The 55,286-nt window shown below is 70.2% G+C and carries 52 protein-coding genes and 2 pseudogenes (1 of these 54 running past the window's edge); 21 read left to right on the plus strand and 33 right to left on the minus strand.

Going from position 1 to position 55,286, the window contains the following annotated elements; translation table 11 throughout:
- The 5 genes from PQI07_RS13435 to PQI07_RS13455 form a co-directional block, all read left to right on the plus strand.
- A protein-coding gene (locus PQI07_RS13435) for an SDR family NAD(P)-dependent oxidoreductase (RefSeq protein WP_043385070.1) crosses the window boundary here: on the plus strand, positions 1–221 show its end. It extends 562 nt beyond the left edge of the window; only the last 221 of its 783 coding nucleotides appear in the window; its start codon lies off the left edge, out of view; the stop codon is at positions 219–221.
- 91 nt (positions 222–312) lie between these two features.
- Entirely contained in the window at positions 313–600 is a 288-nt protein-coding gene (locus PQI07_RS13440) for a hypothetical protein (RefSeq protein WP_236952721.1), read from the plus strand.
- Positions 601–689: 89 nt separating this feature from the next.
- The gene (locus PQI07_RS13445; protein WP_043354509.1) at positions 690–1,004 is read left to right on the plus strand and encodes a hypothetical protein; all 315 of its coding nucleotides are present in this window, start codon (positions 690–692) and stop codon (positions 1,002–1,004) included.
- A 139-nt stretch (positions 1,005–1,143) separates the two neighbouring features.
- On the plus strand, positions 1,144–1,443 hold the full coding sequence (locus tag PQI07_RS13450) for a GCG_CRPN prefix-to-repeats domain-containing protein (RefSeq protein ID WP_043385077.1): 300 nt from the start codon (positions 1,144–1,146) through the stop codon (positions 1,441–1,443).
- Positions 1,444–1,606: 163 nt separating this feature from the next.
- Positions 1,607–2,083: a hypothetical protein gene (locus PQI07_RS13455; RefSeq protein WP_274926774.1), complete on the plus strand. Its 477-nt coding sequence runs from the start codon at positions 1,607–1,609 to the stop codon at positions 2,081–2,083.
- A gap of 413 nt (positions 2,084–2,496) precedes the next feature.
- Here PQI07_RS13455 and PQI07_RS13460 read toward each other — a convergent pair whose 3' ends face one another.
- From PQI07_RS13460 to PQI07_RS13525, 14 genes are all read right to left on the minus strand, one after another.
- Positions 2,497–4,392 carry an AAA family ATPase gene (locus PQI07_RS13460; RefSeq protein ID WP_274926775.1) on the minus strand — a complete coding sequence of 632 codons (1,896 nt, stop codon included), beginning with the start codon at positions 4,390–4,392 and terminating at the stop codon, positions 2,497–2,499.
- A gap of 550 nt (positions 4,393–4,942) precedes the next feature.
- Positions 4,943–5,587, minus strand: a complete 645-nt coding sequence (locus PQI07_RS13465; protein WP_274926776.1) for an NAD(P)H-binding protein — start codon at positions 5,585–5,587, stop codon at positions 4,943–4,945.
- Entirely contained in the window at positions 5,584–6,507 is a 924-nt protein-coding gene (locus tag PQI07_RS13470) for an SDR family oxidoreductase (RefSeq protein ID WP_274926777.1), read from the minus strand. The genes PQI07_RS13465 and PQI07_RS13470 overlap by 4 nt, the downstream gene beginning before the upstream one ends.
- Before the next feature lie 25 nt (positions 6,508–6,532).
- Positions 6,533–7,099 carry a TetR/AcrR family transcriptional regulator gene (locus PQI07_RS13475; RefSeq protein ID WP_274926778.1) on the minus strand — a complete coding sequence of 189 codons (567 nt, stop codon included), beginning with the start codon at positions 7,097–7,099 and terminating at the stop codon, positions 6,533–6,535.
- A gap of 493 nt (positions 7,100–7,592) precedes the next feature.
- Complete coding sequence (locus PQI07_RS13480; protein WP_274926779.1) at positions 7,593–7,994, minus strand: hypothetical protein; 402 nt, start codon at positions 7,992–7,994, stop codon at positions 7,593–7,595.
- Positions 7,995–8,071: 77 nt separating this feature from the next.
- Entirely contained in the window at positions 8,072–8,320 is a 249-nt protein-coding gene (locus tag PQI07_RS13485) for a hypothetical protein (protein ID WP_274926780.1), read from the minus strand.
- A gap of 111 nt (positions 8,321–8,431) precedes the next feature.
- Positions 8,432–8,845: a hypothetical protein gene (locus tag PQI07_RS13490; RefSeq protein WP_043759040.1), complete on the minus strand. Its 414-nt coding sequence runs from the start codon at positions 8,843–8,845 to the stop codon at positions 8,432–8,434.
- Positions 8,842–9,471 carry a hypothetical protein gene (locus PQI07_RS13495; protein WP_274926781.1) on the minus strand — a complete coding sequence of 210 codons (630 nt, stop codon included), beginning with the start codon at positions 9,469–9,471 and terminating at the stop codon, positions 8,842–8,844. The genes PQI07_RS13490 and PQI07_RS13495 overlap by 4 nt, the downstream gene beginning before the upstream one ends.
- Positions 9,472–9,520: 49 nt before the next feature.
- The gene (locus tag PQI07_RS13500) at positions 9,521–10,531 is read right to left on the minus strand and encodes a GSU2403 family nucleotidyltransferase fold protein (protein WP_274926782.1); all 1,011 of its coding nucleotides are present in this window, start codon (positions 10,529–10,531) and stop codon (positions 9,521–9,523) included.
- Positions 10,532–10,646: 115 nt separating this feature from the next.
- Complete coding sequence (locus PQI07_RS13505; protein ID WP_274926783.1) at positions 10,647–12,629, minus strand: hypothetical protein; 1,983 nt, start codon at positions 12,627–12,629, stop codon at positions 10,647–10,649.
- Positions 12,630–12,676: 47 nt separating this feature from the next.
- Positions 12,677–14,269 carry a tyrosine-type recombinase/integrase gene (locus PQI07_RS13510; protein ID WP_274926784.1) on the minus strand — a complete coding sequence of 531 codons (1,593 nt, stop codon included), beginning with the start codon at positions 14,267–14,269 and terminating at the stop codon, positions 12,677–12,679.
- A complete protein-coding gene (locus PQI07_RS13515) occupies positions 14,266–15,462 on the minus strand; it encodes a tyrosine-type recombinase/integrase (protein WP_274926785.1) in 1,197 nt (398 codons plus the stop codon). Before PQI07_RS13515 ends, PQI07_RS13510 begins: the two co-directional genes overlap by 4 nt.
- Positions 15,463–16,026: 564 nt before the next feature.
- On the minus strand, positions 16,027–16,608 hold the full coding sequence (ssb, locus tag PQI07_RS13520) for a single-stranded DNA-binding protein (protein ID WP_274926786.1): 582 nt from the start codon (positions 16,606–16,608) through the stop codon (positions 16,027–16,029).
- Between the two features lie 168 nt (positions 16,609–16,776).
- Positions 16,777–17,796: an NADPH-dependent curcumin/dihydrocurcumin reductase gene (locus PQI07_RS13525; RefSeq protein WP_043354662.1), complete on the minus strand. Its 1,020-nt coding sequence runs from the start codon at positions 17,794–17,796 to the stop codon at positions 16,777–16,779.
- 124 nt (positions 17,797–17,920) lie between these two features.
- On the opposite strand from PQI07_RS13525, the gene PQI07_RS13530 reads away from it, so the two are divergent.
- A complete protein-coding gene (locus PQI07_RS13530) occupies positions 17,921–18,319 on the plus strand; it encodes a DUF4174 domain-containing protein (RefSeq protein ID WP_274926787.1) in 399 nt (132 codons plus the stop codon).
- A 137-nt stretch (positions 18,320–18,456) separates the two neighbouring features.
- A complete protein-coding gene (locus PQI07_RS13535; protein ID WP_164706367.1) occupies positions 18,457–18,633 on the plus strand; it encodes a hypothetical protein in 177 nt (58 codons plus the stop codon).
- Between the two features lie 12 nt (positions 18,634–18,645).
- Here PQI07_RS13535 and PQI07_RS13540 read toward each other — a convergent pair whose 3' ends face one another.
- From PQI07_RS13540 to msrQ, 3 genes are all read right to left on the minus strand, one after another.
- The gene (locus PQI07_RS13540) at positions 18,646–19,020 is read right to left on the minus strand and encodes a hypothetical protein (protein ID WP_139231556.1); all 375 of its coding nucleotides are present in this window, start codon (positions 19,018–19,020) and stop codon (positions 18,646–18,648) included.
- Between the two features lie 110 nt (positions 19,021–19,130).
- A complete protein-coding gene (locus tag PQI07_RS13545; protein ID WP_043385158.1) occupies positions 19,131–19,526 on the minus strand; it encodes a hypothetical protein in 396 nt (131 codons plus the stop codon).
- Positions 19,527–19,594: 68 nt separating this feature from the next.
- Entirely contained in the window at positions 19,595–20,524 is a 930-nt protein-coding gene (gene msrQ / locus PQI07_RS13550; RefSeq protein WP_274926788.1) for a protein-methionine-sulfoxide reductase heme-binding subunit MsrQ, read from the minus strand.
- Between the two features lie 209 nt (positions 20,525–20,733).
- Between msrQ and PQI07_RS13555 the strand changes: the two genes are divergently transcribed.
- The 10 genes and pseudogenes from PQI07_RS13555 to PQI07_RS13600 all read left to right on the plus strand — a co-directional run bounded on the left by PQI07_RS13555 (position 20,734) and on the right by PQI07_RS13600 (position 34,750).
- Positions 20,734–21,744 carry an aldo/keto reductase gene (locus PQI07_RS13555; protein ID WP_274926789.1) on the plus strand — a complete coding sequence of 337 codons (1,011 nt, stop codon included), beginning with the start codon at positions 20,734–20,736 and terminating at the stop codon, positions 21,742–21,744.
- Positions 21,745–22,099: 355 nt separating this feature from the next.
- Positions 22,100–22,864, plus strand: coding sequence for a ribosome maturation factor RimP (rimP, locus tag PQI07_RS13560; RefSeq protein ID WP_043385087.1), 765 nt, complete (start codon positions 22,100–22,102; stop codon positions 22,862–22,864).
- Positions 22,865–22,928: 64 nt separating this feature from the next.
- Positions 22,929–24,572 carry a transcription termination factor NusA gene (gene nusA / locus PQI07_RS13565; RefSeq protein ID WP_043354656.1) on the plus strand — a complete coding sequence of 548 codons (1,644 nt, stop codon included), beginning with the start codon at positions 22,929–22,931 and terminating at the stop codon, positions 24,570–24,572.
- 25 nt (positions 24,573–24,597) lie between these two features.
- The gene (locus PQI07_RS13570; protein ID WP_043354654.1) at positions 24,598–25,320 is read left to right on the plus strand and encodes an RNA-binding protein; all 723 of its coding nucleotides are present in this window, start codon (positions 24,598–24,600) and stop codon (positions 25,318–25,320) included.
- A 76-nt stretch (positions 25,321–25,396) separates the two neighbouring features.
- Positions 25,397–28,324 (plus strand): annotated as a pseudogene (gene infB / locus PQI07_RS13575) (translation initiation factor IF-2).
- A gap of 103 nt (positions 28,325–28,427) precedes the next feature.
- Positions 28,428–28,856 carry a 30S ribosome-binding factor RbfA gene (gene rbfA / locus PQI07_RS13580; protein ID WP_043354641.1) on the plus strand — a complete coding sequence of 143 codons (429 nt, stop codon included), beginning with the start codon at positions 28,428–28,430 and terminating at the stop codon, positions 28,854–28,856.
- A 67-nt stretch (positions 28,857–28,923) separates the two neighbouring features.
- Positions 28,924–29,940, plus strand: a complete 1,017-nt coding sequence (truB, locus tag PQI07_RS13585) for a tRNA pseudouridine(55) synthase TruB (RefSeq protein WP_051044951.1) — start codon at positions 28,924–28,926, stop codon at positions 29,938–29,940.
- 134 nt (positions 29,941–30,074) lie between these two features.
- Entirely contained in the window at positions 30,075–31,460 is a 1,386-nt protein-coding gene (locus tag PQI07_RS13590) for a dihydrolipoyl dehydrogenase (protein ID WP_274926790.1), read from the plus strand.
- 84 nt (positions 31,461–31,544) lie between these two features.
- Positions 31,545–34,160 (plus strand): histidine kinase dimerization/phosphoacceptor domain -containing protein, encoded by a 2,616-nt coding sequence (locus PQI07_RS13595; protein ID WP_043354636.1) that lies wholly within the window; start codon positions 31,545–31,547, stop codon positions 34,158–34,160.
- Positions 34,157–34,750, plus strand: coding sequence for a biliverdin-producing heme oxygenase (locus PQI07_RS13600; RefSeq protein ID WP_043385097.1), 594 nt, complete (start codon positions 34,157–34,159; stop codon positions 34,748–34,750). Before PQI07_RS13595 ends, PQI07_RS13600 begins: the two co-directional genes overlap by 4 nt.
- A gap of 5 nt (positions 34,751–34,755) precedes the next feature.
- Here the strand turns inward: PQI07_RS13600 and PQI07_RS13605 are convergent, their stop codons facing one another.
- Positions 34,756–35,649, minus strand: a complete 894-nt coding sequence (locus tag PQI07_RS13605; RefSeq protein ID WP_274926791.1) for a LysR family transcriptional regulator — start codon at positions 35,647–35,649, stop codon at positions 34,756–34,758.
- Between the two features lie 100 nt (positions 35,650–35,749).
- On the opposite strand from PQI07_RS13605, the gene PQI07_RS13610 reads away from it, so the two are divergent.
- A complete protein-coding gene (locus tag PQI07_RS13610) occupies positions 35,750–36,196 on the plus strand; it encodes a DMT family transporter (RefSeq protein ID WP_043354631.1) in 447 nt (148 codons plus the stop codon).
- A 13-nt stretch (positions 36,197–36,209) separates the two neighbouring features.
- Here PQI07_RS13610 and gmk read toward each other — a convergent pair whose 3' ends face one another.
- Both gmk and PQI07_RS13620 read right to left on the minus strand, forming a co-directional pair.
- Positions 36,210–36,872: a guanylate kinase gene (gene gmk, locus PQI07_RS13615; RefSeq protein ID WP_043354630.1), complete on the minus strand. Its 663-nt coding sequence runs from the start codon at positions 36,870–36,872 to the stop codon at positions 36,210–36,212.
- A gap of 52 nt (positions 36,873–36,924) precedes the next feature.
- Positions 36,925–37,782 carry a YicC/YloC family endoribonuclease gene (locus PQI07_RS13620; RefSeq protein ID WP_043385162.1) on the minus strand — a complete coding sequence of 286 codons (858 nt, stop codon included), beginning with the start codon at positions 37,780–37,782 and terminating at the stop codon, positions 36,925–36,927.
- A gap of 255 nt (positions 37,783–38,037) precedes the next feature.
- Between PQI07_RS13620 and PQI07_RS13625 the strand changes: the two genes are divergently transcribed.
- A complete protein-coding gene (locus PQI07_RS13625; RefSeq protein WP_274927716.1) occupies positions 38,038–38,661 on the plus strand; it encodes a PAS domain-containing protein in 624 nt (207 codons plus the stop codon).
- Positions 38,662–38,732: 71 nt separating this feature from the next.
- On the opposite strand, the gene mltG is transcribed toward PQI07_RS13625, so the two are convergent.
- The 5 genes and pseudogenes from mltG to PQI07_RS13650 form a co-directional block, all read right to left on the minus strand.
- The gene (mltG, locus tag PQI07_RS13630) at positions 38,733–40,148 is read right to left on the minus strand and encodes an endolytic transglycosylase MltG (RefSeq protein WP_043759011.1); all 1,416 of its coding nucleotides are present in this window, start codon (positions 40,146–40,148) and stop codon (positions 38,733–38,735) included.
- Positions 40,149–40,299: 151 nt separating this feature from the next.
- Positions 40,300–41,190: a bifunctional DNA-formamidopyrimidine glycosylase/DNA-(apurinic or apyrimidinic site) lyase gene (mutM, locus tag PQI07_RS13635; RefSeq protein ID WP_043759009.1), complete on the minus strand. Its 891-nt coding sequence runs from the start codon at positions 41,188–41,190 to the stop codon at positions 40,300–40,302.
- 161 nt (positions 41,191–41,351) lie between these two features.
- Positions 41,352–41,987 (minus strand): Smr/MutS family protein, encoded by a 636-nt coding sequence (locus PQI07_RS13640; protein WP_043354621.1) that lies wholly within the window; start codon positions 41,985–41,987, stop codon positions 41,352–41,354.
- Positions 41,984–43,182, minus strand: a pseudogene (gene mltA / locus PQI07_RS13645) (murein transglycosylase A). Before mltA ends, PQI07_RS13640 begins: the two are co-directional and overlap by 4 nt.
- A 32-nt stretch (positions 43,183–43,214) precedes the next feature.
- Entirely contained in the window at positions 43,215–43,928 is a 714-nt protein-coding gene (locus tag PQI07_RS13650; RefSeq protein ID WP_043354619.1) for a Tim44/TimA family putative adaptor protein, read from the minus strand.
- Positions 43,929–44,277: 349 nt separating this feature from the next.
- Between PQI07_RS13650 and secB the strand changes: the two genes are divergently transcribed.
- Together secB and PQI07_RS13660 are read left to right on the plus strand one after the other, a co-directional pair.
- Complete coding sequence (gene secB, locus PQI07_RS13655) at positions 44,278–44,778, plus strand: protein-export chaperone SecB (RefSeq protein WP_012320646.1); 501 nt, start codon at positions 44,278–44,280, stop codon at positions 44,776–44,778.
- Positions 44,779–45,186: 408 nt separating this feature from the next.
- Positions 45,187–46,419, plus strand: coding sequence for an MFS transporter (locus PQI07_RS13660; protein WP_043354617.1), 1,233 nt, complete (start codon positions 45,187–45,189; stop codon positions 46,417–46,419).
- A 206-nt stretch (positions 46,420–46,625) separates the two neighbouring features.
- Here PQI07_RS13660 and PQI07_RS13665 read toward each other — a convergent pair whose 3' ends face one another.
- The 8 genes from PQI07_RS13665 to PQI07_RS13700 form a co-directional block, all read right to left on the minus strand.
- A complete protein-coding gene (locus PQI07_RS13665) occupies positions 46,626–47,501 on the minus strand; it encodes an RNA polymerase factor sigma-32 (protein WP_012320644.1) in 876 nt (291 codons plus the stop codon).
- A 319-nt stretch (positions 47,502–47,820) separates the two neighbouring features.
- Positions 47,821–48,426, minus strand: coding sequence for a CarD family transcriptional regulator (locus PQI07_RS13670; protein WP_043354614.1), 606 nt, complete (start codon positions 48,424–48,426; stop codon positions 47,821–47,823).
- A 506-nt stretch (positions 48,427–48,932) separates the two neighbouring features.
- Positions 48,933–49,271, minus strand: coding sequence for a ferredoxin FdxA (fdxA, locus tag PQI07_RS13675; protein WP_043354612.1), 339 nt, complete (start codon positions 49,269–49,271; stop codon positions 48,933–48,935).
- 219 nt (positions 49,272–49,490) lie between these two features.
- Entirely contained in the window at positions 49,491–49,784 is a 294-nt protein-coding gene (locus tag PQI07_RS13680) for an RNA-binding S4 domain-containing protein (RefSeq protein ID WP_043385109.1), read from the minus strand.
- Between the two features lie 12 nt (positions 49,785–49,796).
- On the minus strand, positions 49,797–53,273 hold the full coding sequence (locus tag PQI07_RS13685; protein ID WP_446720953.1) for a helicase-related protein: 3,477 nt from the start codon (positions 53,271–53,273) through the stop codon (positions 49,797–49,799).
- Positions 53,239–53,556, minus strand: a complete 318-nt coding sequence (locus PQI07_RS13690; protein WP_043351171.1) for a hypothetical protein — start codon at positions 53,554–53,556, stop codon at positions 53,239–53,241. Before PQI07_RS13690 ends, PQI07_RS13685 begins: the two co-directional genes overlap by 35 nt.
- Positions 53,557–53,748: 192 nt before the next feature.
- The gene (locus PQI07_RS13695) at positions 53,749–54,039 is read right to left on the minus strand and encodes a DUF1330 domain-containing protein (RefSeq protein WP_043385113.1); all 291 of its coding nucleotides are present in this window, start codon (positions 54,037–54,039) and stop codon (positions 53,749–53,751) included.
- Between the two features lie 72 nt (positions 54,040–54,111).
- Complete coding sequence (locus tag PQI07_RS13700; protein ID WP_396652030.1) at positions 54,112–55,053, minus strand: DUF3108 domain-containing protein; 942 nt, start codon at positions 55,051–55,053, stop codon at positions 54,112–54,114.
- Positions 55,054–55,286 lie beyond the last annotated feature (233 nt).

The raw sequence follows: 55,286 nt of genomic DNA on the forward strand, positions 1-55,286 counted from the left end.
CCGCGATGGCCAAGGCGGTCCACAGCCCCGAGATCCGGGCGGATTATCACGACACCGTCCCGCTCGGCCGCTACGGGCTGGAGACGGAACTCGCGGAGGCGATCGTCTTCCTCTGCTCGGAGCGCGCCTCCTACATCACCGGCCAGCAGCTCGCCGTCGACGGCGGTTTCGAGGCGACGGGCATCGGCCTGAAAACCCTGCGCGGCGGACGGAACGCCTGAGCCCGACGCAGGGCCGGATCTCCCGGTTTCGGACAGGGTTCGTTAACCCTGCCGCCGTAGCCCCGAAGCTTGGTCAACAGGCGCGGGTGCCATGCCGAGACTCGGCTCCATGATCCTCGACGGTCTAGCGTTCCTCCTGGCCGCGATCGCCCTCACGGCGGTCGTCGCCGGCTACGAGCGCAATCTGCCGGATCCGGGCGCGTCACTCGCCGAAGGCCCGCCTGCCTGGATCGACCCGGTCACGACGGGGGCGATCACACCGGCGGCGCCGGGCGCGGCGTCTCGCTGGGCGGACGCGCAGCTCCTGATCCCGGCCGCGGACACGGATCGGCCGCACCACGCCGACGGCGGCGCCTGGGTGAACCCGCCGCGCCGCTGAGACATCCGCCTCGGGCCGGCGACAATCACAACTGATCGTTAACTATGGTTGCCGAACCTTCCACCGCACAGCGAAGCGGAGAGGCATCCATGACGCGCGACGGAAACCGCCCCCATCCCAGCGCCCTGGCGCGCTACCCGGTTCCGATCGAGCTGATCTCGGCGCTGTTCCGCGCCGACGACGCGGAGCGCGACCGGCTGCTCGCCCCGATGCCGGCCTATGGGCGAGCCCGGATCGCGGCCTATTGCGCCGACAACGCGCGGCTCGCGGCGCTCGGCCTGAAGGTGGCGCGGTCCTGCGACGAGGCCACGCTCGTCAAGGCGGCGGGCCAAGCCGTCGGCGCCGACCTCTACGCGCGCTCACGGGCCGCCGCGCCGACCCCGGTCCGGCTTCAGGCCGCCTGACCGATCCGTTGCGCGTGGGCCCGTCCGGCCGATCCCGTCGGGTTGATGAATGGCCGGACCTGTCCCGGTTCACGGCGGCCGGCGCATCCTCCTGCCATCGGTCCGGTGCGTCCGGCCCGCTGGTTCAGGAGATCGTGTCATGATGCGCTCCAAGATGCTCGGCCTGGTCGCGGTGGTCACGGCGGGGCTCGCCACCGCCACGGCGGCGAACGCGGCACCGTTCGGCTATGGCCCCCCCGATGCCGGGGTCGTGATCGAGCGCGTGGCCGGCGGCTGCGGTCCCGGCTTCCACCCCAATCCCTGGGGCCATTGCCGGCCCAACGAGCGCGGCTGGGGCTGGGGCGGTCCCCGCGGGCCCTACGGGCGGCCGGGCTACGGCGGCTACGAGCGCGGCTATGGCGGCTATGACGGCCCGCGCCGGTTCCACGGCGGCTGGTAGCCCGCGCGGCCGGCTCGGGACCATACCCCGGATCCGGATCGGACCGGATCCGGACTTGGTTGCCGACTTGTCCCGCCGGAACGGACACCCGCATATTCACGACGGGATAGAGCCGTATTAGTCTCTTCCGGGACGACACATAGTGTCCCGGAGATTTTTCGTTATGCGCCGCTATGTATTTGCATCCCTGATGATTGTCGGCGTGGCGGCCGGTGCCTCGCCGGCCGCTGCCCTGTCGACCAAGGAATGTTCGGCAAAGTATCAGGCCGCCAAGCAGGCGGGGACGCTCAACGGGCAGAAGTGGAACGACTTCCGCAAGGCCGAGTGCGGCGCGGCGGCCGATACCGCCCCGACGACCGCCCCCAACCCGGTGTCGCCGACCGCGACGACCACCGCGCCCGCGGCCCCGCCGGCGGCCGGTTCGCGCGCCGGAACGACACCGGCCGCCGCCGCCGGATCGGCCGCCTTCCCCCGCGCCATCGATCCGAAATACGCCAAGGAATCGGCCGGAAAGGCCCGCATGCACACCTGTCTCGACAGCTACAACGCGGCCAAGGCCGCCGGCACGTTGGGCGGCATGAAGTGGATCGAGAAGGGCGGCGGCTACTATTCGGCCTGCAACAAGCAGCTCAAGGGCTGAGCCGCTTCGCGGCCGCGGCCCGAGCGGATCCCGATCCCGCTCGGACTTGGCGCCCGACAAGACAGGCCCCGACGGTCGAAGCGATGCGACCGGCCCCCTCATTCTGGCGGGGAGGGGGGCCGGGTTGGGATTGGTGGAGAGGGCACCGGATCGCGCGATCCGGCGTCGCCCCCACCTTCGGTTCCTCACCGCGAGGGGAGGCGCGCATGCAGCGGCCCGAGATGGGGAAGCATCCGAGCCCGCAGAGACGCCGCCGGCGCCACGACCGGCGCCGGCGGCGCTGTCCCGACCGGACCGACGGTGCCTAGTAGCTGAAACCCTTGCATACCCTGACACTGTGTGTGTTAGCGCCCTGCAAACGCTCATTGAATCGGGTTCGAGACATGCTACGCGTCCATTGAGGCGTAAACAGGTCACTCCGACTGGTTCGGCATGGCAAGGGCGAGGCCGAGCCCGACTTCCCGATCGGCAGAAATCGGCTGCTTTTCCACAGCTAAGCGTAGCGTTTCACGGCTCCCGACTAGGACGACCTGCCCGATCGCGCGCGTGACGGCGGTGTAGATCAACGAGCGGTCCAGCAGGCGAGACGAGACAATCGGGATCACGACGTTCTCGAAGGCCGTGCCCTGCGCCTTGTGGACCGTGACCGCATAGGCGTGATCAAGATCGTCGAGGTCGCGTCCGGCCAACCGCTGCTCGTTGCCGTCGAAGTTCACGGCCACCCCATCATCGTCGATTTCCGTCACGGTGCCCAGGCTGCCGTTGCGTAGGTCCCGACGGTAGTCGTTCCGCAAGAACAGCACTGGCTCTCCCACAATGAACCGGCCGCGCTCCCCAGGTGGGCATCCGAGGGCCACCAGATGGTGGAGCTCAGCATTAAGAGCGACCGTTCCGCTCGCACCGGTTTTGAGAGCCGAGAGTATCGTGGCCCCTTCGACCCCGCCGAGCTCGGCGAGGGCGTCCTTCACGTGGTCCGCAATTGCGTGGGGCTCACATTCGAGCAGCGTGACGCCGCCGACGTCAGGGGAGAAAGGCTGAAGCCAAGGGAGCCGTCCGTCGCGTATGGCAGCCGCGACGGCAGGGATGCCGGAGGCGGCGGTCTGCCGCCGAATGGTCCGTAGTTCGACCTTCGGGATCTCCGGGATGCCGACGAGCGCATGCAGCGTCAGGCCGAACCCGATCGGCGCCAACTGTGCCTCGTCTCCGACCAGCAGGAGACGGCCGCTCGGCGGCATGACCCGCAGGATCCGGTAGAACGTCGGCAGGTCGAGCATCGAGCTTTCGTCGATCACGACCAAGGCTTCGGGCCCGACGGCGACCTGCTTGGCCTCGACGGCCTTCAGGAAGGCGGCGATCGTCGAGGCCTTCCTCCCCGTCGCCTCCGTCATCCGGACGGCGGCCCGGCCGGCGAGCGCCATCATGTGAATTGCTCGCCCGAACCGCTCGGAGGCGGCGACGATCGCCTTGAGCACGGTCGTCTTGCCGACGCCGGCGCTACCGACGACGAGGCCGAAACGGCTTCTCAGAGCGAGGTGGACGGCATTCCGTTGCTCGCCGCCCAGATCGACGCCGATGGTGCCTGCCGCCTCGTCCAGCCAAACGTCGAGTTCCGGAGCGGGGACCTCACGGGCGATCAAATCCTCGCTCGCCTGCCCCTCGATCATCCGGGCGATCGCGCCGGCGACGTAGGCCTCCATCATGGCCGCGCCGGCCGGCTGCAGGCCTTCGCCCATCCGAACGGCGACGCCAAGGGCTACCGCCTTGGATACGGCCTCGGAGGCGCGCGACGCCGAACATCGCAGGAGTCGAGCGACCAGGCGCACGACCTCGGCGTCGCGGATCCAGGTGTGATGCTCGTCGAGCCGCCGGTAGAGGGCCGCCTCCACGGCCGCGATGCTCCGATCGTCGGCGTCGAGCGGCAGGCCGAGCCGATGGGCCACGGCGTCGACCTTCTCGAAGTCGGCCACGGCCATCATAAGCCACGGGTTCTCCCGGAGGCGGAGCGGAGCCTCGACGCCCCAAAGGGCGACGATCTTGCGGGCGAGGCGTCCGTCGAAGCCGTTCTCCCCGAGCCAGACGACGACGTCGCCTTCGGCTTGCCGATCGCGCCACATCGCTACTAGGTCGTGCGCCCGCTCGATCCCGAGGATCGGCTCAAGGGCGACGAGGTCGCCGTCGGCCAGTGCGCGGCCCAGATCGTCGCCGAGAGCAGCCTGGAGCTTGCCGGCGGTCGCGTAGCCGATCCCTACGAAAGCTGGATCCTCCGCGAGGTGGCGAACGAGAGCCGTATTATCGCGCCTCGGATCCACCCACGATCTCCACCTCGAGACCGTGCAGCAGGGTGCTGCACAATTCGGCATACCGAGGACGAGCCCCCGATCCGACCGCGCCACGATACCACCGTGCTCGTTCCGGCGAAGGGGCAAGCGCAAGCGTCGCTTCGCGACCCCTTCACCTCCACTGCGCGCGGTGGTCTTCGGGGCCCAGGTCGGCTCCGAGGGACGGTCTCTTTCCGATCCCACCAAGGGACTGCTTCAGACCGATGTCGACCTCGGCGCAGAATTGATCCGGCCGCGGCATGCTCCGAGGGGCCGGCAATCTAGTGGACCAGATCTGATGCTTGATACCCGGTCGCGGCGTCCGCAACGGGTGGTTTTCCGCCGGTCCGCTTTCGGGAGGTAATCGATGGAAGCGGACATCGGTCCCGTGCCCGCTCACGACCCATTGCGGGCCCTGGGAAGGTCCGCTCCCAGGCTGTTGGGGGCGGAGGCCAGCGGCCGAGTTGGGTGGTTTCCTGACCGCCCGCTTTCGAGCGGGTCCGGGCTCAAACAGCTAATACCAAATGCCTTCGCGAGATCGTCAGGTCGAGCACGATCCCACGTCGGCGTTCGTCTTGACGGCGATGCCCGGCCGAGCCGCAACGGCACCTTCGACCAGGAGCTCGGCCATCGCGGTCGCCGAGCTCGGCCTCCAGGGAGACGGCAAGACGGGTGCGAGGGACTTCAGGATTGCGACGGCCAATCGCTCGTCGAGCCGCGCGCTTTCGCGCTGCCCGTCGAGGGCGCTCGGACGCACGATTGTCAACGACGGGAAAGCCAGCGCCGCGAGCTCGCTCTCTAGTTCGCCCTTCCTGCGCGTATAGGCGAAGCGCGAGTGGGGATCGGCGCCAAGCGACGAGACCAGCGCAAACCGGGTCGCGCCTTGGCTGCGCGTAAGGCGCGCGATGGCGAGCGGATAGTTCAGGTCGATCGCCAGATACTGGTCCGGCGATGGGGTGCGGGCGCGCGTTGTGCCCAGGGCGCTGATGACGCCGTCCACGTTCCACCATTCGGCATCGGCGGGGAGGTCCGAAAAGTCGATGACAACGTTTCGCAGCTTGGTATGGGGTTCGACCGGGCGGCGGGTCAGGGCGACCACGTGGTCGATCCGGCTGTCAGCGAGCGCTAATCCCAGCGCAAGGCCACCGACGAGACCGGTAGCACCGGCGATAAGGATCGTGGTCATGCCTGACGCTCGTGCCGCTCAGCCCCCCTAATGGCGTGCGCCGATTTGGTGAGGTGCGGCTTCAGGCCCGCGGCGAGGAGCCGGTCGAGTACCCGGTCCGACAGAAGGCGGGTCAAGCCGACGAAGACCCCGCTCCAGCGGCCGACGGTGTACCGGGTTCGGGGGCCCGCGTTGGTGATCGCATCCGCGATGGTGCGACCTGCATCCTCGGGCGAGGCCCCGCCTACTTCCGAGGCTTCGGCCTGCGCCACCACCGCCCGCAACAGCGCCGCGTAGCGCCCCCGCTGCACGGCGGTCATGGCGTCGATGACCCTCTCGGCCCGGGCGCCGACCTGTCCGAGCATCTCTGTCCTGACAGCCCCCGGCTCGATCACGACGACCCTCACCCCGAGCGGACCGACTTCGCGGCGCAGTGAGTCGCTGAGCGCTTCCAGCGCGAACTTGGTGCATGCGTAGGGACCGTAGGCCGCCATCGCCACCCGGCCACCCACCGACGATACGTTGACGATCGTCCCGCCGCTTTCGATCAAGGCGGGAAGCAGGGCCTGGATGACCGCGACATGGCCGAACAGGTTGACCTCGAACAGGCGGCGCCAGTCCGGCAGCGCGTAGGTCTCCACAGGAGCATTGATCCCCACGCCTGCATTGTTGACCAGCACGCCGAGCCGTCGACACTCGGGATCGTTCCTGATGCGCTGCGAGAGCGCGGCGATCCCGGCCTCGTGCGTGATGTCGAGAATGATAGGCTCGATGTTCGCAGTGCGCAGTGCGTCGCCGTCCACCTCTCGGCGGACGCCCGCCAGGACATGATAGCCCCGCTCAGCGAGCTCGCGCGCTGTCGCCGCGCCGATGCCGCTCGACGCTCCGGTGACGACGGCCACCTCTCGACGCGAGCCGGGTTGGATTTCGGCGCTGCACATGAAGTCTCCGATCCTTGTTCTCGGTTCAGCTGATCGAACGCCATAGAGCGTCGAACCCGATCGCCGAATGGCGTTCGGCGGCGGCCGGGTCAGCCGCGACGCCGTCGATGGTGGCCTCCGTGATGGCCATCACCAGCGAGGCAACAAACATCGGGGAGGCGTCCCGCATCGCCCCGTCGGCGCGGCAGCGATCGAGGAGCGCGACGACCCGGGCGTAAGGTCGGCTCGCGATGTCGCGCGTGGCAGGCGTCAGATCGTTCGAAACGCCGAGCTGCGCCAGCGCCAAGCGCTCCAGCGGTTTCTCCCGCGCCCAGCTCAGCATTCCATACCAGACATGCCGCAACTGCTCGCGAGACTCGACATCCTCCGGGATGCCGTCAGTGGTCGCGGCGGCCATCCGCAACTTCAGCTCAACGTAGAGCTCGTTCAGCAAGTCGGCCTTGGTCTCAAAATAGATGAACAAGGCTCCGTTGGAGACGCCCGCGGCCTTTGCGATCGACGCTGTCGACGCGCGCAGTCCCTGCTCGGCAACGATCCGGATCGCCGCCTCCATGATCTCGTTGCGCTTCGAGTTGCTTTTCGGTCTTGCCATAGCGAGATGCTATAAAAGAGCGACCAGTCAGTCAAGATCGTATTTAGGGCGATGCGGATTTTTCCAATTAGAAGGGAAGGGTGCGCCGGCATCGCAGAGGTTCGTCGAACACTGCGCCAGGGAACCGAGCTTCGGTATCGGCCTTCAAGACGCAAGCGACGACGAGGTGCCTTGCCTTTCCTTCAGCGAGAGCGATGCCGACACGCCAAGCAGAACTATCCCCCGTCGTCGGTGTCCGCGTTCGGGATTGCAGCGGCAACCCGAGGACGACGGTAGAAGGGTCGGTTGCGGAACGTCCGCTTTAGGCCGAAGAGCCAAAGGCCGCTCTCCACCCCGAGCCGAACTTGCGGCGTGGCCAACGAACGACCGCTTTGGAGAAACGCAAACGGCGGTCCCGGCGGCTGGGTTGGGTCGGTAGCGGCTCTTGGCGGCGGATGCCAAGTGTCGGATTTGCACCACCAGGAGGACGACTTCGCGCGGAGCGGCGGCGCCGTCAGGTACCCGGCGGTCTCAACGGGCCTACGTTGACGATGAGGTCCTGGTGACGCTGGTTCACCAGGAGGTATTGCCTCTTCACCTCGTCGAACAGGGCCCGGCTTGCGGGGGCGATGAGGCCGCAGCCGGGTTCGTCGATGTCGGGGAAGAATTTACGAGTGTAGGGCAGAAAGGCGCGCTTACGGACGTCGATGAAGAATGCGACCTGACCGCCGAGACGGGATGCCTGTTCCCGTCCGACCTGGATCACGCCGATCGGCAATGCGTCGCCGAATTTTCCAACCTTCGAGGATGTGTAGACGCCCACGACCAATCCACGGGCTGGGACATCCGCAGAGGTCGCCGCACCGGCCTGCTGCTGCGTGAAGGCAGCGATGACGCAGGCCGCGTGTCGAACCAAGCCGGGCTCATCCGGTTCGTTCTCGAAGGGAAACCGCGTCCAGACGAAGTCACCTGATCGAAACGGTATGGGTCCGGTCAACGGAAGAGGCTCAGCCGAGTCTCGTAATCGGCGTCGGTTTCATCCGGATCGCGCTGCATCTCGTAGTGGTCGAGATCGAATGCCGGCATCGCCGGATCGAGATCGCCGAGGGTCGCTACGTATTCGGAGTGGCGGCGAACGAGGTCTTCGACGAGCGTCGACACGTCTACATTGTCCAGCTTCGCGACGCGGCGCGCGGCTTCGTAGACGTCGGCGTTGATTTCCAGCTGAACGGTTCCGGCCATGTCTCGGACATCCGAAGGTTCGGAGAGGATCATATCCTACCCTATCGCCGAGGCTCCGTCATCGGACTACATTTTCGCGCGACGTGTTCAGGGGAGCGGTCGTCGCCGCCGTCATACGCCCCGAACTCCGCGCCCCGTGATCATAGCCTCCTCGACGTGCCTGTATCGGGCGAGCTGCTCCCGCAGACCGCGCACCTCGGCTCTCAGGGCTGCGTTGTGCTGCTCGAGCTGCAGGATGCGTCGATCGCGGCGGTCGGCTTTCGGCTTCGCGTCAAGCTCGTCGGATGCATCGTCCGCCGGCGGCGCCGTTCCCAGCCGCCTGACAGCCTCATCGAGGAGTGCCTTGGCGGTCGGGTTCTTGTAGAGCGTCTGCCGGTCGAAGCCGCAGGCGATAGCGATGGCCGACAGGTTCGGCTTCCCGCTCCTCTCCGGCAGCAGCTCGCCGGCGGCTTGCAGGCGGTCCAGATAGGCGCGAAGCGTGGCGACGTTGCGCTCGCCGATCTCGCGCCCGGAGACGCCGGTCATTTCCTCTTCGCCTTGCGCCGAGCGTGCTGCGGAAGCGACAACCCCTTCTCCTTCCGCAGATCCAGGTCCGTCTGCCCCCGATCGACTTCGTCCCACCCCTCGTCGAGCTGCGCCTCGGTGATGTTCAGAGCGCGGGCGTTCCTCTGCCAAGTGCGGATACGGCGGGTCAGCTCTTCGTTCTCCTCGCGCAGATTGTCGATCATCGCCAAGAGGCGGGCACGGGACTTCGCCTCGTCGGCACGCGGGCCCGTACGGGGGATCTTCCTTCGGCCGGCGCGGATCTCGTCCGTCCTCTTCGCGAAGGCTTCGGAGATCTCGGGAAAGCGGCACAGGCCGCTCCTACTCCACTTCCATCGATGGATGACGAGCCCCTTCGCGATGACCGCATCCCAGGTCAGCGGCTGCTTCGCATCGCTCGGCCATGCCGAGATCTCCGCAACGAACCATTCACGGATTTTGGGGCCGAGCGCCAGACGTTGTCGAGGCTGCACCTTCTTGATCGAGGTGCCCGCCAATGTCCGACGCATGTGAGGCGTGCTCCCGGGATAGGGGATCAGCTTCCGCCATTCCTTCTTTCGAAACGGTGCATGCGGACACGACCGTTCCTTCGCCTCCTGCGTCTGCACGGCGTCGCTCCTTCGAACGAAGGCTTCGGAGATGGGTTGTCCGCGTCCGCTACAGACGCATCACGATCCGGTCGTCGGCATGGCCGCCTCCTTCGTCGATGGCGTCGGCGATCTCTGGGAAGAGCGCGAGATGTCCGCGCTCGAACGGTTCGGCTACTATGGTGCTCGCAACGGCCGCGCAGGCCGCCGCGAGTGCCGGAAGGCGCTCGGCACGCGACGGATCGACGAGATAGCGGCCTTCGAGAGACGAGAGGATCGCGAAAGCCCTCGGATCCAGCGCCGGAAGCGGCGTCGGCGTTCCGTCCAGGCCGACGGCGAGAAGCGGGATCGCTTCCGGCCCTTCGAAGGCCCAGTTCAGAGCATCGATCTCCTCGTCCGGGGCATCGGCGCGGAGCATCCTGCGCCTCCATGCCTCGATGACGTCGCCGGACAGCAGCCGAAGGACGATGCCGCGACCGAACACGAGGCTGTCGCGTCGCTCCTCGACCGGGCCGAAGATCTTGCGGGCAGCGATCGCATCGAAGAGGCCGCGGTCCCCCACGAATAGTTCGGTCGGCATCAGGTCCAGGTCCTGGGAAACGCCGGCGGAGAACGGCATCCGCCTGCGGGCCCGGACCTCGTACGCCGCCAGGGCGGCATTGCCTCCGATCGTGAAGTGGGCGGCTCCGAACCCCTCGCTCCGAAGTTCGCGAAGGAAACGTGCCGTCACGGCCTGGACACGTCCGATCCGGAGGGCTTTCAGAACCTTCGCATGGATATCGAGGCGTCCCTGGATGCGATCGAGCTCCACCTTGGCCTGCTCGCGTCCGGCTTCGAAGGCTGCCTTGCGGCGCTCGGTATCCGGGGACCTGGGGCCCAGTGAGCGGGTACGCTGACGGTTGCCCTCGTACCGCAGGTTCACAGTGTGCGTGAGGTACTCGACGCCGCCATTCGTCTTCCAGCCGATGCTGCCGGCGTAGCGCGCGGCCGTGTCCGAGGCCTCCTCGAAGGCGATCCAGAGTCGCTCGAGCTTTTCGAGAGCTTCCTCTTCATCCTCGTCGAAGAGATCCGAACCGCCCATCCCATCACCCAGATAAAATCCGGAGTGATATTATTTGTGGTAAGAGCGATTCGCAATCCCGGCGGTGCCATCCGTCCAGCGGCTTCAACATTCCGGTGAGGAGCGGCCGGGACGTTCAGGTGGCGAGCCCGATCCCATCGAGCGGCCCCTGACGCAGGACGTCGGGCCGCATCTGTACGATCGTACCATCTTCGATGTCGGGATCATCGTGGGCCGCCAGCATGCGACGATACCCGACGGCCATGCGGCGGTGATGCTCGACGTAGTTCGAAGCGCCGTAGGTCCCGTCCTCGACTTCCTCCAGCGATCGCGCGAGCGCGAGGTCGACGTCCGCCAGCAGCAGCTCGATGCGGGCGCGATGTACGGGATCCCCTTTGACGACCGCGCAATCGAGACAATCGGCGCAGGCGCCGTGATGCGGGCAGGGTGCGGTGCCCCAGTCGTGGAGGCACAATCCGATGTCGGTCGTATGGACCGTCGCAAGTTGCACCAGCGAGAAGTTCTTCCGTTCGACGGGCGGCTTGCGCGACCACGTCGCAGCGATCGGCCCTTTCATCTTGCCCTGCTCGAGCAGCTTCCGGGCCTTCCGCGCGAGCTGGTATCCGGGCTCGTGATCGTAGGCTTGGTTCGACCGCACGTCCTCGCGGCCCGACCAGCGTGCGAGGTCGACCTCTCCGAGTCCGCCTTCGGCGGCGATGGTGTTCAGGAAGTGCCGGACCTGATGGGTCTTGAGGACGAAGAACTCGCCGTTCGCATCCTTCAGATCGAACCGCTCGAACACCGACATCGAGCCGGGCCTGCTCTGCAGGAAGTCCTTGACGACGTCGTACGAAACGTTGTCGACGATGGCGGGAACGAGGCCCCGGCGCGATCCGAAGAAGTTGCGTGTGGCGATCATGAGGTATTCCGACCGCTTCATGACGTGGTCGCCGCCGATCGGGCGGATGGCGTCGAGCAGAGCCTTCTCGATGTCTCCGAGCCGGTAGCGCCACTTCTTCTGCGTCGAGCATGGGGTACGCGGGATGCGGTAGGAGCGGACGAACACGACGATGTTCTGGAAGCCCTGGATGCCGACGGCCTCGCGCATCTCCTCCCCCGTCAGGATCCGGTCGGGCGAAGAGAGCCGCCAGCGATCCGTCAACCAGGCCCGCCCGGGGTTTTCCTCCATGAATGCCGCGATCGCGCGTGCTTCGGCGGTGAGTTCCTTGATCTGCCTGATGGCACGGCGGGCGACGTCGACCATGGCGGTCGGGATCCACTTGATGTCGGCCAAGAAACCCTTGGAGCCGCGGTACCCGATGCCGTAGCGCACGACGGGGCGGCCGTCGGCGTCGAGGATGGGTTTGCCGTTGCGGGTGACGGGTTCCTCGACCTCGCAGTCGTAGGGCAGCCTGAGGATGTCGTTGATCCGCCAAGGTGCGCAGGGCAGGAGTTCGACGATGCGCATGCGCAGGATGTCAGGCGGCGACGACACCAGCTGTGAGGCGCGGGCGAGTGCGTCCAGCGCGCCCTCATCCGGCATGCGGGAGTCCTCCTGGTCTTCGTCGCTGCCTTCGACCATGACGTGATGCCGGTCGAGCGGCCGCTTCGCCGTGTTCGTGAACTGGATCGGCGACATCGTGATGCCGGCGTCGTTCAGGATCTTGGCGATTTTCGCGAGGACGGTGCCGGCTTCGTAGGGACTGGAAGTTCCAGCACCGATCGATTCCGCGAACCTCAATGCTCGCTTGAACGTCGCGCCCGTGAGGCGGCAGGGGTCGTGGCCGACGTCCTTCGAGGCGCCGTATAGCATCCGGGCGACCGCGACCATGCGGCGATACCGGTTGATCTGCGACGGCTTCCTCACGTCGTCGAGGCGCACCACCGCCTTGAGGAAATCTCCGAAGTCCTTGGCCATCGCGGGCCCGTCGGGATCCTCGCTGGTCGATCGGACCGTGAAGGCGAGTTCGCCCTTGCCGGTCCCGCCCGGCTTGTTCGAACGGGTGGGCACGATCCAGATGCGGTCGTCGAACGGGCTGTCGCCGAAGGCCGGCGCAAGGCGTCCGGACTCGATGAAGATCTCGAGGTTCTGCCTGGGCGTGGCTCCGAGCGTGGCCATGACGCTGCTCCGGACGCGCGAGGTGCGATGACGGCGACCGGGACGGATCATGCCGCGTCGTCCTTCCGTTCGGAGCGGGCCCGTTTCACCTCCTCGCAGCGCATGACGACGTCCGCTACGGCGAGAATGGTGTTGTCGAGCATGGTGATCATGCGGCCGTCGAGGCGACGGGCGCGCCGCTCTTCGCGGCCCTTCAGGAGCGTGTCGAGAATGCGTTCGTGCGGACCATCCAGCCACGGTTGGAAGCGCACGCAGGTGTAGCAGGCGGTCGGCGCGGCGAGGCCGCAGAAGGCGAAGCTGCCGCAGGTGCCGACGCCGCTTTCGGGCGCGGTACTGGAACCGAAGATGCGGCTCGCGCGCGTGCCGCCCCGCAAGGCCTCCGCCTCCGATCCGACCAGGGTGCCGAGGAAGGCCTGCGCCATAGGCGCGAGCTCGCGGGCCGTGGCGGCATCGAGCTTCTCGACGACGTCTCCGCGCAGGTTCACGTATGCTCGGACCGTCTGCTCGTCCCTGTGATCGAGGAGTTCGGCGACGACCCTCTTCGATGCACCTTCGCGCAGCAGCCGGGTCGCGAAGGTGTAGCGGAACCGGCGCGGGCCGGCCCTGAGGACCTTGCCCGTCCGCGGCGAAACGACCTTCAGGGCCAGGACGGTCTGCGTGATGAGCCGTCCGATCTCCTTGGGTGTCCGGTGCATCGCATAGGCGTGCCGCGGACGACCGACCTTGGCGGGGTCAGGCGTAGTGCGGTGGAACAGGGCGTGTCCGAAGGCTTCGTCCTCCCACGGCACGGCCTGCCTCGCAGCTCTGTTGGTGGCGACGAGGCGCTTCATGATGCCGGCGGAATGGGCATCGAGCTTTCGGATCTTGAACTTGGTTCGGACGAGCCTGTCCTTGCCTTTGATGCGCGGCACGGCGATCTGGGCATGGCCGTTCTCGTCCTCAAAGTCCTCGTCGCGCATCAACGAGATCATGCGGGGGTTCGGCCCGAGGATGACGCAGAGCCAGACCAGGGCGAGACGGTCGATCGGAACCGAATTGGTCTCCTGGGAGGCACGCAGCGCCTGCAGCAGCGCCGTGGTCTCGGCATCGTCGAGCGGGCCACCCGTGGGATCCCGGGTGAGGACGGCGACTCCCTTCGGGTTGCCGCCGACCGTGATTGCGTTGACGATGGAGGCGCTGGTCGGGTTGACCCCAGACCCTTCGCGCTTCGACAGGAAGCGGAACCAATGTTGGAGGTGGTGGAGCTCGCCGACCGACAGTTTGGCGGCTTCGCGGGCCTCGTAGAAGAAGGTCTGCAGCAGGTCGGGACGGTTTCCCAAGCGGATCGTCGGATGCGACCAGCGTCGGAACGCGCCGAGGGTCTTGAGCCTCTTGAGCGCCTGGAAGGCGTTCTGGACGTGGCTCGCCGAACTCGAGGTGATCAGGTCGACGAGGTAGTCGGCGGTGGCTTCCACCATTCCGCGGTGGGTGAATTCGAGCGCGGTCCAGTCGAGCCGGAAGTTGTGGCCGGGATCGTTCAAGTGCCAGACCGGGCCGTCCAGCTGCACCCTCTCGTGGTATGAGTCGAACACGGCTTCGCGGAGATGCGGGACCAGGATGGGGTGATCGATCCCGGGAGGTCCCTGGAAGGGCACATTCATGACCGGGAGTTTCCTTCCGCGCTGAGCTTCTGGAGGCGCAGCAGAAGCGAGCCGGCCTTTTCCTTGATGAAGCGCTGCCGGTAGTGCTCGCCCTGCTCCGAGGTCTTGCTCCAGCCGTTGAGGAAGTTGCGCATCCGCTGCTCGACGCCTTCGCGGAGCACGTGGTCCGGCTGGTCGTCGATCGCCTCGGACAGGCGGTCGTTGAAGCTGTGCCGAAGCCTGTGCGCGGTGGTCCAGGGCGGCAGGCCTTCGACCTTTGTGCGAAGGGTGACGAAGATCGCCTCGACAGTGCTCTCGGCGATGGGGCGTCCGAGTTCGGATACAAAGACGTATCCGTGCCGCTTCGCTCCCGGATAGCGCTCGTCGTCGTTGTTGTGCTCCGTCAGCCAGACGTCCAGCACATGCGCGAGCGCGAGCGAGATTGGGAGACGCCGCGCCCTCGTCTTGGCTGCGGGCGGCCTTGCGCGAGGATCGTCGGGATTGTTCTGGCGCCTGTGGATGTCGATCGTCGGCTCGGGCCCGTGCAGTGATAGATCCTGCTTCATCAGACCGAGCGCTTCACCCTTGCGGGTTCCGAGTTCGTAGAGGGTGAGGATCAGCGCGAAGTTGCGGAACTGGTGCTTCTTCTCGAAGGGGTTGGTCGCGCTCCCAGGTTCGATGGCGTCTCGCAGGATGGCCAGCTGGCGTTCGTCGAGGCCGAGCGTTTCGACCTCGTCCGGCTTCGGGATGCCCGACAGCATCCCGTCGGCGAACTTCTCCAGCTGTCGTTCGGCCATGGTGTAGAGGTATGCGGGAGGGCCTTCCGCCTCAGTGCGTACGAGCTTGTGCATCGCGGCGCCGGCGCGCCATCGGACATACCGCACGACGGCGCGGCAACGGGCATCCCAGTAGCCGGGCCCGACCATGACTGAACCGCCATCGTCGGCGGCGACGTCCTGGTTGCGCCGCAGGACGCGCTGCAGGCTCTTGGCGTCTCCGTCGGAAAGATACTCGAAGCCCGCAATGCGGGCTTCGAGGTCGATGCCCCGTTCGAAGGTCCAGTTGAAGGCCGTGACCACGGCCGACATCGTCCGCTTCTGGTGGGAATAGCTGTGGCCTGCATCCCGCAGTTCGTTTGCGTGGAAGATGTTGGGCCACCACACGGGCATCCCGTTCCGGTCCACGACCGTGACGGTCCGTTCGCCAGGGAGCATGTCGTGGCTCTTCAGGCGCCATGGGCCTGGAGCGGGATAGGGTCTTGTCACGCCGGCGGTTCCCGAGATCGCCCGCCAGACTGGATCTCAAGGGTTAAGGACACAAGTCCTGCGGATAGTGGACGGGGCGCCGAGCGTATTTCGATCTAAGATACTGACTTATATGGTTTATTGCGAAATAGTGGACGAAACGTAGGCGTGGCGGATTCGAGCGGGATCGCCAGAACGACGGATGATGGAAATTGACCTTCCGAGGCGATTTTCGTCGTCGTATCAGCCGCTTACTACGATCAGTGGACGATCTTGCGGTGACGCGGGTTTGGGCCGCGGCCGCTTTCTGGAGCTGTTCTGGAAGAGCCCGCGTCCGTCAGTGGACGATTGGCGGGCTGGTATCTAGCCTAACACCCTGAACAAGGATGTGAATCTCACTTTTGTGGACGTCCGATTGGGAGCTGGGGTTCACGATGGAAAATTAGCGGTGTCATGAAAAAACAAAGCCAGCAGTAAGCTGCTGGCTTTGTTGACGATTTTGGTACCAGTGGACGATCGAAAACTGACTAGGGTTCAGAACGGGATGTCGTCGTCGAGGTCGTAGCCGCCGCGGCTTCCGCCGCCGCCGCCGCCGCCGTTGCCGCCACCGCCCGAGGAGGCCGGAGCCGGACGCCGCTCGCCGCCCTGGGCGCGGCCGCCCCCGAAATCGCCGCCGCGGTCACCGCCCCGGCCGCCCCCGAAATCCCCGCCGCGGCTGATCTGGCCGCCGCCCTCTTCCTCGCCGGCGAAGTCGCCGCCGCCGCCGCGCCCGTCGAGGATCGTCATCTCGCCGCGGAAGCGCTGGAGCACCACCTCGGTCGTGTACTTCTCGACGCCGGAATTGTCGGTCCACTTCCGGGTCTGAAGCTGGCCCTCGATATAGACCTTCGAGCCCTTGCGCAGGTACTGCTCGGCCACCCGGGCGAGGTTGTCGTTGTAGATGACGACCGAGTGCCACTCGGTCTTCTCCTTGCGCTCGCCGGTCGCCTTGTCCTTCCACGACTCCGACGTCGCGAGCCGCAGGTTGCAGACCGGGTCGCCCGACCCGAGGCGGCGCATCTCGGGATCGCGCCCGAGATTGCCCACCAGAATCACCTTGTTGACGCTGCCCGCCATCGCTCTCTCCTAGTCGTACGGATCTCACTGGGCACTTGCCCGGCGGCGTGCGAACCATGCGCCCGGGCCTCCGGAGCGGCAACCTGCGGGGCGGGCTTGTGCCCGCTTTCCGCAGCGCCGCCGGGTCTGTTTGTTCTATATCCGTTCCAGATCGGCGGCAAGAAGCCTTCAGGACACGCGGACGACGAGCTTGCCGAAATTCCGGCCCTTCAACAGGCCCATGAACGCCTCCGGGGCGTTCTCCAGGCCTTCGACCACGTCCTCGCGATAGCGGACGCGTCCGTCCTGGATCCAGCCGGCGACCTCCTTGCGGAACGTCTCGGCCTGCTCGGCGAAGTCCCAGACGATGAAGCCCTGGATGTGCAGCCGGTTGGTCAGGACCGCACGCATCAGGCCGGGCAGGCGGTCCGGGCCGGGGGGCACCTCGGTGGCGTTGTAGGCCGAGACGAGGCCGCAGACCGGGATCCGCGCGAAGGGGTTGAGCAAGGGCATCACGGCGGCGAAGACCGCGCCGCCGACATTCTCGAAGTAGACGTCGATGCCTTTCGGACAGGCGGCGGCCAGCGCGCCGGGCAGGTCGGGTCCGCGATGATCGACGGCGGCGTCGAAGCCGAGTTCCTCCGTGAGGTAGCGGCACTTCTCGGGGCCGCCCGCGATCCCGACGGCGCGGGCGCCGTGGATCTTGGCGATCTGCCCGACCAGGGAGCCCACCGGGCCGGCGGCGGCGGCCACCACGACGGTCTCGCCGAATTTCGGCCGGCCGATGTTGAGGAGGCCGGTATAGGCGGTCATGCCCGGCATCCCGAGCACGCCCAGCGCCGTCGAGGGCGGGGCGGCGGCGGGATCGACCTTGCGCGAGCCCTTGCCGTCGGTGACGAAATAGTCCTGCCAGCCCGCGAAGGCGGTCAGCATCTCGCCCACGGCATAGTCCGGGTGGTTCGAGGCGACCACCTCGCCCACCGTCTCGGCGGTGATCGGCGCGCCGATCTCGACGGGCGCCGCGTAGGATTTCGCGTCGCTCATCCGGCCGCGCATATAGGGATCCAGGGACAGCCAGCGGGTGCGCAGGAGGACCTGGCCGGGTCCGGGCTGCGGCACCGGCACCTCCTCCAGGCGGAAGTTCTCGGGCCGCGGCTCACCGTGCGGGCGCGAGGCCAGGACGATGCGTCGGTTCATGGCGGTGGTCATGGCGAACTCCCGGTTATTGCCTGTCGCCTCCGATCTGGGGCGCCGGACCGTGGAGGCAAAGGCGCGGCTGTGATCTCCCGGACGGCTCGCGCGTTGTCCCGTCTCGGGAGCGCGGAGCGGCGGCATGCGGGGAACGGCACTGGGATTCGGGCTGGCGGCGATGGCGACGGGGGCCGCCCTGGCCGGTCCCCTGGACGCCTATCGGGACCGCGCGCGGGTGCTGGTCCTGTCGGCGCCCGCGGCCGGGGACGCGGATCTCCGGGCGCAGCGGGCGGCCCTGGGTTCGGCCCGCACCGGTCTCGCCGACCGCGACCTCGTGGTGCTGGAAGCGGTCGGGTCCGGGGCGCAGGCGCAGGCCCTGCGCACCCGGCTCGGCCTGCCCGCGGACAGCTTCCGCGCTGTTCTGATCGGCAAGGACGGCGGCGCCAAGCTCACCGCCGAGGAGCCGATCGCCCCGCAGGCGCTGTTCGCCACGATCGACGCGATGCCGATGCGCCGCGCCGAGATGCGCGAGCGCCGCTAGGGCCGGATCCCCTGTGAACCGACGGGGTGCGGACACCAACGGTTAAGCCTACCGGCCTATCACCGGAACGTGTCGACGGCCGCGTATCGGCCGTCCGTTGAGGCCCGCCAGGACGCTCGGACGAGACGCTCGAATCGATGACCCGACAACAAGTCGCCACCGCCATCCGCCGCCTCGTCGACCTGCAGGTCGAGGATATCGAGCGCGCGGTCCGCGACGGCCATAAGACCATCGCGCTGAACGAGCTGGCGGATCTGAACCGCCAGCTCAAGGCCTTCGCGGCCGCCCTCAAGAAGGCGCCGGCCCGCATCTGAGCCGGCGCGACGCTACCAGCGCGGTCCGCCCCAGCGACGGGGCGGAATGTCCTCGGGCGGCGGAGGCGGCGGGGGCGGCCCGCGGTCGACGACCGGCTCGTCGCAGACCCGCACCCGGCGCAAAACCGGCGCGCCATCCGGATCGAACCGACGCCGCACGAATTCCCGGCACGCTTCGGGGGGCGCCGCCGTGAAGCGTGGGCCGCGGAACGCGGCCTCGGGACGTGGCGGCGGCGGCGGTCGGCGCTCCGGCTCCTCCTCCTGAGCGGGATCGCCATAGCCATGAGGAGGCGCGTAGGGACCGTCGAAATCGGCGGCCAGCGCCGGGCCCGTGGCGAGGAGCAGGGCGCAGAAAGCTGTGCGGACGAGGGAACGACGAGCGGGCACGGGGGCCTCGGCGTGATCGGGCGCGCGGGGATCGCGGCCATCATCACCGGAGCTAGCGCCAATGCGCCTGAACCCTCCCCGTGTGGTGCTGTCGGTTGCCGTTCAGCCGGCTATTTCTGCATCGCGTTGACTTCGCACTGGGCGTAGTCCGCGCTTGCCTTCACGTAGGCGTTGAGCTTCTGCAGGTAGGCCTCGGCGATCGGCCGGAAGGCCTGCGCCTGCAGGTTATAGGCCTTGATCGCGTCGTTGTAGCTGTAGCCCTCCCAGCCCGGGCAGCCCTCCTTGGCGTCGAGGCAGGCGGGCTTCTGCGGCAGCGCCGGCTTGGTCGGGCGGGCCGAGGCCGGCGGCGGCTCGGGCGCCGTGCAGGCTGCGACGGCCTGTGCCGCGGCCGCCGGGGGCGGCGCGGCGGGAGCCGCCTTGGCGGCCGGCTTCGCGGGTGCGGGCGGTGTCGCGAGGGCGACCGTCGGCGCGAGCAAGCCCGCGATCAGGAGAAGCGTGCCGCGCATGGCGTCTTGAAAGCTCCGCTGGGCCCGGGGCCGCCGGCGGCGGAGGACCGGGAGCGGGTTCTGCGGCATCAGGCCCGCGGCGACAAGGGCTCCCGGACCGGATCCCGGCGGAGCGTGGCGGCCGGCCGCCTGGTCGGCGCCGGGCCGGCAGCGCGCGCCTTCGGACCGCGCACCAGCGCCAGGAGCGGCAGCGACAGGCCGACCGCCAGCACCCACCAGGCCGGCCGGATCGGCCCGGAGAAGTCCAGGTTGGCGGCGAGCACGAGGCTGGCCGGGACGCCGCTGGCGAGCCCGTACCAGGCGGCTTCGAGACCCGCGGTGGCGAGGCCGGCGAGGATCGCGAGCAGCAGGAGCGACCAGGGCCGCTCCGGCCATTTGAACCGCCGCATCACCCGCCAGCCCATCAGCAGCAGGAACAGGCCGGCCGAGAAGACCGGATCGGTGACGTCGATCTTGGACTGCAGGAAGTAATGGACGAGGGCCAGGACGGCGATCGTGTAGACGAGGCGGTGCAGCCGGTTCCAGTTCGGGCCGAGGTTCCGGATCGCCGCATCCGTGGAGGTCAGGCCGAGGGCGATCAGGCCGATCAGCGCCACGAAGCCGATCGTCAGGTAGAGCCGCAGGGCGATCTCCGAGACGACCTTGGTGAGGATCAGGTTCTGGTCGACGGCGTAGAGGGTGAGATGGGCCACCGCGTAGGCCATCACGGTGATGCCGAGCATCCGCCGCACCGCGATGACCTTCGCCCAGTCGGCGATGCGGCGGAGCGGCGAGATCGCCAGGGAAAACAGCAGGAAGCGCACCGCCCATTCGCCGGTGGCGTGGATCAGCGCGGTGATCGGCTTCGCGCCCAGCGCGTCGAGCCGGTAGGCGGCCGCGAGGTACAGGGCCGGGGCGATGCAGGCCAGGAAGACCGCGAGCTTCAGCCAGGAGAGGCGGCCGGCCCGGTCGAGCCAGGGGCGGGGGATGGCGGGGAGAACGGCCGAGCGGTCGATCATGGGTCTCGGACAGGCTCTTTTTCGGTGAGGGACGGCGGCGACCCGCCAGCGACATGCGCCACGGCGAGAACGGCCGCCCCCGGGCTCCGGTGCCGGCACGGGTCGGTTCGCCGCGGCCGGGCGCAGGTTACGCGGGCCTGTCGCCCGGCACGGTTGACCTCGGCCGCGCCGCGGCGAGATAGCGGGGCGACGGACACCGGATGGATCCCATGCAGTACCGCAAACTCGGCCGCTCCGGCCTCAAGGTCTCGCCGATCTGCCTCGGCACGATGATGTTCGGCGGCCCCACCGACGAGGCCACCGCCGGCCGCATCGTCGGCAGCGCCCGGGAGGCGGGGATCAACTTCATCGACACGGCCAACGTCTACACGGAGGGCCGCTCGGAGGAGATCACCGGCCGGGCGATCAAGGGCGACCGCGCCGCCTGGATCCTGGCCACCAAGGTCGCCAACCCGACGGGCGAGGGCGTCAACGACCGCGGCCTGTCGCGGGTCCACGTGATGAAGGCCGCCGAGGACAGCCTGCGCCGCCTCGGCACCGATGTCATCGACATCTACTACCTGCACAAGGAAGACCACGATACGCCGCTCACCGAGACGGTGCGGGCGATGGCCGACCTCGTGCGGGCGGGCAAGATCCGCCATTTCGGCGTCTCGAACCACCGCTCCTGGCGGGTCGCCGAGATCTGCCGGCTCTGCGACGAGCTGGGGATCGACCGGCCGGTGGTGAGCCAGCCCTACTACAACGCCTTCAACCGCATGCCCGAGACCGAGCACCTGCCGGCCTGCGCCCATTACGGGCTCGGCGTCGTGCCGTACTCGCCGCTCGCCCGCGGCGTGCTCACCGGCAAGTACGACCCGGATGCCCCGCCGCCGGCCGAATCCCGCGCCGGCCGCCAGGACACCCGGATGATGCAGACCGAGTGGCGCCCGGAATCCCTGCGCATCGCCCGGACCCTGAAGGCGCATGCCGAGGCGCGGGGCATCACGGCCGGCCAGTTCGCCACCGCCTGGGTGCTGAACAACCGCCTCGTCACCGGCGTCATCGCCGGGCCGCGCACCGAGGCGCAGTGGCAGGAATATCTCGGCGCCCTCGACTACGCCTTCACCCCGGAGGACGAGGCGCTGGTGGACGGGTTCGTGGCCGCGGGCCATCCGACCACGCCGGGCTACAACGATCCCGCCTATCCGCTGGAGGGGCGGGTGCCGCGGGGCGGCTGAAAGGCAGCCGATCCCCCACCCCCTCATCCTGAGGTGCATGCGCCTCGAAGGAGCCCTCCGGACAGCGCGCGATCCCTGGAGACCGCCTTCGAGGCCGCCGCGACGCTCCGGCACCTCAGGATGAGGCCGAGATCGGGACGAACAGGGCTGCGTCGTGCGCCTGATCCGTCTTGCGCTCCCGGCTGAGGGTCGCTATCTAGCTCTCAACAGTTCTGATGGCAGTCGAGAGGCTGCGGTTCGGGAGTGGGCCCCACCGGGTCCGCTCTTTTTTTTCGCCGCAGAGCCTCTCGCCGCACAAGGCCGCACGCCGCGGGCGGGCCACGCAGAACGCCGCGAAGGTTGCGCGCTCAAACCCATGTCGTCCGAGATCGAAGCGGATCTGTCCGAAAAGCGCCTTGTCCGCGAGGCCGGTGTCGCCGCGCGCGTCGCGCAGGCGATCGAGGGGCCGCTCCAGGGCCTCGGCTTCCGGCTGGTCCGGGTGAAGATGTCCAACATCAACGGCTGCACCGTGCAGATCATGGCGGAGCGGCCGGACGGCTCCTTCACCATCGACGATTGCGAGGCGGTGAGCCGCGCGATCTCGCCGATCCTCGACGTCGACGATCCGGTGGGCGGCGCCTACAACCTGGAAGTGTCCTCGCCGGGGATCGACCGGCCGCTGGTGCGGATCTCGGACTTCGCCCGCTGGGTCGGCTACGAGGCCAAGGTCGAGCTGAGCCCGCCGCTCGACGGGCGCAAGCGCTTCCGCGGCATCCTCGGCGCGCCGGATCTGGACAGGCAGACGGTCCCGATCGACCTGCCCGACGTGAAGGAAGGGCTGCCGAGCCGCATCGACCTGCCGCTCAAGGACCTCGCCGAGGCCCATCTCGTCCTCACCGACGACTTGATCCGCGAATCGCTCCGCCGCGGCGGACCGCCCCCCGCGGACGAGGCCGAGGAGACGGACGACGCGGAGCCCGCCGAGGAGCGCGCGGCTCCGCCGGCGCGCAGCCCCTTCCAGCCGAAGGGGCCCCGGAAGGCCAGCCCCGCGGCCAAGCTCCAGAAGCCGGCGCGGACCGGTCCGAAGAAGCCGGTCGTGACCAAGGCGTCCCGGCTGAAGGACCGCGATTCGCTGCATTGAGACCCCAATGTCGGCCGCCCGGCGGCCGGCTCGAAGATTTGACGGAAGAGAAGGACCGACACCGATGGCCGTCGTCAGCGCCAACAGGCTCGAACTCCTCCAGATCGCCGATGCGGTCGCCCGCGAGAAGGTGATCGACCGCTCCATCGTCATCGACGCGATGGAGGAGGCGATCGCCAAGGCCGCGCGCTCCCGCTACGGCGCCGAGACCGACGTTCACGCCGAGATCGACCCGAAGACCGGGGCTTTGCGCCTCTCGCGCCACCTCCTGGTCGTCGATCAGGTGGAGAACGACGCCCGCGAGATCACCCTGGACCAGGCCCGCCGCTACAACCCGGGGGCCCTCGTCGGCGACGTCATCTCCGACACCCTGCCGCCCTTCGATTTCGGCCGCGTCGCCGCCCAGTCGGCCAAGCAGGTCATCGTCCAGAAGGTGCGCGACGCCGAGCGCGCCCGCCAGTTCGACGAGTACAAGGACCGCATCGGCGAGATCCTCAACGGCATCGTGAAGCGGGTCGAGTACGGCAACGTCATCGTGGATCTGGGCCGCGGCGAGGGCATCGTGCGCCGGGACGAGATGATCCCGCGCGAGACCTTCCGGCCGGGCGACCGCATCCGCTCCTACCTGTTCGACGTGCGCTCGGAAGTGCGCGGGCCGCAGATTTTCCTGTCGCGCTCGCACCCGCAGTTCATGGCCAAGCTGTTCGGCCAGGAAGTGCCCGAGATCTACGACGGCATCGTCGAGGTGAAGGCGGTGGCCCGCGACCCGGGCTCCCGCGCCAAGATCGCGGTGATCTCCCGTGACGGCAGCATCGACCCGGTGGGCGCCTGCGTCGGCATGCGCGGCTCGCGCGTGCAGGCCGTGGTCGGCGAGCTGCAGGGCGAGAAGATCGACATCATCCCGTGGTCCGAGGACGAGGCGACCTTCATCGTCAACGCCCTCCAGCCCGCCGAGGTGGTGAAGGTGGTGCTCGACGAGGAGGCCGACCGCATCGAGGTGGTGGTGCCGGACGACCAGCTGTCGCTGGCCATCGGCCGCCGCGGCCAGAACGTGCGTCTCGCCTCCCAGCTCACCGGCTGGGACATCGACATCCTCACCGAGGCCGAGGAGTCGGAGCGCCGCCAGAAGGAGTTCGCCGAGCGGACCCAGGTGTTCATGGAGGCGCTGGACGTCGACGAGACCGTCGGCCAGCTGCTCGCGGCGGAAGGCTTCCGCAACGTCGAGGAGATCGCCTACGTCGACATCCAGGAGCTCTCCGGCATCCAGGGTCTCGACGAGGAGACCGGCACCGAGATCCAGGCCCGCGCCCAGGACCACCTCGCCCGGATCGAGCAGGCTCACGACGCCCGCCGCACCGAGCTCGGCGTCGCCGACGAGCTCCGCGAGATCGAGGGCATCACCACGCCCATGATGGTCGCCCTCGGCGAGAACGACGTGAAGAGCGTCGAGGATCTGGCGGGCTGCGCCACCGACGACCTCGTCGGCTACACGGAAGGCCGCGGCCCCGAAGCGGTGCGTCATGCGGGCTACCTCGACGGCTTCGACCTGTCCCGCGCCGAGGCGGAAGCTCTGATCATGGCCGCCCGCCTCAAGGCCGGCTGGATCGAGGCGCTGCCGGAGCCGGAAGGCGAAGACGGTGCCGAGGAAGGGGCCGAGGAAGGGGCCGAGGCGGCCGAGGGCGAAGAAGCCGCCCGGGCCGAGGGCTGAGCCGAAGGCCGGCGGCGGAAACGCGATGGTCGCGGACGACACGACCCTGCCCGAGGACGGGCTGGCTGCCGGGGGGCTCGATGCCGGCCCCGGCCGCCGCGCGCCCGAGCGGACCTGCCTCGTCACGCGCGTCGCCCAGGCGCCGGAGGCGATGATCCGGTTCGTGCGCGGGCCGGACGGCAGCGTCGTCCCCGACCTGCGCGCCAAGCTCCCGGGGCGCGGCGCCTGGATCAGCGCCCGGCGCGAGGCGGTCGCCACCGCCGTGCGCAAGAATCTTTTCTCGCGGGCCTTCAAGGGGCCGACCCCGGCCGCGCCCGATCTGCCGGACCGGATCGCCGCGGGGCTCCGGGAGGATCTGCGGCAGGCCATCGCGCTCGCCAACAAGGCGGGCTGCATCGTCGCGGGCTTCTCGAAGGTCGAGGCGGCGATCGGCGGCCAGCCCGGTGCCATCGCGGTGATCCACGCCGCCGAGGCGAGCCCGGATGGCCGGCGGAAGATCGCGTCGGCCTTGCACAGGCGCCATGGCGAGGCCATGTCAAGGATCCCGATCATCGATGACCTGTTCGAAGACGAATTGGACATGGCTTTAGGTCGGGGTCATGTGATACACGCTGCGCTCGTCGCAGGAGCCGGAGCCGCCGGCTGCCTGTCGCGTTGGCGTCGGCTACGCTCCTTCGAGGGCGCCGCCGCGGCGACCGGGGAGCCCGATCCAGCCCGAATCGGCGGGATCGATGAAGCCTCACGTTGACGACGCAGGACGGATTTGGCCGGCGCCACCGGGCGTCGGTTCACGGGACGATGGAAACCCTCAGGGTTCAGGCTGAATGAGCGATACGAATAACCCGGGCGACAAGACTCTGAATCGGACTTCCCCGAAGCCGCTTTCCCTCAAGCGGCCGATCGAGGCAGGCACCGTGCGTCAGAGCTTCTCCCATGGCCGCTCCAAGCAGGTCGTGGTCGAGACGGTGAAGCGCCGCGTGATCGGCGCGGCTCCGGCCGCTCCTGCCCGTGAGCCTGCACCCGCACCGCGTCCGGCACCGGCCGCGCCCGCGGCCGCGGCCCCGTCCGGCCCAGCGGCCGGCCTCGGGTGTGGTCCTGCGCACGCTGAGCGAACAGGAGAGCGCCGCCCGCGCGGTCAGCCCTCGCCGACGCGCAGCGCCGTGAGGCCGAGGCCCGCCGCAAGGCCGAGGCCGAGGCCGAGGCGCGCCGCCGCGAAGCCGAGGAGCAGGCCCGCCGCGAACGCGAGGCCGCCGAGGCCCGCCGCCGCGAGGAGGAGGAGCGCAAGGCCGCGGCTGCGGCAGCCGCCGCTGCTGCGGCTGAGGCCGCCAAGGCTGCTGAAAAGGCAGCCGAGCCCAGGCGGCCGCTCCCGCGCCCGCTCCCGCCCCCACCGCCGCTGCGCCTGCCGCTGCTGCACCTGCCCGTCCGGCCGAAGCGCCTGCCGCGCCGCCGGCCGCTGCCCGTCCGGCCGCGGCTGCGCCCGCGCGCCCGGCCGCTGCGCCGGCCCGTCCGGCCGCCGCGCGTCCGGCTGCGCCCGCCGCGGCTCCGGCCGCGCCGCGCCCCCGCTGACGCCCTGACCCTCCACGGGCGAGCCGCGCAAGACGATCACGGCCGATTCGCGCAAGCCGCGCGATCTCAACTTCATGGCCAAGCCCGCTCCGGCTCCCGAGCCCGAGAAGAGCGCGACGCCGGCGACCGCCGCCCGTCCCGCCGGTGCCGGTGCCGCGGCGCGGCCGGCCGGTCGCGGTGCCCAGACCAACGACGACGAGTCCGAGACCAAGCGGGTCATCCGCCGTCCCGGCATGCCGCTCAAGATCATCACGCCGCCCAAGACGCCGAAGTCGCCGGGCGGTGACCGCAACCGCGGTCGCCTGACCATCGCCAACGCCACCTCGGGCGAGGACGAGCGGACACGCTCGGTCGCCTCGTTCCGCCGCCGTCAGCAGCGCATGAGCGGCCGCGGTCAGGTGGAGCAGAAGGAGAAGCTGTCCCGCGAGGTGACGATCCCCGAGACGATCACGATCCAGGAACTCGCCAACCGCATGTCGGAGCGGGCCGTCGACGTGATCCGCATGCTGATGAAGCAGGGCCAGATCCACAAGATCACCGACGTGATCGATTCGGACACCGCCCAGCTCATCGCCGAGGAGCTCGGTCACACGGTCCGTCGCGTCGCCGAATCCGACGTCGAGGAGGGCCTGTCGTCCGACGAGCCGGATCTGGAGGAGGATCTCGATCCCCGTCCGCCGGTGGTCACCATCATGGGCCACGTCGATCACGGCAAGACGTCGCTGCTCGACGCGATCCGCAAGGCGAACGTGGTCGAGGGCGAGGCCGGCGGCATCACCCAGCACATCGGCGCCTATCAGGTCGCGTCGCCGTCCGGCGACATGATCACCTTCATCGACACCCCGGGCCACGCGGCGTTCACGTCGATGCGCGCCCGCGGCGCCAAGGTCACCGACATCGTCGTGGTCGTGGTCGCGGCCGATGACGGCGTCATGCCCCAGACCATCGAGGCCATCCAGCACGCCAAGGCGGCCGGTGTCCCGCTGATCATCGCGGTCAACAAGATCGACAAGCCGGATGCCAAGCCGGAGCGGGTCCGCACGGAGCTGCTGCAGCACGACATCCAGGTCGAGTCGATGGGCGGTGAGACCCTCGAGTTCGAGGTCTCGGCCAAGACCGGCGAAGGACTGCCGGAGCTTCTGGAGGGTATCCAGATCCAGGCCGAGATCATGAACCTGCGCGCCAACGAGAAGCGCGACGGCGAGGGTACGGTCATCGAGGCGCAGCTCGACCGCGGTCGCGGCCCCGTGGCCACGGTCCTGGTCCAGCGCGGTACCCTGTTCACCGGCGACATCGTCGTGGCGGGCGCCGAGTGGGGCCGCGTGCGCGCCCTGATCGACGACCTCGGCGAGAACGTCCAGTACGCCGGGCCTTCGGTCCCCGTGGAGGTGCTGGGCTTCAACGGCACGCCGGACGCCGGCGACCGCGTGACCGTGGTGCCGAGCGAGGCCCGCGCCCGCGAGGTCACCGAGTACCGCGCCCGCCAGAAGCGCGAGCGTCAGAACGCCCGGACCGGCGGCGCCAACCGGTCGCTCGTCGATATGATGCGCGACCTCAAGGAAGGCGCCGGCCGGAAGGAACTGCCGGTCGTCATCAAGGGCGACGTGCAGGGCTCGGTCGAGGCGATCTCGGGCGCGCTGGAGAAGCTCGGCAACGACGAGGTCGCGGCCCGCATTCTTCTGGCGGGTGTCGGCGGCATCACCGAGTCGGACATCACCCTGGCGCAGGCCTCCAAGGCGGTGGTTATCGGCTTCAACGTGCGCGCCCTCAAGGAGGCCCGCGAGGCCGCCGAGCGGGCCGGCATCGAGATCCGGTACTACAACATCATCTACGACCTCGTGGACGACATCAAAGCCACGCTGTCGGGGATGCTGCCGCCGACGCTCCGCGAGGAGCGCCTGGGCGAGGCCGTCATCCAGGAGGTCTTCGAGGTCTCGAAGGTCGGCAAGGTCGCGGGTTGCCGCGTCCAGGACGGCATCGTCGAGCGCGGCGCCCATGTCCGCCTGATCCGCGACAGCGTCGTGATCCACGAGGGCAAGCTGAAGACCCTCAAGCGCTTCAAGGACGATGCGAAGGAAGTCACCTCCGGCCAGGAGTGCGGCATGGCCTTCGAGAACTTCGAGAACATGCGCGCCGGCGACGTGATCGAGTGCTACCGGGTCGAGGAGATCCGCCGCACCCTCTGACACGCCGGACTCATCCGGACAGGGCGGCCGCGGCACCTGCCGCGGCCGTCTTTTCGTTTTCAGGACGTGAGCCGTCCGCTCCGGCGGAAAGGCCCGAGACAGAATGGCCCAGAAACCGACTTCCACCGGCCCCTCGCAGCGCCAGCAGCGCGTGGCCGAACTCGTGCGCCACGCGCTCGCCGAGGTGCTCCAGCGCGGCGACATACAGGATCCGGTGCTCGGCACGCATGTCGTGACCGTCCCGGAGGTGCGGATGTCGCCCGACCTGAAGCTCGCCACCGCCTACGTGATGCCGCTCGGCGGTCTCGACGAGGCGCCGGTGATCGCCGCCCTGGAGCGTCACCGGAAGGTGCTGCGCCAGGAGGTGGCGCGGCGGGTGAACCTGAAATTCGCCCCGGAGCTGCGGTTCCGACGGGACGAGACCTTCGACGAGGCGGCCCGCATCGACAAGCTGCTGCGGGACGAGCGGGTCCAGCGCGACCTTGAGACCGGGCACGAGGACGACGAACCGGAGACCGGGACGGGGCATTGAGTCCCGATACCCAACAGAAAGGGACGGGGCATCGACCCCGGGGGACAACGCGGACATGACGGTTTCCATGGAAGATCTTCCGCCGGCCGAGCACCAGGCTCCCGTGCCGGGCGCTGAGCGTCGTGGCCCGGAGGGCCGCCGTCCGCAGCGCGGGCCGCGTCCCGACCGCCCGAAGCGCCGGGACGTCTCGGGCTGGGTGATCCTCGACAAGCATGTCGGCATGACCTCGACCCATGCGGTCGCGGTGGTGAAGCGCGCCTTCAACGCCAAGAAGGCGGGCCATGCCGGCACCCTCGATCCGCTGGCCTCCGGCATCCTGCCGATCGCCCTCGGCGAGGCGACCAAGACCGTCCCGTTCGTGATGGACGGCCGGAAGGCCTATCGGTTCACCGTGCAGTGGGGCATCGAGACCGATACCGACGATGCCGAGGGGCGTCCCGTGGCCACCAGCGAGACCCGCCCGGACCGTGCGGCGGTCGAGGCCGCGCTCCCGGCCTTCGTGGGCGCCATCGAGCAGGTGCCGCCGCGCTACTCGGCGATCAAGATCCAGGGCGAGCGCGCCTACGACCTCGCCCGCGAGGGCGAGGTGGTGGAACTCGTGGCCCGGCCGGTGCAGATCGACCGGCTCGCGGTTGTCGAGCATGACGGCGAGCGCACCGTGATCGAGGCGGAGTGCGGCAAGGGCACCTACGTGCGGGCGCTGGCCCGCGACCTCGGCCGGATGCTCGGCTGCTACGGCCACGTGGCGGCCCTGCGCCGGACCCGTGTCGGTCCCTTCTCCGAGGCCGAGGCCTGCCCGGTCTCGGCCCTGACCGACGGCAGCCCGGAGGCGGCGCTCGCCTATCTGCGTCCGGTGGAGACGGCCCTCGACGCCATCCCGGAAGTCGCGGTCTCCCGTGATCTGGGCCTGCGCCTGATGCGGGGCCAGCCGGTGATCCTGCGGGGCCGGGACGCCCCCGTCGAGGGCAAGGCCTTCGCAACCTGTGCTGGCATCCTGGTCGCCGTCGGCGATGTGGAGCGCGGCGAACTGATCCCGCACCGGGTGTTCCACCTCGGCGGCACGGCTCCTGGCCGCAGCGCCTGAAACGCCGGCTCCGCACCGCCCCGTCCGGCGCGTGCGGAGCCCCGCCCGGTCCGTGCCGCCCTGAGACGTGATCGCGCAGGCGGAACGAACCTCGGCCGTACCGCTTTGGCTCCGGCGAACGGTCCGGGATGCTCATGCGCGAACTCGACTACGACGTGGCGGTGATCGGTGCCGGCACAGCCGGCATCGCCGCCCATCGCGCCGCTTCGGCCGCGGGGGCGCGGTCGGTCCTGATCGAGCGCGGGCCCGGCGGGACGACCTGCGCGCGCGTCGGCTGCATGCCGTCGAAGCTCCTGATCGCCGCGGGCGCTGCCGCCCACGCGGCCCGCACCACCGCGCTGTTCGGCATCCGGGTCTCCGGCGTCACGGTGGACGGGCCTGCGGTGCTGCGGCGTCTCCGGTCGGAGCGCGACCGGTTCGTCGCCAGCGTCGTCGACGGTCTCGCGGATCTCCCCGAGGACGAACGCCTCGGCGGCACCGCCCGATTCGAGAGCGATCGCACGCTGGTGATCGGAGACGCCATCCGGATCCGCTTCCGGGCGGCGGTCATCGCCACCGGGTCGAGCCCGATCGTGCCGGAAGCCCTGCAGGGTCTCGGCGCGCGCCTCCTGACCACCGATACCCTCTTCGAAATCCCCGATCTCCCGGATTCGCTGGCCATTCTCGGGGCCGGGCCCGTGGGGATCGAGATCGCCCAGGCGATGGCGCGGCTCGGTGTCGCCGTCACGGTGATCGATGCGGGTGACACCGTCGCCGGCTTGAGCGAGCCGGAACTCGCCCGGCAGGCCGCCGCGATCTTCGGCGCGGACCTGGATCTTCACCTCGGTGCCGAGGTTCGGACGGCAGCGCCGGACGGCGACGGCGTATGCCTGCACTGGATCGACCGTGACGGGCGCGAACAGGTCACCCGGGCGTCGCGGGTGCTGGCCGCCACCGGCCGGGCCCCCAACTTGGATGCCTTGCGGCTTGAGGCGGCGGGCCTCCGCCGCGACGAAGACGGAGTGCCGGAATTCGACCGGCACAGCCTCGTCTGCGCGGGCGCGCCGATCCTGATCGCGGGCGATGCCGACGGCTGGCGCCCTGTCCTGCACGAGGCCAGCCGCCAGGGCCGGATCGCGGGGGGCAGCGCTGCCGCCCTGGCCGCGGGCCGCCCGGTCGCGGCCCCCGCCCCCTGGACCCGCCTCGCCATGGTTTTCACCCATCCTCAGGCGGCGGTGATCGGCGCCCCCTACGATCCGGAGAATGCGGGACGGGTCGTCGGCACGATGGACTTCTCGGATCAGGGCCGCGCCCGCGTCGAGGGGACGAATCGCGGCGGCATCCGGCTCTGGGCCGACCGGTCGGGGCACCTCCTCGGCGGCGAGATGCTCGGACCGTCCGTAGAGCACCTCGCGCACCTGCTCACCTACGCAGTCGCGCACAAGCAGACCGCCCAGACCCTGCACGATCAGCCAGTGTACCACCCTACGGTTGAGGAAGGGCTGTTCAGGGCGATGTCTAAGATCGTACAGAGCACTTGAGGTTTTGATCTTGCTGACATCACAAGCATTGCGCTCGGCCCATCCCGTCGCCATACCCAGTTGAATGAGCCGGTTTCGCTCCTGATGCCGCCCAGCCAGGCCCCCAATACCGACGTCGATCTCGACGCCATCGCGCCGGACGCGCTCGACCGCCTGGACCAGGGCGTGATCGGGCTCGATTCGGCTGGCACCGTCGTGGCCTTCAGCGAGGGCGCGAGCGCCATCTCGGGCCTGTCGCGCGAGGCCGTGCTGGGGCGGGACTATTTCCGCGACGTGATGCCGGGCACCAACGTGCCGAATTTCCGGGGCCGGTTTCTGGCAGGGGCCCGCCGCGGGACGCTGGACGAGACCTTCGACTACGTCTTCGGCCGGCTGCCGCAGCCTTTGCGGGCCCGGATCCATATGCGCCATGGCCAGATCGCCGGGGGCAGCCCGGTGACATGGCTGACCATCGATCCGGTGGAGAGCCTCGGGGCCGACCACTCGCGCGAGGCCGTCATGGCGGCGATCGGTCGGCGGGTGCGCGCCGAGCCGGTGGATGCCAGCCTGTGCGAGCGTGAGCCCATCCACATCCCGGGCTCGATCCAGCCCAATGCCGTGATGCTCGCCGCCGACGCCGGGACGCTCCTGGTGGTCGCCTATTCGGCCAATGTCGGCGAGATCGTCGATCCGATCGAGCCGCCTCTGGCGGGGCGCCCCCTCGCGGACGTGCTGCCGGCGGATTTCGTGGCAGCGATCCGCGCCCGTCTGGCGCGCGGGACCCTCCATGACGGCGCGTCCCTGCGCCGGACCCTGGCATTCCCGGGCCGCGGGACCGCCTATCACGCCGTCGCCCATGCCCATGCCGGCCGCCTCATCGTGGAGATGGAGCTGGAGCCCGATTCGGCCGACGATTTCGCCACCGCCAGTCAGGCCGATACCGAACTCGCCGTTGGCCGCCTGCGCGAGGCCGGGACCCTGGCGGATATCGCCCGGATCGCAGCCCTTGAGATCCGGGCGCTCACCGGCTTCGAGGCGGTCTTGGTCTACCGCTTCGACACGGACTGGAACGGCGAGGCCGTGGCCGAGGACAAGGTGCCCGACTGGTCGCGCAGCCTGCTGGGCCTGCGCTTCCCCGCCTCCGACATCCCCGCCCAGGCCCGGGCCCTCTACACCAAGGCCAAGAGCCGCTTCGTCATCGATCGCGACAGCGTGCCCGTCGGGCTGGTCTCGGCGCCCGGCGCCGGCAACGGCCCGATCGACCTGACCTTCGCTCAGCACCGCACGCTGTCGCCGATCCACCTGGAGTACCAGCGCAATCTCGGCGTGAACGGCTCCATGTCGATCTCGATCATGGTCGAGGGGCGGCTCTGGGGCCTGATGATCGGGCATCATCGCCGCCCGCACTACGTCACGCCGGAGACCCGTGCGGCCGCCACGGTGCTGACCGACGCCTTCGCCATGCGGGTGCAGGAGATCGAATCGCGCCGGCTCTGGGCCGAGCGGCAGGCCCATCTCGACGTCGAGGGGCGTCTCGTGCGCGGCCTGACCCGATCCGACGATTTCGTGGCAGCCCTGACCGGCGGCACGACGACGCTGCTCGACCTGTTCGGCGCCACCGGCGCCGGCATCGTTTCCGGCGACCGGGTCACGGGGATCGGGCGGACGCCGCCGGTCGACATGGTGGCGGCGATCGCGGGCTGGCTGCGGGCGGGCGTGCCGGCGGGCGAGGTCGCCTACAGCAGCGACAGCTTCACCGCGGATTATCCGGAGGCGGGCCCGCATCGGGAGATCGCCAGCGGCCTGCTCGCCGTCTTCGTCGATGCCTCGCGCGAGAACCTGCTGCTGTGGTTCCGGCCGGAGGTGCCCAGCACGGTGACCTGGGGTGGCGACCCGCGCAAGCCCGTCCTCGCCGGCAGCGGCCCGGTGGCGGTGCTGCCCCGCCGCTCCTTCGAGCGCTGGGTCGAGGAGCGCACCGGCTTCGCCGCGCCCTGGGCGGAATGGCAGGTCCACCTCGCCGGCTCCCTGGCGGAGGCTGTCGAAGGCGTGGTGCTGCGCCAACGCCGCAAGATCGACGAGCTCACCGGCCTGCTCGCCGAGAAGGAGCGCCTCCTTGAGCAGAAGGATCTGCTCACCCGGGAGATCGACCACCGGGTGAAGAACTCCCTGCAGATCGTCTCGGCCTTCCTGCAGATGCAGCGGCGCCAGATCGCCGACGGCGAGGCGCGGCAGGCCTTCGCCGACACCTCCGCGCGGGTGATGAGCGTCGCGCGGGTGCATGACAGCCTGTACCAGGCCGACCGGTTCGACGAGGTGGATCTCGGCCAGACCATCGAGAGCCTGTGCAACGACCTCGCGGGGCTGGCAGGCGACGGGCATGCCGTCGATCTCTCGGCGGAGCCGGGCCTGATGGTGCCCTATCGCAAGGCGGTGGCGCTCTCGCTGATCGCGACGGAACTCGTCACCAACGCCTTCAAGTATGCGGCCAACCCGACAGGCGGCGGCCGTGTCGAGGTCAGCGTCTCGGCATCGGGCCCCGGCGAGGTCCAGTTGCGGGTCTGCGACGACGGATCGGGCCTGCCCGACGACTGGGCGGACGCCAAGGCGCGGAGCAAGGGCTCGGGACTGGGCATGAAGCTGATCCGGGCGATGCTCGATCAGATCAACGCCAAGCTCACCGTCGCCAACAATCCCGGCGCCTGCTTCACGATCACCGCGTGAGAACCCGCGACGGCCTGCATGCGCGGCTGCGTGCCGCGACCGATCCGGCTCACCGGGCGCTGGAGGCGTCCCTGGACTGGCAGGCGCGGGTCGCGACCCTGAGCGGCTACCGCAACTTGCTGGGGCGTCTCTACGGGTTCCACGCGGTCTGGGAATCCGCCATCGGGTCCGGGCTCGCCGACGAGGTTTTCCTGGCGCCGCGCCGCCGCCTCACGCGCCTCGCCGCCGATCTCGACCATCTCGGCCTGACGCCCTCCGCGGTCGCGGCGCTCCCGCGACCGACTTCCCTGGTCTTCGACGGACCGGCCGCCGCCATGGGCGCGCTCTACGTGCTGGAAGGCTCGACATTGGGCGGCCAGCTGATCGGCCGCCACATCGCCGGCCTGCACGGCTTCTCCGGCGACGGCCTCGCCTATTACCGGGCGCACGGGCCCGCCGCGGGGGCGATGTGGGCAGCCTTCCGGACGCGCCTGGAGATCTTCGGCGAGGACCCGGCCGCGGAGGCCGCGCTCACCGGCGCGGCCGTGTCGACCTTCTCGGCGATGGGCGCGTGGCTCGGTCCCGGTCCGGAGACTCCGGTCGCCGCCTGAGCCGATCAGCGTACGCCGAGGGCGTCACGCTCCGCCGCCAGATGGACCATCAGCCGCTCGCCGAGGCGCCCCGGCGGCCGTCCCGCCGGCCGCACCAGCACGGTCTCGATGGGGATCTCGGGCCGGAACGGCCGCAGCACGATGGGCCATCCGCCGAGAGCCCGGGCCGGGACCGGATCGACGATGGCGGCTCCGAGACCCTCGGCCACGAGGCCGCAGCGCGCCGCGGTGTACTCGGCCATCAAGGCGAAATGCGGGGTCACGCCGGCCTGCGCGAAGGCCGCCTCCGTCGCCGCCTGCACGGGACTCGATCCGGCCGCGATCAGCGGCACATCGGCGAGATCCGCCGCCGTGATGGCCCGTCGGCGGGCCAGGGCGTGCCCGCGAGGCAGCACGCACACGGCGGCGACCCGCAGGAATGTCTCGGCGATCACGCCCGCATGGCCGGACCGCGGCCGGGCCAGTCCGAGATCGCATTGGCCCGAGGCGGCCCAGGACCAGATCGTGTCCGGGCTCGGGACGTGGACGGAAATGCGGAGACCGGGGCATTCCGCGTCGAGCCGCCGGATCGCGCGGGGCAGCAGCCCGGCGGCCAGGGAAGGCTGACAGGCAACGCGGAGACCGCCGGTGCCGCGCTCGCGGATGCGGCACGCGGCTTGTCGCAGGTGATCCAGCCCGGCGAACGTCTGCGCAACCTCGTGGGCGAAGGCCTCGCCTTCCGGGGTCGGGAGGGCGCTGCCGTGGCCGCGCACGAACAGCGTGAAGCCGAGTGTCGCCTCGAGCTGTGCGATGGCACGACTGATGTGGGGTTGACCGATCCCCAGGACCTCGGCGGCACGCGTCATGCCGCCGTGACGCATCACGGCGCGGAAGAGGTCGAGATGCGCGGGGTTGATCATGCCGAACGTGCATGGAATCGGGTCTTGGCGGCATTTGACGGCATCGACCGTGCCGGTTGTCAATGAGGCCCGGCACCCTGACCCGAGAGGCCCGTTCTCGATGCTCGCCTTCGCACTCTCCGCCCTGCTCGCCGTCCTGGCGGGCGCCGGACTCGTCCTGCAGCAGATCCTGAACGCCAACCTGCGCGCGGGCCTCGACTCGGCGTCCTGGGCTGGCGTCTCCAGTTACGCCGTCGGTCTCGCCTGCATGGCTCTGCTCGCCGTAGCCCTGCGCGATCCCGCCCCGGCCGTAAGCGTGGCCGGGCGGATCCCGTGGTGGACTTGGAGCGGCGGCCTGTTCGGCGCGCTGTTCATCGGGCTCGCCATCCTGCTCGTCCCGAAGCTCGGCGCCGCGACCTTCTTCGCCCTTCTGGTCACCGGCCAGATGCTCGCCTCGGTGCTGTTCGATCAGGTTGGTCTGCTCGGCCTGGCGCAACGGCCCGTCGATCTGCCCCGCCTCTTCGGGGTCGCGCTCCTGATCGGCGGCGTCGTGCTGATCCGCCGGTAGAGCCGGGTCCGCGTCACGGCGTCTCCGCCAGCAACCCCTCGACGAAGGTGGTGAGGCCGGTGCGCCGCGTCCGCCGGAGCCGCTCCGCCGCCAGGATGCCCTGGAGGGCCCGGAAGGCGTTCTGCAGGTCGTCGTTGACGATGACGTAGTCGTACTCGACCCAGCGTTGGATCTCAGTCCGGGCATTGGCGAGACGCTTCTCGATCGTCTCGGCCGAATCCTCTGCCCGGCGCTCCAGGCGCTGGCGCAGCTCGGCCATGCTGGGCGGCAGGATGAAGACCGTCACCACGTCCTGGGCGAGCTTGGAGCGCACCTGCCGCGTGCCCTGGTAGTCGATGTCGAAGATCATGTCCCGGCCGGAGCCGAGCACCTTTTCCACCGGCCGCCGGGGCGTGCCGTAGAAATTGCCATGGACCTCCGCCCATTCGAGCAGGTCGTCCCGGTTGCGCAGGTCGTCGAAGGCCTCGCGATCGATGAAGTGGTAGTGCCGCCCGTCGATCTCGGAGGGGCGGCGCCCCCGCGTGGTCACGGAGATCGACAGGTCCAGCGCCCAGCTCGGATCCTGGGCGATCGCCCGCGTCAGGGTCGTCTTCCCCGCCCCGGAGGGCGAGGAGAGGATCAGGATCAACCCCCGCCGCGCGATGGAATCGGAGACGCTCCCACCCTGCTCGGTCATGCGCGTGGCTCCCCGACGTTTCGCATCCGTATTCTCACATCCTGATCCGGCATCATTCGATGTTCTGGACCTGCTCGCGGAACTGCTCGACCACGGCCTTCAGGTCCAGGCCGATCCGCGACAGGCTGATGTCGTTGGCCTTGGCGCACAGCGTGTTGGACTCGCGGCCGAACTCCTGGGCGATGAAGTCCAGGCGCCGGCCGATCGCGCCGCCGGCCGCCAGCAGCTCCCGGGCGCTCGTCACATGGGCCCGAAGCCGGTCCAGTTCCTCGCGCACGTCCGCCTTGCCGGCGAGCAGCATCGCCTCCTGATGCAGACGGTCCGGATCGAGGCCGCTGCCGCCCAGCGCCGCGACGGCCGCCTCCAGACGCGCCCGCACGGCCTCGGGCTGACGCGCGGGATTCGCCTCCGCGGCCTCGGTCAGCGCGGCGATCCGGTCGACCTGGCCGATGACGACCTGTTCGAGCTGCCGCCCCTCCGCGCGGCGGGCCTCGACGAGATCCGCGACCAGCTGGACCACGCCTGCGGCCAGATCCCGGGCGAGGGCGTCGGTGTCCGCCGCCTCGTCCTCGACCTCGATCACGCCGCGGACGCCGAGCAGCCCGTCCATCGTGGCGGGGGCCACACCCTCGGGGACCGGCACCCGGGCCACCGCCTGGGCGAGACTCGCCAGCAGCGTCTCGTTGATCCGCACCCGCGCGGTGGTCTCCGGCTTGGTGAGCGTCAGGGTCAGCTGGCACTGGCCGCGGGTCAGGGTCTTCTGCAGGGCGGTGCGGGCGGTCTCGCCGAGCCCGTCATAGCCGGCCGGCACACGGGTGCGCACGTCGAGGCTGCGCCCGTTGACGCTGCGGACCTCCCAGACCCAGTGGACCGGTCCGGTACTGCCGGCCGCCCGGGCGAAACCGGTCATGCTCGTGATCTGGGCCACGCCGACCCCCGTCCCCGTGAAGATCGGGGCCTGTAGCACGGATCTCTCCACGGGGAAGAGGCCGGTCCCTGCGACGGACCCATCCCGGCCCGCGCGCGGGTCCCGTCGCCCCCGCGCCACCGAGGACGTCACGGATCGACTTTCGTACGACGCCGCCAACATTGCATTTCAAGATCAAGTTGTGTTCGTAGGTCCGGGTCGTTTTCACAAGAACCCGGATGGCGCATGCCACGATCAGTGTTGACCAGGTCCGCGCTCACGCCGTTCGGCATGTCCGCGCTGGGCGTCGGCATGTGGGAGGACGTGCCGCATCTGGGACGCGTGCGCGGGGATGCGACGATGGCCCGGATCTTCGGGCTGACCGAGGCCGAGGCGGCGCAGGGCGTGAGCTGGGAGCAGCTCTCCGCGCTCTTCCATCCGGAGGACCTCGCCCGGGATCAGATTCAGCGCCGCCGTGTCCGCGACGAGGGCGGCCTCTTCGCGTGGGAGCATCGCATCGTGCCTGCCCCCGGGCTCGTACGCTGGGTGCTGGCCCGCGGCCGGTTCGAGCGCCGCGCGGACGGGCTGGTCTATGGGCGTGGGATCGTGATCGACATCACCGACAGCCGGACCGAGGGGCCGTTCGAGCCCCCGGCGGGCTTTCTCGGGGCGCCGGCCGAGCAGGGCTCCGTCGTCGAGCAGATGGCGGATGGCGCGATGCGTATGTGGGAGCGCCTCGGCGATCTCGGGCTCGATGAGGCGAAGCGGGTGCAGCCGCTGCTGGAGGCCCTGCTGTATGAGCTGGGACGCCAGATCGCGGCGTCCCTGTCGGGCCCTCCTCCGGACGGGCAGCGGCGCCCGCGAAACCCGAAGGCGCATTGAGCCCTGCGTGAGCCCGGCGCGGCTGCGTCACGTCTGACGACGCGTCGCAGCAATCCGGCCGGAGCTGGTCCCTAGCGCCGGCCCCGGGGCGCCGGGGCCGGTTCGCTCAGGGCCGGCACCGTCTTGGGCGAGCCCAGGTCGTAGCTGCGGTTCTTCAGGGGATCGAGGCGCGTGCCCTCGGAGGCGTCGAAGGCCCGCGAACCCGGCGTGCCCGTATCCGCGGCGAAGGCCGCGTTGGTGTTGATCCCGTTGGCCGCAGGCGCACCGCCCGGCGCGTAGGCCGAGGCGCGGCCCGGCGTCGCCGGGTCCGGACCCGGCTCGACCTTGTCGACGGCGTCCGGCGGCGCCTGCCGGCTCTTCTCCACCGCCCGCCAGCGGGCGACGTTGCGCTGATGCGCCTCGAGAGAGTCGGCGAAGGCGTGGCCGCCGGTGCCGTCCGCCACGAAGTAGAGGTCCTTCGTCCGGGAGGGGTTGGCCACCGCCTCCAGGGCGGCCCGGCCGGGATTGGCGATCGGCCCCGGCGGCAGGCCCTCGATGACGTAGGTGTTGTAGGGCGTCGGCCGGTCGATCTCCGACCGGAGGATGCCGCGCCCGAGGGTGCCGCGGCCCCCCACGAGGCCGTAGACGATCGTCGGGTCGGATTGCAGCTTCATCCGCTTGTTCAGGCGGTTGATGAAGACGCCGGCCACCCGGGGCCGCTCGTCGGCGCGGCCGGTCTCCTTCTCCACGATGGAGGCGAGGGTGACCATCTCGGCCGGGGTCCGCACCGGCACGTCGGCGCTGCGCCGCAGCCAGATCTGGTTCAGAACCTCGCGCTGCTTGGCCTTCATCAGGTTGACGATCTGCTGACGGGTGGCCCCGCGCTCGAACTTGTAGGTGTCGGGCAGGAGCGAACCTTCCGGGGGGATCTCGTTGATCTCGCCGGTGAGCACGTCATTGTCGTTGAGGCGGCTGACGATCTGCTCGGAGGTCAGGCCCTCCGGGAAGGTGATGGCGTGCTGGACCTGCCGGCCGGTGGCGATGGTGTCGAGGGCGTCTGAGATGCTCGCATGCGCCTTGAACACGTATTCCCCGGCCCGGAGCGCCGGCCGGCCGCCGAAGCGGGCGGCGAACTCGAACAGGCCGGTATGGTCAATCACGCCCTCGCGCTTCAGGGTCTCGGCGATCTCCGCCGTTCCGCTGTGGGTCGGGATCACAACGACCTTGTCGGCCGCGAGCGGCCCCGGCTCGCGCACCTGCCGCTGGAACAGCGTGATCCCGATCATCGCCGCGATGGCGATGACGACCGCGAAGGTCAGGGCTCCGCTGATGAGGCCCACGAGGCCGCTCCGCTCGCGCTCGGGCTTCTCCGGGGGCGGGGGCGCGACCGTCGGTTTGATCGCCTCGCCGGGGGAGCGCGGCGAGAGCCGCTGCGGCAGGGCGGGCTCGCCCGTCGGATCCTGCGCGGTGGTTTCGGGCGCGGGCGTCTTTGAGCGGCGGAAGAACATCGGGATCCTGTCTGGGCCCGCGCGACCCGTCACGCGTTGCGGGCCGGGATCGGCTGCCCGCAACCGGGTGCGCACGTCGAGGCGCTAGACCCTAGCCGGGTTTGTGGCGAAATTGCCGTTTCGCGGCGCAGTGACGCACGGTTCGTTGCGGTCAGTTCGGGGGCTGGCAGGTCGCGCAGAAGAAGGTCGAGCGGTTCGCCTGGACGATGCGGGTGATGGAACCGCCGCATCCCGGCCGGCTGCAGGACAATCCGACCCGATCGTAAACCCGGAAGGCGTGCTGGAACGCCCCCGCGCTGCCATCCGTGTGGGCGTAGTCGCGCAGGGTCGAGCCGCCGGCCTCCACGGCCTCCTGCAGGACCTTCACGATCGCCTTGGCGAGGGCGTTGGCCTTGGGCGTCGGGCGCCCGTCGGGCCGGACGAGGCTCCCGGCCGGGGCCTCGGGGTGCAGGCGCGCCCGGTGCAGCGCCTCGCACACGTAGATGTTGCCGAGGCCCGCGATCAGGCGCTGGTCGAGCAGGGCGGCCTTCAGCGGCGCGATCTTGTGGCGGAAGAGCTGCGCGATCACCGCCCCCGTCAGACCATCGAGGGGCTCGATGCCCATCCTGGCGAAGTGGCGGCAGCCGGCGAGATCCGCGCTCGGGACCAGATCCATGAAGCCGAAGCGGCGGGCGTCGTTGTAGGTCACCGTGGCGCCGGTGCTCATCGCCATGACCACATGGTCGTGCTTGGGCGTGCCCTGGGCCCCTTCGAGGTAGAAATCCCCCGGCGACAGGTTGCTGCCGTCCGGCAGGGCCACGTCGAACCGGCCACTCATGCCGAGATGCATGACCAGGGTCTCGCCCGAGTCGAGCGCGGCGGTGAGGTATTTCGCCCGGCGCGCGAGGTCCGTGACGGTCCGCCCTTCCAGCCGGGCGGCGAAGCGATCCGGGAAGGGGAAGCGCAGGTTGGCCCGGCGCAGGGTGACACGGCTGAAGCGGGCTCCGACCAGGGCGGGCGCCAGGCCCCGCCGCACCGTCTCGACTTCGGGAAGCTCCGGCATCTCTCTCGCGACTTTGCGTGCGTGGCGCCTCATGCGCCGGCTCCGGATATCGGCGGGATCGGTCCGGGCCGCAACCGCGCGGCTCCGGCGCGGTTTGCCGCGCAGGCTGCGGACACCGGTGAACAGGCCGCTGCGCGCCGTGCGCGCCGGGTTCCGGACCCCTATCGGCGCCGCAGACGGACGTAGAGCGCGCCGCCGCCGCCATGGTGGCGGGCGGCCTCCTCGAAGCCGAGGACGATGCCGCGCAGTTCCGGCCCCCGCAGCCAGTGCGGCACGCTGCGGCGGAGCACCCCGCGCTCGGCGAAGGCCTCCGCGTAATCCGGTCCGCCCTTGCCGGTGACGACCAGCACGTAGGAATGCCCGGCGGCCCGCGCCCGGAGCAGGAAGCCCGTCAGCGCGGCATGGGCCTCCGTCTGCACCATCCCGTGCAGGTCGATCCGCGCCTCGATCGCCAGTCGTCCGCGGCGCAGGCCGACCTTGGCGGTCCGCTCCAAGCTGGTGCTCGGGCTGTGGCGCTGCGGCGGCGGCTGATACGGCGCGGCGGTTGCCGGACGCGGCGGCTCCGGTGCCGGTTTCGGCGGATGCTTCGCCCGCGGCCTCTTGGCGGTTGGCGGCGCGCTGGGCTTCAGGATCGGGGCCGACAGGGGCGGCATGGCGGCGGTCGGGGGCGCCGGCGGTCGGGGAAGTTCGGGGGTCGGGGACGCGCGGCCCGGCAACGGCGTCACCAGCTTGGCGATCGCGTCCCAGAGGCGGGCCTCGCCCGCGGTCAGGCGGCGCCCGCGGCGCGGGGGCCTCACGGCGCGGCTCCGGGCGCAGCGGCGCGGCGCGGCAGCAGGACCACGAATCCGATGGCGTCGCGGAGGTTTCCGGCGACCACGCCGGCCGCAGGACCGGTGCCGACGAAGAGGTCGCCGCGGGCAGGGCCGACGATCGCCGATCCGGTATCGGCGGCGATGACGAGGCGCCCGGTGGCGTCCGGGGCTCCGTCCTGCGCCGCGCCGGGCAGCGGCCCTGCGAGCCAGAACGGCAGGCCGTACCGCCAGAGGGTCGAATCGACCGCCAGGCTGCGGCCCGGGCTGAGCGGCGCGTTCGCGGCGCCGGGCGGCCCGAGAGCCGGATCCGCGACCGGGGCGAGGCGGAAGAAGATGTAGGAGGCGTTGGTGCGGATCAGGCGCTTGGCGATCTCGGGATGCGCGCGCAGCCAGCCGGTCCAGCGGGCGAGCGTCAGGCCCTCGAGCGGCAGATGCCCCTCTTGGACGATGAGCTTGGCCACCGCCGTATAGGGGCGTCCGTTGCGGCCGTCGTACAGCACCCGCACCGCGCGACCGTCCGGTAGCCGGACGCGCCCGGAGCCCTGGACCTGCAGGACCAGCAGATCGACCGCGTCGCGCAGCCACAGGATCGGCTTCGCATGCGCCCCGAGGGCTCCGTCGTCGATGGCGGCGCGGTCGGGATAGGGGGCAAATCCGTCCGCGGTGGCCCGCGCGGCGCGCAGGGTCGGATCGAGCCCCGGACGGGTTTCGCCGGGGGCGAGGGAGATCAGGTCGTCGGGACGGGCGAGCACCGGCGTCGGAAAATCCGGCCCGGGCGCGAGGGAGCCCGTGAGCTCCGGCTCGAAATAGCCGGTCAGGAAGCCGGGCCGATCCGCGCCGGGCCGATTGATGCGGAAGGCGTCGAACCGCTCGCGGAAGAACGCGGCCGGCGTCCGGCACGGGGCCGGCCGCAGCCGTGCAGGCCTCGGCGAGGGCGGCCGGATCGCCCGCGACGCCGTCCGGCTGGGGCTGGGCGGGCGCCGGTGCCCGCGCAGACCCGCCGGAAGGCGTCGAGCGCCGCCTCCGCCTGCGCACCGGGAAAGCCCGGCAGGTCCGCCGGGGCGACGGGGCTCAGGACCGCACCGCCGACCGCCGTCGGCGCGGCGGACACGGATGGACTCAGCAGGAACGCGAGGAGGGCGGCCGGGACTGCTCCGGACCGGGCATGGGGAATCGGCACGGCAAGATCGTCACGGCACGCCTGTCACGGGCTCAGGCGCCGGCCTCGGTGGCCACGAGCTGCCAGTTCGGGTCCCGCGAGCCGAGGGTGCGGGAGAAGGTCCAGACATCCGGAACCTCGACCACCGTCTCGGCACTGCCGTCCACCACCTTGCCGTCCGCGTTGCGGGTGGCGGTGATGAGGTTCGACAGGAAACGCACGGTGACGTGAGCCACCCGGTTGCGCACCTCGACGGCCACGATCTCAGCCTTGTCGATGGAGACGAAGGTGGTTTCCAGGGTCTGCCGGTTGCGCTCCCGCTCGGCGATCGCGCGTTCGAAAGCCTCGCCGACCTCCTTGGACAGCAGGCCGCGCAGGGTCTTCCGATCGCCCTTGGCGAAGGCGATCATGATGGCTTCGTAGGCGGATTTCGCGCCCTCGACGAAGGCGCGCGGGTCGAACCCGGGCTCCGCCTGGACGCAGGCCTCGAGGCCGCGGGCGACCTCGGATCCCGGCTCGGCGATCCCCCGCCAGTCCCGCGGCGCGGCGGCGGTCGGCGGCGCGGCCTGCACCCGGTCGGCACCCGGCAGCCGGACGACGTTGTCGCCGTCGGAACGCGCCTGCGGTTCGGTGCGGCTGCGGTCGACCGGCTTGAACGGCGAGCGTTCGGCGCCTGTCTTCTGACCGAGCACGGAGCGCAGACGCCAGATCACGAAGACGGCCAGCGCCAGGAAGATGATCGTCGTTACGTCGAAACTGTCCTGCATCACCGATCCGATGGTGGCCGCGGCGAGACCCTGTGCCCCTTGCTCAGGTCATGCCCGGTGCGGCGCCGGCTAAGCGCGCATAGGTCTGGCCGACTCATATCCGACCAACGCGCCGGGAGCGAGCCGGTTGTATCGTCGGGGTCAACTGGTCCCGCACGCAATCGCGATATGGGTTGCCGGTGCCGCCGGCGCCAGCGCCCCGTCACCTCGCCTGTCACTTCGCTTGTCCAGGCCCGGCGCGCGTGTTAGCGGCCCTGCCGTTTGGGTAGTTCCGCGGCGTGATCCAGCGGCTCCCGCCGCGACAACAACCCGCGCCGGCCCCGCCGGTCGATCGAGAAGGATGATCCGCATGGCCGATTCCCCGGCAGCGAACGGCAACGGCGGCGGCATGCCGCAGGGCGATGTGCCGACCATCAATGCCCTGGCGCAGTACACGAAGGATCTCTCCTTCGAGAATCCGAACGCCCCGCGCTCCCTTCAGCCCAAGGAGGGCCAGGGGCCGCAGATCAACATCCAGGTGAACGTCAACGCGCAGCAGCTCTCCGAGACCGATTTCGAGGTCGAGCTGAAGCTCGAGGGCGACGCCAAGATCCAGAACGAAGTGCTGTTCGCCTTCGAGGTGACCTATGCCGGCGTGTTCCGGCTGCTCAACATCCCGGCCGACCAGATCCATCCGGCGGTGATGATCGAGTGCCCGCGCCTGCTCTTCCCCTTCGCCCGCCAGATCGTGGCCGAGGCGGTGCGCAACGGCGGCTTCCCGCCCCTGTACATCGACCCGATCGATTTCGTCGGCCTCTACCGGCAGAAGGTGATGGAGCAGCAGGGCGCCCAGGGCCCGCTCGCCTCCTGAGGTGACGACCGGCGGCCGCGCGGCGGCCGCCGGGACCCCGAGAGGCCGCCGCCCGCGCGCACAGGGCGTCCGCTCAGGAGCGCGGCGCTCAGTGCGACGAAGCTGCCCGGCAGGTCGGGCAGCCCCCGAACCGGCCGCTGACCTTCCCGGCGCCTTCGGGTGCCGTGCTGGGCGCCAGGGCTGCCACCGCGAGCCTGCCCATCGCCGCCGCCGACGAGGACCCCGGTCCCGGTCAGGGCGGCCGCGCCGCGGACCGTGCAGGGTTTCGCCCGCTCTCTCGCCGAAGACGCCGCACGTCGCCCCGCATGAGGGTGTCGCCGCCCTGCTCCGCGACGGAGGCTGCGTTCCGGGCTTGACCGTTCCGGGGTCCCCGTTCACGTCCGGGGCCCGAAACGGCTCCAGGATCGCATGGCCCCCACCACAAACCTCGCCTTGATCAACCTGTTCATCGGGGACATCCAGGGCGGCCTCGGCCCCTTTCTGGGAACCTGGCTGGCGGAATCCGCCTCGTGGAGCCCCGCCCGGGTCGGCTTCGTCGTCACGCTGGTGGGGTTCGGCACGCTGTTCCTGAGCGGCCCGTTCGGTGCCCTGGTGGATCGGTTCCCCCGGCCACGCCTGCTGATCGCCCTGGCCTGCGGGGCGATCCTCGCGGGCACGCTGCTGCTCCTCCCGGCGCGCAGCTTTCCGGCGGTCCTGTGCGCGCAGCTGCTCGCCGCGGCCGGCGGCACCCTGCTGTTGCCGGCGGTCGCGTCGCTGACCCTGGGCATCGTCGGGAAGGACCGCTTCCCCGCCCAGCAGGGCCGCAACCAGGCCTTCAACCACATCGGCATCCTGGTCGCGGCGGGGGGCATCAGCCTCGGCACCGGCTATTTCGGGCCTGCGATCGCCTTCTGGGTCCTCGGCGGCATGGCTGTGGCGGCGATCGGCGCCACGCTGACGACGCCCGCCGGCGCCTGGAACCGGCGCCGCGCCGTCGGTTGGAAGGAGGACGACGCGGACGAACCCGAGCGCAGCGGCCTGCGTCAGGTTCTCGGCAACCGCCGTCTGCTGGTGCTGACCGTGGCGCTGACCCTGTTCAACCTGGGGAACGGCGGCATGCTCTCGCTGCTCGGGCAGAAGCTCGTGGCGACCGCGGCCGACGCCACCACGTGGACGGCGCGCTACGTCATGGTGGCGCAACTCGTCATGGTGCCCGTGGCTCTGTTTGCCGGTTCGCTGGCCGACAGGCGCGGACGCCGTCAATTGCTGATGGTGGCCTTCGCCGTGCTGCCGGTGCGCGCGCTCATGTCCGGATTGATCGACGATCCGGTGTGGCTGATCGCCGCCGAGGTGCTGGACGGCGTGGCCTCCGGCATCGTCGGGGTGGCGGTGCCCGTGGTGGTGGCGGACCTGACCTGGGGATCGGGCCGAACCCAGACGGCGCTCGGCAGCGTCAACGCGGTGCAGGGCGTGGGCGGCGCGCTCTCGAGTTGGTACGGCGGCCTGTCATACGGGCTGTTCGGCTGGACCGGTGCCTTCCTGGCCCTCGGCGTGCCGGCGCTCGTCGCCCTGGCGCTCGTGATCTGGCTCGACGCCACCCCTGAGGCCGGCCGCCGCCGGCGCCGGCGGGAGCGGCGCAGCCCCGTCGTTCAGGAGGCGTAACGGGCGCGCGGCGGTATCCCGCTCGCGACCACGGCACCGGCCCCCGTCATCGCACGCGCAGGCAGGTATATCCGCAGGCACACCCGCTGCGCCGGAAATGTCGGGCAGCCGGCCCGACCACGGCGGCCCGTCGCATGGGCGACCCTTCTGAAACACGAAAGCCCGGCCGCCGGGCCGGGCTTCGTGACGATGCCGCTGCGTGCCGCTCAGCCGATATGGGGGCTGCCCGTGGCGGCGGGAAAGCGGTCGGCGAGCGCACGGCGCAGCTTTTCCAGGGCCCGGTTCTCGATCTGGCGGACCCGCTCCTTGGAGATGCCGAGCCGCTGGCCCAGGGCTTCGAGGGTCGCCTGATCCTCGGCGAGGCGGCGCTCGCGCAGGATGCGCAGCTCACGCTCGGACAGGACGGTCAGAGCCTGCTGCAGCCAGCTGAGGCGGCGCTCGCCGTCGACCGTGGCGCTCACGGTCTCGTCCGGCAGGTCGGCCCCGTCGACCAGGAAATCCATCCGTTCCGAGGACGCGTCGCTGTCCTCGCCCACGGGGGCGTTGAGGGACATGTCGGGGCCGGACAGGCGTGCATCCATCAGGGCGACGTCGTCACGGGACACCCCGATCGCGCTGGCGATGCGGCGATGGATCTCGTCGCCGACATGTTCCTCGGTGGATTGCATCAACCGGGCGCGCAGCCGGCGCAGATTGAAGAACAGGGCCTTCTGCGCCGAGGAGGTCCCGCCGCGCACGATCGACCAGTTGCGCAGGATGTAATCCTGGATCGAGGCGCGGATCCACCACGTCGCATAGGTGGAGAAGCGGACGTCCCGCTCCGGCTCGAACCGGGCCGCGGCCTCCATCAGGCCGACATGCCCTTCCTGGACGAGGTCGGCCATGGGCAGGCCGTAGTGACGAAAACGCCCCGCCAGGGCGATGACGAGGCGCATATGGGCCGAGATCAGACGGTGGAGAGCCCGCTCGTCGCGCTCGTCCTTCCATCGGACGGCGAGGCCCCGCTCTTCTTCCCGGGCCAGGAAGGGCGCCTCCATGGCAGTCCGTATGAACTGCCGTCGAATTCCCGCGATCTCAGCCATCCGCCTGCCTCTTGTTGCCGAGTGCTGTTGCGGCGTCGGACCCAAGGACCCGACGCGCAGGCGCCACCGGGGGGTGACGCCAGGCAACCGACAACGGAAGGCAAAACGGGAAAGTTCCGTCCCGATGCCCCACAATGCGACAACGCAGCGGCCACGAATTCGTGTTCCGTCGGGAAGACATGGGATCCGGCCCCGCGCCGTCCAGCCCAGGCCTTCGCGAACGGTCAGGGCCGTCGGGGGGAGCCGGCCGCGCGGACGCAAGAAAAAACCCGGCCACCAGGGCCGGGTTGAATGTCGTTGTCGCGATGCGATGCGCGCCTCAGGCGGCTTCCTCCTGAAGGTCGTCGCCCTCGCTGTCCCCCTCGGCCTCGGCTTCGGGCTCGGCCTCGTTCTTCGCCCGGCGGGGCGACTTGGCGAGGCTCTGCTCGATCAGCTTCAGCGCCTCGGTCTCGGTGATGCGGTTGACCGAAGAGATCTCGCGCACGATCCGGTCCAGAGCCGCCTCGTACAATTGGCGCTCGGAATAGGATTGCTCGGGCTGGGCCTCGGAGCGGAACAGGTCGCGCACGACCTCGGTGACGGAGAGCAGATCACCCGAGTTGATCTTGGCCTCGTATTCCTGCGCGCGGCGCGACCACATGGTGCGCTTGATCCGGGCGCGGCCGGTCAAAAGGTCGAGAGCCTTCTTCACCAGTTCCGGCTCGGCGAGCTTGCGCATGCCGACGCTGTTGGCCTTCGCTGTGGGGACGCGCAGGACCATCTTGTCCTTCTCGAACGAGACCACGAACAGCTCAAGCTTGTAGCCCGCGATTTCCTGCTCCTCGATCGCGGTGATGCGACCGACGCCGTGGGCCGGATACACGACAGCCTCGCCGGTCTTGAAGCCCTGCCGGCCTGTGGTCGTCGTCTTCTTGGCTGTGGTCATGCGAGAAGGGCCTCCACTGGCGCGCAGCGTTCGGCGCCGCGCGAAACCGTGTTCTTCCGGGCGGGACACCCGGTCTGCCTCGCCGCTCCCGAAACCCCCGCGCCCAGCGCGACGATCCCGGTCATTCCCCGGCGCGGCCGTGCAAGCACCTGGCGCGTCCGCCGAAGTCTCCTTCGGCGGCCGATCGCGTACTACTCCTAACAACCGAAAATCGAAGGCGTTTCAGCCGGAGGGAGCACGTCAGGCGCAAGCGACGGCAGGCGGATTGTCTACCACAATCCGGCGCGCAGATCAAAGCATCCCTGAAGACGCACGCGCGGACCAAGCGCGGCGTCAAAGAGTTTTACACTGGTGCCATGGGACAGGAATGACCTGGCCGCGTATCTGGGCTTCGTATGACGCAGCCCCGAGGAGGCCTTCAGCGAAGCGGCGGGGCTGAAAAAACTTCGCGCCCACTGGAAAGCCGCGGGCGCATGCGCGTCAGATCCTGTGAATTCGTCCCAAGCTCAGTCGCCAGATCCAGGATTCGGCGAGAAATGCGCCTCCAGCTTTCCGGCCTTTCCATCCCACTCCTTGGCGTCGGCCGGAGCTTCCTTCTTCTGCGTGATGTTCGGCCAGGTTTTGGCGTAGTCGGCGTTCAGCTTCAGCCACGTGTCCAGATTCGACTCCGTGTCGGGCTTGATCGCTTCGGCCGGGCATTCCGGCTCGCACACGCCGCAATCGATGCACTCATCCGGATGAATGACGAGCATGTTCTCGCCCTCATAGAAACAATCCACCGGACAGACCTCGACGCAGTCCGTGTATTTGCACTTGATGCAATTGTCGGTGACGACGTAGGTCATCGGATGTCTTCGTCCTAAAACTCGACTTGGCCCGGGCAGAGCCTGGGGACGGCCTGCGCGCGCCAGCGGGCGCTGCGAGGGGAACGCCGGTGAGGCCCGGCGCGGAGCCGGGCTTCGGAGGCCAACGGCTCTAGACCCTGCCTCCCGGGCTGACAAGCGCGTGTGCGCCGCATGCGGTCCGCGACGGCCCGCTCGCGCGGGGGCTGTGGCACAGCCTCATCACTCGTGCGTCTCGACCGGCGGCCCGCCGCCGGACAGATCGTCGTACAGCAGCCGCGCTTCCGGGGCGGGGCCGCGCCGTACGCCGAGGCCGAGGACCCTTACAGCCAGGGTCGCGTGCGGCGCGGCCACCGTCACCACGTCACCGATGCCGATCGCCCGCGCCGGGTTCTCGGCCCGGCTGCCGTTCACCCGGACGAACCCGTCGGAGGCCAGCCGCGCTGCCAGGGACCGGGTCCGCGCGAAGCGCGCGAACCACAGCCATTTGTCGAGGCGCTGCCGGTCCTCCCGCATCCGCGGTGAAGGTCAGCGCTTCCCGCCGTCGCCGGCCTCGAGCTGCGCCTTCAGCGCGGCGAGCTTGGCGAAGGGCGAATCCGGATCGGGCGCCCGCTCGCGCCGGGGCGGCCGCTGGTCGGGCCGCGGGCCGGCATGGCGCTGCTCCGCATTGCGCTGATCGTCGCGGCGTTCCGGCCGACCGCCCTCGAACCGGTCGCGGCGTGGACCGCGATCCCGTCCGGGCCGCGGGCCGCCGTCGCCACCCTCGGCGCGGCGCTGCTCCGGCCGGCCGCCATCCGCGCGTCCCTGGCCCGGGTTCTGGCCCGGCTGTCCCGCATCCCGGCCGCGTCCCGCGCCGCGGGGGCGATTCTGCGGACGCTGGTGCGCCGGGCGCTGATGCCGCTGCAGGCGCCAGACGTCGATCTGCAGAACCTCCGCGGCGGGTTCGCCCTCCGCGGCCGTGCCTTCGGCCGCATCGGCCGCATCGGGCTCCGCCTCGGCCGAGCCGGGCGCGGCCTGCTCGGTGGCGGAGACCGGCTCGGCGGCCGGCGCAGCCTCCTGGGGAGCCTGGTCCGGTTGCTCCGATCCGGCGCCGGTCGCCTCCGCGTGCGGCGCATCGCCCGCGGGCTCCTCGGCCTGCTCTCCGGCGGTCGCATCGGCTGCGAGGTCCGGCGCCTGATCCTCGGTCGGGGACGCCTCGGCCTCGACGGCCGGGACCTCATCCCCCGGGGAGGCGTGTTCCGCGGCGGTCTCGCCGTCCTCCGCGGCCGGAGCCTCGTCGCCAGCCGGCTCCGCGGCGTCCGCCTGCGCGGCAATGGCCTCGTCGGAAGACGCCTCGGCCGGGGCTGCCTGTGCGGCCGGCGCCGTGGCCGCGGCGGGGACGAGCGGCACCGTGATGGCGGGGCCCGGACGCGTCTCCACGTTGTAGCCCAGGGACTTCAGGATCGAGGCGAAATCCTCGCCCGAGCAGCCGACCAGGGAGGTCATGCCGACGGTGGCCACGAAGCCGTCGCCGTCGGCCGTTCCGTCCGGCGGGGCGCCCGGGGTGGTGCCGGGGCGATAGGCGATGGCCGGGCGGATCAAGTCGGCGAGCCGCTCCAGGATGTCGACGCGCACCGCGCGCTCGCCGCTGACCCGGAAGCCGGCCGCGCGGTACAGCCCCTTGGCGATCTCGCGGTCCACCTTGATCGAGGTGCGGCCGGAGCCGGCCAGATGCGCGATCTCGTCGAGGCCGCGCTGGTCGAGGCCGCCGTTACGCAGGGCCCAGAGCTGCGCCGCGAGCGTCCGGGGCGCCGGCTTGAGCAGGGCCGGCAGGAAGATGTGGTAGGCGCCGAAGCGGACGCCGTGGCGGCGCAGCGCCCCGCGGCCGTCCTGATCGAGGCTGCGCATCTCGTGCGCCACCTTCGAGCGTTCCAGCACGCCCAGCGCCTCGACGACCTGGTAGCCGATGCCCTTGGCGAGACCCGTGAGGTCCGCCGCGGTCTCGATCTCCATCAGAGGGCCGAGCAGGCGCACGATGTAGGCTTTCAGCCACGCATCCAGGCGGGCCTCCACCTTCTCGCGGTGCGCGCCGGTCAGGCTGTCGTCCGCCAGCAGACGGATCTGCGGGGCGAACAGCTTCTCGCCGGGGGTGAGCTTGGCCACCGGCGCGCCGGTCCACCGGATCGTGCCGTCATGCGAGAGCACGAGGGTCGAATCGGCGGTCGCGGCGAATCGTTCGGCCCGCGCCTCGATCTCGCCCGCGAGCGCCTTATCGGCGGCGCTCCTCAGGGTCTTGGCCTCGTGCCCTTCGGCGCTGGCATCGGGAACGAACAGGAATCCGTGAAGGTGGCCGACATGCTGACCCTCGACGGTGACGTCACCGTCGGCGGTGATCTGGGCTTCGAGCATCGTGTTCTCTCTCAGGCGCCGCATCAGGACGCTGGTGCGCCGGTCGACGAAGCGGCTCGCGAGGCGTTCGTGCAGGGCGTCGGACAGTCTGTCCTCTACCCGACGTGTCTCGCCCTGCCAATGTTCCGGGTCGCGCAGCCAGTCGGGTCTGTTGGCGACGAAGGTCCAGGTGCGTCCCTGGGCGATCCGACGGGACAGCGTGTCGATGTCGCCGTCGGTCCGATCGATCATGGCCACCTGCTCGGCGAACCACGTGTCGGGGATGCGGCCGGCCATCCCCTTCATGAGGAATCGGTAGAGCTGGGCCACCAGATCGGCGTGCACCTGCGGATGGACCTTGCGGTAGTCCGGCACGCCGCAGACGTCCCAGAGCCGCCTCACCGTGGCGGCGCTGCGCGCCATGTCGCGGATGTCGTCCTCCTTCATGAGGATCTCGAGCGCCTGCTGATCCTCGCCCATGGGGGCGCGGGTCAGCCCCGATTCGCGCGGGTGCTCGTCGAGGCTCGCCTGCAAGCCCTCCAGGCTGCCGAAGCGCAGGTCCGGATTGCGCCATTGCAGGATGCGGAGGGGATCGAAGTCGTGGCTCTCGAGCCGCTCCACCAGCTCGGCCTCGAAGGTCGGGCAGCGCCCGGTGGAGCCGAAGGTGCCGTCGGCGAGGTGGCGTCCGGCGCGGCCGGCGATCTGGCCCATCTCGGCGGGGGTGAGCTTGCGGAAGCGGGTGCCGTCGTACTTCCAGTTCGCCGCGAAGGCGACGTGGTCGACGTCGAGGTTGAGGCCCATCCCGACGGCATCGGTGGCGACGAGGTAGTCCACGTCGCCCGCCTGGTACATCTCGACCTGGGCGTTGCGGGTCCGGGGGGAGAGCGCGCCGAGCACCACTGCGGCGCCCCCGCGCTGACGCCGGATCAGCTCGGCAATGGCGTAGACCTCCTCGGCCGAGAACGCGACGATCGCGGTGCGCCGGGGCAGGCGCGACAACCGCTTCTCCCCCGCGAAGGTCAGTTGCGACAGCCGCGGCCGGGTCGTGGTGTGGACGTTGGGGATCAGGTCCTGAACCAAAGGCAGCATGGTCGAGGAGCCGATCAGGAGGGTCTCCTCCCGGCCGCGGACGTAGAGCAGGCGGTCGGTGAAGACGTGGCCGCGGTCCATGTCGGCGGCGAGCTGGATCTCGTCGATGGCCACGAAGGCCACGTCGAGGTCGCGGGGCATCGCCTCGATGGTGCAGATCCAGTAGCGCGGCCGGTCCGGCTTGATCTTCTCCTCGCCGGTGACCAGCGCGACCTTCTCGGGGCCGACCTTGGCGACGACGCGCAGGTAGACCTCCCGGGCGAGAAGCCGCAGGGGCAACCCGATCATCCCGGTCGGGTGCGCGAGCATCCGCTCGATGGCGAGATGCGTCTTGCCGGTGTTGGTCGGCCCGAGGACCGCGGTGACGCCGCGGGCGCGGGCATCGCGGGACAGCGAGCGGCTGGGCGAGGGGCGGAGCAGCGCGTCGATGGTCGGCGGTTCCTTCGAACGGGAAGGCCGTCGCGGCGCCGTCGCGGCGCGGGCGGGGAGGCGGGTTCGACCGTCCGGCCGCGTCTCAGGGACGGTAGGGCCGGGACGGTCCGCCCTCATATGGGATGCCGCCCCCGCCAGGTCCAATCTGAGGCGTGATCATCGGGAAGATGTCGATCTGCGTCGTCGGCGTGCCCGGCTGCGGTGCCACGTCGGCGCAGAGCGTGTCGGGCACCGCCACGAGGGGGCCGCGCCGCGGCGGCCGGTGCTCGACGACTTCGGCCGACGAGAAGGCGTCGCCGCCGCAGCCCGGATCGGCGGTGCCGGCGCTCAGGGGCTGCGCGGCCGCCGGGCCGGTGACGACGGCCAAGGCGAGGGCGATTCGGAGAGCAAGCGGGCGCATCCGCCGATTATCGCCGGGAACGTGAAGATTTCCTCCACCGCCGGCCGCGCGCTCCGGAGCCGCCTCCTCTGGGCCCGCAGGCACCTGAGGGAGAGCGCCACGGTTTCAGGCCTCGCGCTGCCCGAAGGCGCGGCGCTCCGGGCTGAGGGCGGCGCGGGCTGCATCGACCGCGGGCTCCGAACGCCAGGCGGATCAGTCGACGCCTTCGACGAGGACCACCTCGCCGATCCCCGCCGGCCGGCGCTTGGCGACGGCGGCCTGGTACTCGGGCGAGAAATAGTAGGCGCGCGCCGCCTCGTAGGACTCGAATTCCAGCACGACGTTGCGCGGACGGGCCTCGCCCTCCAGCGCCTCGCAGCGGCCGCCGCGCACCAGCGGCGTGCAGCCGTACTTGCGCATGGCCTCGGAGGCCAGGGCGGCGTAGTCCTTGTAGGTCTCCGGATCGGTGACCGTCATCCGGACGATGATGTAGCCCTTGGGCATTGGCTGACCTCCCTGGCGCGGCTGTCGCGCCGCGCGGACGTGCCGGGAAAGCCGCGGGCGGTCAAACCGCCGCTACTGCCCGGGCAGGCTCGCCTGTGCGACGCTGGTACCGGCGGCGCCGGCCGTCCCGGTCGTGCCCGCATTGCCGCCCTGGCTCCAGCGCGTCGCCTCGATGATGTTGGTGCCGATCGTGGTGAGCACCGAGATGCGCAGCGGGATCAGGACCCGCGTCCCCTCGACGGGGGCGAGCCAGACCGACATCTCGCGGTTCTCCTCCATGAACTTCACCCCCGGCCGGTCCGGACGGTGGCCGGCCACCGCCTGGTAGCGGGCGTTGCAGACGAGCACCGGGCCGGCATAGCCGGGCTTCTGAACCGGGCGCGTCTCGGCGTAGCTCAGCACCACGTTGAAGCGGGTGGCGCCATCGAAGACCGGCAGGGTGCGGTTGCAGTTTTCCGGATCGAGGGGCTCGCCGCGTCCCTGAGTCGGCATCAGCAGGGCGCTGACCGGGTCGATGATGCCGCGCTTGTTGGAGGCTGTGACCGGGACGCGGTCCTGCATGTCGACGAGGGGCGGCGTGATCTCGGCCTGGACCACGTTGCCGTGCGCCAGGGCCATGCGCACCGCGATGCCGGAACTGGCCGTCTGGGTCGCGATGGCGAAGGCGCCGGGCTGCGGTGCCGCCGCGAAGCTTCCGGAGGCCCGGGCCGAGCCCTTGCCGCCGGTGATCGCGCCGACGAGGCCCGTGAGCACCGCCGACACGTCCATGAGGTAGCGGTCGCGGTCGAACGAACCGGCCAGCCGCGCCGTGCCGATCGGCAGGCCGGCGAGGTTGATGCCGTAATCGACCGCCACGGTCGCGGCAGCCCCCGCGGCCCGCTTCGCGCGCGACGCCCGCGAGGCGGCATCGGCCGGAGCCATGAGGGCGGCGAGGGCGAGGAGGCTGCCCGCGAGGCGCCCGGCAGCGTGCTTTGTCACAGGCTTGATCATCCGACGGATTGGCGTGGCGCTCATGATCCGGATCGCATCCCAGGGCGGGCGGCCCAAGACACGCGCTCGGGCACACCCTCTCGAACACCCCCGCGCGTCGGACGCCTCTCGAGGCCCGGAGCCGGGAGAGGCACCTTCCTGCAGGTGGAAGAAGGCTATATCCCGGCATCGTGGTTAACAGACCGTTGGGCGGCCGGGGCGGCCCGGGCGGCTCTGCGGTCGGCGGGCACCTTGACGCGGCGCGCCTTCGTCGCCTA

This window comes from Methylobacterium sp. 092160098-2, from assembly GCF_028920805.1.
Taxonomy (GTDB): Bacteria; Pseudomonadota; Alphaproteobacteria; order Rhizobiales; family Beijerinckiaceae; genus Methylobacterium; species Methylobacterium fujisawaense.

What these genes read in the sequence shown, in the direction of transcription:
- PQI07_RS13440 (WP_236952721.1), top strand. Translation starts at nt 313, where the DNA reads ATGCCGAGACTCGGCTCCATGATCCTCGACGGTCTAGCGTTCCTCCTG.
- PQI07_RS13445 (WP_043354509.1), top strand. Translation starts at nt 690, where the DNA reads ATGACGCGCGACGGAAACCGCCCCCATCCCAGCGCCCTGGCGCGCTAC.
- PQI07_RS13450 (WP_043385077.1), top strand. Translation starts at nt 1,144, where the DNA reads ATGATGCGCTCCAAGATGCTCGGCCTGGTCGCGGTGGTCACGGCGGGG.
- PQI07_RS13455 (WP_274926774.1), top strand. Translation starts at nt 1,607, where the DNA reads ATGCGCCGCTATGTATTTGCATCCCTGATGATTGTCGGCGTGGCGGCC.
- PQI07_RS13465 (WP_274926776.1), bottom strand. Translation starts at nt 5,587, where the DNA reads ATGACCACGATCCTTATCGCCGGTGCTACCGGTCTCGTCGGTGGCCTT.
- PQI07_RS13470 (WP_274926777.1), bottom strand. Translation starts at nt 6,507, where the DNA reads ATGTGCAGCGCCGAAATCCAACCCGGCTCGCGTCGAGAGGTGGCCGTC.
- PQI07_RS13475 (WP_274926778.1), bottom strand. Translation starts at nt 7,099, where the DNA reads ATGGCAAGACCGAAAAGCAACTCGAAGCGCAACGAGATCATGGAGGCG.
- PQI07_RS13485 (WP_274926780.1), bottom strand. Translation starts at nt 8,320, where the DNA reads ATGGCCGGAACCGTTCAGCTGGAAATCAACGCCGACGTCTACGAAGCC.
- PQI07_RS13490 (WP_043759040.1), bottom strand. Translation starts at nt 8,845, where the DNA reads ATGACCGGCGTCTCCGGGCGCGAGATCGGCGAGCGCAACGTCGCCACG.
- PQI07_RS13500 (WP_274926782.1), bottom strand. Translation starts at nt 10,531, where the DNA reads ATGGGCGGTTCGGATCTCTTCGACGAGGATGAAGAGGAAGCTCTCGAA.
- PQI07_RS13505 (WP_274926783.1), bottom strand. Translation starts at nt 12,629, where the DNA reads ATGGCCACGCTCGGAGCCACGCCCAGGCAGAACCTCGAGATCTTCATC.
- PQI07_RS13510 (WP_274926784.1), bottom strand. Translation starts at nt 14,269, where the DNA reads ATGAATGTGCCCTTCCAGGGACCTCCCGGGATCGATCACCCCATCCTG.
- PQI07_RS13515 (WP_274926785.1), bottom strand. Translation starts at nt 15,462, where the DNA reads ATGCTCCCTGGCGAACGGACCGTCACGGTCGTGGACCGGAACGGGATG.
- ssb (WP_274926786.1), bottom strand. Translation starts at nt 16,608, where the DNA reads ATGGCGGGCAGCGTCAACAAGGTGATTCTGGTGGGCAATCTCGGGCGC.
- PQI07_RS13525 (WP_043354662.1), bottom strand. Translation starts at nt 17,796, where the DNA reads ATGACCACCGCCATGAACCGACGCATCGTCCTGGCCTCGCGCCCGCAC.
- PQI07_RS13530 (WP_274926787.1), top strand. Translation starts at nt 17,921, where the DNA reads ATGCGGGGAACGGCACTGGGATTCGGGCTGGCGGCGATGGCGACGGGG.
- PQI07_RS13535 (WP_164706367.1), top strand. Translation starts at nt 18,457, where the DNA reads ATGACCCGACAACAAGTCGCCACCGCCATCCGCCGCCTCGTCGACCTG.
- PQI07_RS13545 (WP_043385158.1), bottom strand. Translation starts at nt 19,526, where the DNA reads ATGCGCGGCACGCTTCTCCTGATCGCGGGCTTGCTCGCGCCGACGGTC.
- msrQ (WP_274926788.1), bottom strand. Translation starts at nt 20,524, where the DNA reads ATGATCGACCGCTCGGCCGTTCTCCCCGCCATCCCCCGCCCCTGGCTC.
- PQI07_RS13555 (WP_274926789.1), top strand. Translation starts at nt 20,734, where the DNA reads ATGCAGTACCGCAAACTCGGCCGCTCCGGCCTCAAGGTCTCGCCGATC.
- rimP (WP_043385087.1), top strand. Translation starts at nt 22,100, where the DNA reads ATGTCGTCCGAGATCGAAGCGGATCTGTCCGAAAAGCGCCTTGTCCGC.
- nusA (WP_043354656.1), top strand. Translation starts at nt 22,929, where the DNA reads ATGGCCGTCGTCAGCGCCAACAGGCTCGAACTCCTCCAGATCGCCGAT.
- PQI07_RS13570 (WP_043354654.1), top strand. Translation starts at nt 24,598, where the DNA reads ATGGTCGCGGACGACACGACCCTGCCCGAGGACGGGCTGGCTGCCGGG.
- rbfA (WP_043354641.1), top strand. Translation starts at nt 28,428, where the DNA reads ATGGCCCAGAAACCGACTTCCACCGGCCCCTCGCAGCGCCAGCAGCGC.
- truB (WP_051044951.1), top strand. Translation starts at nt 28,924, where the DNA reads ATGGAAGATCTTCCGCCGGCCGAGCACCAGGCTCCCGTGCCGGGCGCT.
- PQI07_RS13590 (WP_274926790.1), top strand. Translation starts at nt 30,075, where the DNA reads ATGCGCGAACTCGACTACGACGTGGCGGTGATCGGTGCCGGCACAGCC.
- PQI07_RS13595 (WP_043354636.1), top strand. Translation starts at nt 31,545, where the DNA reads ATGCCGCCCAGCCAGGCCCCCAATACCGACGTCGATCTCGACGCCATC.
- PQI07_RS13605 (WP_274926791.1), bottom strand. Translation starts at nt 35,649, where the DNA reads ATGATCAACCCCGCGCATCTCGACCTCTTCCGCGCCGTGATGCGTCAC.
- PQI07_RS13610 (WP_043354631.1), top strand. Translation starts at nt 35,750, where the DNA reads ATGCTCGCCTTCGCACTCTCCGCCCTGCTCGCCGTCCTGGCGGGCGCC.
- gmk (WP_043354630.1), bottom strand. Translation starts at nt 36,872, where the DNA reads ATGACCGAGCAGGGTGGGAGCGTCTCCGATTCCATCGCGCGGCGGGGG.
- PQI07_RS13620 (WP_043385162.1), bottom strand. Translation starts at nt 37,782, where the DNA reads ATGACCGGTTTCGCCCGGGCGGCCGGCAGTACCGGACCGGTCCACTGG.
- mltG (WP_043759011.1), bottom strand. Translation starts at nt 40,148, where the DNA reads ATGTTCTTCCGCCGCTCAAAGACGCCCGCGCCCGAAACCACCGCGCAG.
- mutM (WP_043759009.1), bottom strand. Translation starts at nt 41,190, where the DNA reads ATGCCGGAGCTTCCCGAAGTCGAGACGGTGCGGCGGGGCCTGGCGCCC.
- PQI07_RS13650 (WP_043354619.1), bottom strand. Translation starts at nt 43,928, where the DNA reads ATGCAGGACAGTTTCGACGTAACGACGATCATCTTCCTGGCGCTGGCC.
- secB (WP_012320646.1), top strand. Translation starts at nt 44,278, where the DNA reads ATGGCCGATTCCCCGGCAGCGAACGGCAACGGCGGCGGCATGCCGCAG.
- PQI07_RS13660 (WP_043354617.1), top strand. Translation starts at nt 45,187, where the DNA reads ATGGCCCCCACCACAAACCTCGCCTTGATCAACCTGTTCATCGGGGAC.
- PQI07_RS13665 (WP_012320644.1), bottom strand. Translation starts at nt 47,501, where the DNA reads ATGGCTGAGATCGCGGGAATTCGACGGCAGTTCATACGGACTGCCATG.
- PQI07_RS13670 (WP_043354614.1), bottom strand. Translation starts at nt 48,426, where the DNA reads ATGACCACAGCCAAGAAGACGACGACCACAGGCCGGCAGGGCTTCAAG.
- fdxA (WP_043354612.1), bottom strand. Translation starts at nt 49,271, where the DNA reads ATGACCTACGTCGTCACCGACAATTGCATCAAGTGCAAATACACGGAC.
- PQI07_RS13680 (WP_043385109.1), bottom strand. Translation starts at nt 49,784, where the DNA reads ATGCGGGAGGACCGGCAGCGCCTCGACAAATGGCTGTGGTTCGCGCGC.
- PQI07_RS13685 (WP_446720953.1), bottom strand. Translation starts at nt 53,273, where the DNA reads ATGAGGGCGGACCGTCCCGGCCCTACCGTCCCTGAGACGCGGCCGGAC.
- PQI07_RS13690 (WP_043351171.1), bottom strand. Translation starts at nt 53,556, where the DNA reads ATGCGCCCGCTTGCTCTCCGAATCGCCCTCGCCTTGGCCGTCGTCACC.
- PQI07_RS13695 (WP_043385113.1), bottom strand. Translation starts at nt 54,039, where the DNA reads ATGCCCAAGGGCTACATCATCGTCCGGATGACGGTCACCGATCCGGAG.
- PQI07_RS13700 (WP_396652030.1), bottom strand. Translation starts at nt 55,053, where the DNA reads ATGAGCGCCACGCCAATCCGTCGGATGATCAAGCCTGTGACAAAGCAC.